Genomic DNA, 57,028 nt, shown 5'->3' with positions numbered 1-57,028 from the left:
AACAAGCTGGCTTCGCTGGGCACCAGCTCGACCGGCCTGGACACCCACCTGACCTTCGTCGGCAAGCTGCAAGACAGCCTCGACGCGGGCGTGGGCAACCTGGTCGACGCCGACCTGGCCAAGGAAAGCGCCAAGCTGCAGTCGCTGCAAACCAAGCAGCAGCTGGGCATCCAGGCGCTCTCKATCGCCAACCAGTCGACCGGCTCGATCCTGAGCCTGTTCCGATAGGGACACCTGGGGACGGGCCTTCGGGTCCGTCCCCGCCTTCCGCCGGGCTTCGGCCTGGAGGAGGGTTCACCAGAGGCGCCGCCGTGACCCGGCGACGATAGGAGTAATGGAAACCAAAGCCGCACTGACACAGCCGATAGCAGAACCGACCGCGCCGTCCTCGGCCGCAGCCGCCGCCTATACCGTCCCGGGCCACCCCGCGGGCGGTCCTGTCGTTTCGGAGGCCCCGGAAAAGCCGGCCGCCGCCGAGGGACCCCAGCCGGGCGACCTGCGACTGGTGATCGAGCAGGATCCTGTCTCGGGCTCGTACGTCTACAAGACGGTGGATCGCCGGACCGGTGACGTCCTGCAGCAGTTCCCGCGCGAGGACGTGCTCCGCTTCAAGCAGGCCGAGCACTACGACCCGGGCGAGGTTTTCGACGGCCTGACCTGAGAGGGCTCCGGCCCTAGGACCGTGTTCGCCGCGACCTGGCGTCGCAGGCGGAACATGGTTTACGCGCGTTAACCATATTCTTACTCCCTGAGCCTCAAGTTCACGGTCGACCTGCTCGGCCGCCGAATCGCGTTCCGAGCCACACTGGCAAGAACCGCCGTTCGGAGACCGTGATGACGCTGAGCGTGAACACCAATCAGCCCGCGCTGATCGCCCTGCAAAATCTGAACAAGACGAACGACGAGATGGGCGGCGTGCAGTCGCGCATCAACACCGGTCTTGCGATCTCCAGCGCCAAGGACAACGCCGCGGTCTGGTCGATCGCCCAGGATCAGCGCGCCGATCGCTCGGCCCTGAACGCTGTGAAGATGAGCCTGGACCGCGCCACCTCGATCACCGACGTGGCCCTGGCCGCGGGGGAATCGGTCTCGGACCTGCTGACCCAGATGCGCGAGAAGGTGGTCGCCGCCAAGGACACCTCGCTGTCGACCCAGTCGCGCAACTCGCTGAACGCCGACTTCCAGAGCCTGCTGAAGAACATGACGCAGGTGATCAACAGCGCCACGTTCGACGGCGCCAACATCCTCAACGGCAGCGAGCCGAGCAACATCACGTTCCTGGCCGACGCCGACGCCGCCACCGTGATCACGCTGAACCTGCAGAACCTGTCGCTGAGCAGCACGATCAACACGCTGTCGCTGAACGACAAGATCAACACCCAGACCCTGGCGGCCGGCGTGCTGTCGCGCCTGGACGCCACCATGACGGCGGTCAACCAGGCCGTCGGCTCGATCGGCTCGCAAGCCAAGCAGATCGAGGCCCACAACACCTTCGTGGCCAAGCTGAACGACGTGCTCGAGACCGGCGTGGGCAACCTCGTCGACGCCGACATGGCCAAGGAAAGCGCACGCCTGCAGGCCTTGCAGGTCAAGCAACAGCTCGGCGCCCAGGCGCTGTCGATCGCCAACCAGGCGCCGCAGATCATCCTGTCGCTGTTCAACGGCGGCGGCTAGGCCTGAGGCCCCGCGCGGGGTAGGCTCTCCACCAGGCTAGTTGGGAGAATCGACCCGGTATGATCGAGCTTCGCGATTTGACGGACGGCGACGAGGCGGTCCTGTTCCAATGGCGGGGCGAACCGGAGGTCGACCGGTGGATGTCCGACGCGGCCTTTCCTAGCCGCGAGGCCCACGCCGCCTGGTTCCAGGCCCTTCGCTCCGATCCCGACATGCGCGGCTGGATGATCGTCCGGGCCGGCGAACCGTCGGGTCTGCTGACCCTGACCGGCCTGCTCAGCCATCATCGCCGCGCCGGCTGGAACTGGTTCCTCGGTTCGGCCGAGGCGCGGGGCAGGGGCGTGGGTCGCGCCGCCCAGGTGCTGGGCCTTGACCGCGCGTTCGGTGAGCTGGGCCTGCACAAGGTGTTCGCCGAGGTCATGGCCGACAACGACGCGGCGCTGAAGGCCCAGGCGGCCTCGGGCTTCCGTCGCGAAGGCTATCTGCGCGGCCACGTGCTCAAGGACGGCCAGCCCCGGGACGTCGTCCTGCTGGGCATCCTGGCCGAGGAGTGGCGCGAATTGCGGGGCGAGGTCCGGCGCTCGCTGACCGACGCCCACCTGATCGCGGCCTAACCGCCCACGCGATTCATACGTCTTAACGAAACGTCAGCGTTCATCGCCGACAATCGAATCAAGGGGCGTAGTGCGCCCTGGTGGGACCCGCTGTGATCACTTTCGATTCCAGTCTGTTGCTCGGTTACTATCAGGCCAAGACCGCTGGCCTGGCCGCGAACGCGACGGCGACGACCGGCGCGTCCGCGACGACGACCGCGTCCGGGAAGAAGGCCGTGCCCAGCGCGCCCTGGACCACCATGACCAGCGAGCCCAGCGACCTGGTCAAGGCGGCCCTGAACGGCCGCAAGTTCGTCGACGAGAGCGCGGCCGTCGCCGCGTCCCCGACGATCTCGGGCGACTACAAGAAGCTGTTCGCCGCCTACCAGGCGCTCAACACCCTGTCGGCGATCGCCAACCGCTCGAGCGAGAAGGGCGTCACCGACAGCGAGATCAAGCGGTTGCAGGCCGTGTTCAGCAAGGGGCTGAACGAGGTCAACAGCTATGTCCAGAACCTCAGCACCGACGGCATGCGCCTGACGACCGGCACGGTCATGACCAGCGACAAGTCCTCGGTCGGGGTGCCCAAGAACAACTACAACTACGTCACCAACACGATCTACAGCGGCCAGGTCGACGACGAGGTGCCCACGTTCAAGGGCAACGTCAGCTTCACGATGAACGTCAAGAAGTTCGGCGTGGCGACGGACGTGACGATGGACCTGTCCGAGATGGGCTCCACGCCCCGGACGATGGCCAATGTCGTCAGCTTCTTCAATCAGAAGCTCTCGGACGCCGGGTTCGACACCCAGTTCGCGGTCAATCGCACCGTGGGCCAGGAGCGCGTCACCAAGGTCAACGGCCAGGACGTCAAGCTGCCGGCCACCGGCGACGACTTCGCCCTGCAGATCAAGGGCGACCTGACCGAGACCCTGACCTTCTCGGCGCCGGCCGCCAAGCCGGCGGTCTACATCACCACGGCGGCCGGCAATCCGGATCCGGACAAGGACACAACCACCGACGACGCGGTGATCGAGAACACCCTGACCAAGTACGGCCCCGGCACGGCCGGCCAGCCGGGGACCAAGGTGTTCTCCGACACGCTGGAAGGCACGATCAGCACGGTCCACAAGACCCTGACCGGCCCCGACGGCTCGCTCTACGTGCTGGCCGACGTGGACGGCACGACCAGCACCCAGACGATCAAGGGCGACCAGGACGTCGCCCTGCTGAAGTACGACTCGTCGGGCAAGCTGCTCTACGCCCGCACCCTGGGCGCCTCGAACACCGCCACCGGCTACAACATGGCCATCTCGGATGACGGCCAGGTGGCCATCGCCGGTTCGGTGGCGGGCGGCCTGGCCGGCGCCACCAACGGCCCGATCAACTCGGACTCCGCCGGCACGCTCACCGACAGCTTCGTGACCCTCTACGACGCCAAGGGCGACGAGACCTGGACGGTCCGGCGCGGCGGCATGCTGGAGGATGAGGCCACGGCTGTCGCGTTCGGCCAGGACGGCGTGGTCTATGTGGGCGGGCGCACCAAGTCCGACATCCCCGGCTCGGCCACCGGCGCGACGGAAGGCGGCTACGACAGCTACCTGACCGGCTTCGCCACCGACATCGCCGGCACGCCCAAGGCGCTGTTCACCACCCATTTCGGCAGCGAGAACGACGACACCGTCTCCGGCATCGTCGTCAACGGCACGCAGGTGGTGGTGGCCAGCAAGGAAGGCAGCGAGGCGATGCTTCGCAGCTTCGACGTCTCGACCACCATCGTCACCGAGCCCCGGACCTATCTGAACGACAAGGAAGTCTGGGTCACCGAGCCGACCACCTACACCAAGGCCGCGACTTTCACCGAGGGCGCGACGCGCGACCTGGGCTCGCTGAAGGGCGGCAACATCGCCGGCCTGACCATCGACAACGGCCAGCTCTACATCGGCGGCTCGACCACCAACGGCGCGCTGGACGTCGACAACAAGACCAAGGCCGCCTCGGGTGGTTCGGATGGGTTCGTGGCGCGCCTGTCGCTGGACCTGACCGACAAGACCCAGGACACCCTGGCCTATTACGGCGGGACCGGCGACGACACGGTCACCGGCATGGCGGTCTCCAACGGCCAGGCCTGGCTGGTGGGCTCGGCCGGCAAGGACCTTGGGGGCGAGGCGACGGTCGGCACGAAGGACGGCTACGTCGCCCAGATCGACGTCGCCACCGGCCAGGCCTCGTGGGAGCAGCGGCTGACCGGCAAGGACGGCTACGCCACCCCGACCTCGATCGCGGTCGACGCCTCGGGCTCCAGCGCCCTGGACGTCTTCGGCATCCCGCGCGGCAAGATGGACTTCACCCAGTCCGACAAGATMGTCTCGGCGACCTCGGCGCGGGCAGGGGACACCTTCCAGGTCCGCACCCGGGCGCGCGGCACCCTGACCACGATCAAGATCGAGCAGGACGACACGCTCGACACCCTGGCCGACAAGATCCGCAAGGCCACCGGCTACGCGGCGAAGGTCGAGTTCAGCAGCGTCGGCAACAACCGCACCCTGCGCATCAGCCCGTCCCAGACCACCTCGACCGTCGAGATCCTGCCCGGCAAGGGCGGCACCGACGTGCTGGAGTCGCTGGGACTGAAACCGGGGATCGTGCGCAACACCAAGACCGATCACGGCCAGACCGTCTCGGCCGACGGCAAGGGGCCGATCTACGGCTTCGCGCTGGACACGGGCCTGGACCTGACCACCGACGTCGGCCGCAACGCCGCCGTGTCGGCCATGACCAAGGCCCTGTCGGCGGTCCGCAACGCCTATCGCGAGATGGCCGACACCGCCAACGGCGTGAAGCGCACCGACGCGACCGCCTCCTCGAACAACAACGTGAACGGCCCGGTCCCGGCCTATCTGACCAACCAGATCGCCAACTACCAGGCGGCGCTGAATCGCCTGACCGGCGGCGGCTAGGYCGACCCGTCGCGACGGCCCTGGAAGCCGTCTTTAGCCTTGGACTTGAAAGCGTCATCACCGCGTCGTAGCCAGGGATCATGGAACTTCTCAAAGATCGACGCGTGTTGCTGGGCGGCGGCGCCGCCCTGGCCCTGATCGCGGGCCTCGGCATCGCCCTGACCGTGATGCACGGCAACAAGTCGCCGACCGCCGACCCGCCGGCCTCGCGCGCCGGCCTGATCGTCGAGACCGGCCGCGCCGACGACAACAAGCTGGACGCCAACCGCCCGCTGCGCTGCTTCGTCGGCGGCCAGTTCGTGGGTGAGATCACCCTGGCCGAGTGCGCCAAGAAGAACGGTGTGGCCACCGGCGCGCTGGACGTCGGCGTCGACGAGACCGGCGCCCTGGCCGCCGCCGACCAGGCCGGCACCGTCCTGACCCCGCTGCCGCCGCCGCCCGAGGCCCTGACCGTGCCCGCGCCGGCCGCGCCGCCGACCGCCCCGACGCCGACCGCGTCGACCACGCCCCTGGCCGTCTGCTGGCGCTACGCCGGCGGCGAATGGCGCAAGCTGCCGGGCGAGATCACCGTCAACGCCTGCGCCCAGCAGATCTCGGGCGGCAAGTGCGAGAAGGCCGGCGGGGCCACCTACGGCCGCTGGGGCGACGAAACCCTGCGGATCGTGCCGGGCAAGGTCGAATCCTCGTCCGACAACCGCACCTTCCATTCGATCATCGACCTGGGGCAGGGCTGCTCCATCCCGTCGGCCTAGAGAGAGTCCAAGACCCATGCGCCTTCCCGTCGTCGCCCTCTCGCTCGTCGCCGCCGCCGCCGTCGTCGGACTCACCGGCTGCGAGAAGCAGACCAAGGCCCCGTTCGAGGCCGGGGTCTGCATGCACGTGATCGAGCAGAAGGACGGGACGCTGAAGTTCAACCCGGTGGCCCGCAACGTGCCGAGCCTGGAGCTCTGCGCGGCCGAGTTGGAGGGCATGCGCCTGCGCTTCGTGCGCCTGGGCAGCACCAACCGCGAGATGACCGGCGCCTATCAGGGCAAGTTCATCTTCCTGCAGAAGGAAGGCATCTATCTGGGCGACACCTACGAGGGCGCCCGGTTCATGTCGCTGGTCCGCACCGGTGACGGCCGCCTGGCGGTCCCGGGGGCGATGCCGCCCCAGTAGGGCGCGGCTCAAACCCGGGGATAACCTCGGCGCTCCACAGGAACATTTGTGGAACAAAGCTTGATTTCGCTTTTAAGAACCCGTTAACGTCCGCCTCAGATGCCGGCGCGTTGGGTCGCCGGGCGTGAACAGGAAACTTCCCCATGGCGGGCAGCGTCAACAAGGTCATTCTGGTCGGCAATCTCGGGGCCGACCCCGAAATCCGCACCCTCAGCTCGGGCGACCGCGTCGCCAACCTGCGTCTGGCCACCTCGGAAACCTGGCGCGACCGCACCTCGGGCGAGCGCAAGGAAAAGACGGAATGGCACCGCGTCGTGATCTTCAACGACAACCTGGTGAAGGTGGCTGAAAGCTATCTGCGCAAGGGCTCGACGGTCTATATCGAGGGCGCGATCCAGACCCGCAAATGGGCCGACGCCTCGGGCGTCGAGAAGTACTCCACCGAGATCGTGCTGCAGAAGTTCCGCGGCGAACTGACCATGCTGGGCGGCCGAGGCGACGGCGCCGGCGCGTCGAGCGGCGGCGGCTATGACGAAGGCTACGCCGGCGGCGGCGGCGGCAACTTCGGCGGCGGCGCCCCGCGCAGCCAGCCCAGCGGTCCGCGCGAAAGCTTCTCGGCCGACCTGGACGACGAGATCCCGTTCTAGGGATCGGTTCGACGCCAGATTCCGAGCAGCGGTCGGCTCCCCGGAGCCGGCCGCTTTTTCGTGTGCGCTTTCTCACGACCGCGCGGTGGGCTGCGCCACCGCTGGGACTGGCCCGGCCGGCGATCTTGGCCTTGGGGGCGCGCCAGGCCTGTCGGCTTGATCCGCGGACTCCCCCTTGGGAGGAGATCAGGAATGGCCGATTCTGCGGGACTCACCGACGAGGAGGTCCTCGTCGCCGGCGTCGCCGTCTTCGTGCACGCGCGCGACCTTCGGCAGGATCCGCCCGGCGCCGACGAGACGCTGGCCCAGATCGGCGTCGGGGCCAACAGCCTCGACTTCGCGATCCGCGACTGGGTCAACGACCGGTTCCGCGCGCCCCCCAAGCGCAAGCTGGTCAGCGGCGACCTCGAACTGTCCATGACCTGGGCCGAGTTCGTCCTCAAGGCGCTGAGCTGACTGATGCGGCGCCTGCTCATCCTCACCGCGGCCGCCTGCCTGGTCGGCGCGCACGCCCACGCCCAGAACTCCAAGTTCACCCTCAACGCCGACGAGGCGCCCAACGACCAGCCGTGGTCCGACCCGGCCTCGTTCAGCTACATCAAGGACAAGGGGGCCAAGGCCGCCCTGTMGCTGGACGCCGCCGGCAAGCTGAGCTGGCGTCTGGGCGACAACACGACGTCCACCGGCTTCGGCCGCTTCGTGGCGCATCGCAACACCGCGACCGGCAATCAGGTCGAGACCTACGCCGCCGAGGCCGGCCTGCATTTCGAGCAGAGCACCGCCAGCGGCGATGTTCCCAATCCGAACGCCTTCTACCTCTTCCACGACGTGTCGCTGGGCTACGACTACAAGACCAATTTCGACGACGAGGCCGACGGATGCGACGCCACGCCCAAGCCGGTCGAATGCGTCCGCTCCCATGAACGATCGGTGCGGCTGGCCTGGACGCTGCAGCCGTTCCACCTGAGCTGGGAGAGCGTTCCGGCCTATGTGGACGGCAAGCTGACGGGCCAGAGCCCGGACGTCGCCTATTCGTTCGGTCCGGTCATCACMGTCTTCGCCGACGATCTGGTCGACTCGCCGACGGTCAACGGGATCAAGCCGAAGGGCACGGCGACCGGGGCGGTCGGCAAGCTCAGCCTGGCGCTGTCGCCCAAGGCCCTCGACTATCGCCTGGTGCTGCGCGGTTCGATCCAGCAGACCGAGTTCTTCCATCGGCCGACCAGCCGCCAGGCGGGCCTGCCGGAGGACAGCACCCTGAACCGGCTCGCGCTCGACTACGACCTGGGGCCCCGCGCCTTCCTGGGCGAGGCGGGCTGGGCGCCGTCGGTCGGGCTGACCTATACCAAGGGCGATGATCCGCTGATCGGCGTCGCCAACCGCGAGCGGACGGTGTTCGCCTTCAAGCTGGCCTATCGGGGCGGCTGATCGGCGCCTTCCCCGGCTGCGACAACGGTCGGCGTTTCGGCGCCGGCCGTTTTGGTTTATCCCTGACGGACGCCTTTCGTCCGTATGACCATTGAATTTCGAAGGGCGGCGCGCCACCTCGGGGGCGCGGAAGGCAGGCGCGTCGAGGCGCTCGAGTCGGAATCGGGGATTTTGAAGACCGTGGGACGACCCCAGAAAGACGACGGCGGCCTGGTGCGCCAGGCCCATGGGCTGACCGCCGACCTCACGACGCCCGATCGCCGGATCTACTGKCTGGACCTGGCCCTGACCGCKACCGCCGCCTGGGGCGGCCTGTGGATCGCCGCCACGGCTCTGCATCCCGGGATCGTCCTGGCCGCCGGCCTCGTCGGCCTGCTGGCCATCTATCGCGGCCTGTCGTTCATCCACGAGATCAGCCACCTGCGCCCCAAGGACGTGCCGGGCTTCCGTCTGGGCTGGAACCTGCTGGTCGGCGTGCCCCTGATGACCCCGTCGATGATGTACGAGGGCGTGCACAACCTGCACCACGCCAAGCACCGCTTCGGCACCGCCAAGGATCCGGAATACCTGCCGCTGGGCCGCTATTCGCCGTTCAAGCTGGGCCTGTTCACGGCGATCTCGCTGCTGGCCCCGCTGGGCGTGATCCTGCGTTCGGGCGTGCTGGTCCCGCTGTCTTTCGTGGCCCCGCCGGTGCGCCGGTTCGTCAGGACCAAGCTGTCGGCCCTGGTGATCAATCCCGACTTCGTGCGCGAGGACAACGACAAGACGCGCCCCGACTGGCTGGCCCAGGAGATCGGCTGCTGGCTGTGGTGCTGGGGCGTGGCCGCCGCGACGATCGCCGGCTTCGTGCCGGTGCGCGTGGTCGTGACCTGGTTCGCCCTGTTCTCGCTGGCCACCTTCGTCAACCAGCTGCGCACCCTGGCGGCCCACTACTGGCACAACGACGGCGAGATGATGAGCTTCGAGGAGCAGTTCCTGGACTCGGTCAACGTGCCGCCGCCGGCCCTGCTGCCGTTCCTGTGGGCGCCGGTCGGCCTGCGCTACCACGCCCTGCATCATCTGCTGCCGCGCCTGCCATACCACAACCTGGGCAAGGCCCATGCGCGGCTGTCGGCCCAGTTGGCCGAGACCTCGCCCTATCACCGGGTCGAGGAGACCGGCCTGTTCGTGGCCCTGGCCAAGCTGTTCGCCCGGGCCGGCGTCGCACCGACCCTAGCGGTCGGGGCCGATACGGTCGAACGCAAGAGCGCCTGAGGGCTGCGGCGCCGGCAACGACTGGCGCAGGGCCCAGGCCGCGCCGGTCAGGGACAGGGCGACCGCCGTCATCGTCCATTCCAGCTGACTGTCCGGCGAGGCCATGACGCGCGGGATGTGCAGCATCACCACGAAACAGGCCATCATCGCCGTCAGCAGGGTGGCCGCCGGCCGCGACGCCACGCCGAACAGGATCGCCAGCCCCGCCGCCAGGTGGCCCGTCCCCGTGGCATAGGCCCAGAACAGCGGGTAGGGGATCCAGCCCGGCACCATCTTGGCGGTGAAGTCGGCATAGGCGAAATGGCTCAGGCCGAAGATCAGCGGACAGACGCCGTAGATCAGCCGCGCGGCCAGCCGCAGCCGGGCGTCCGGCGCCCCGCCCGACATCGCGAACAGGGCCAGGCCGCCGGCCGACAGCGACAGGGTCTCGGCCACGCCCAGCCACGAGGCGACGCGGGCCGGCGCGGCGACCACTTCCGGCCCGTGCAGGGCGACCCAGCCCAGATAGGCCACGGCCAGGACCCCCGAGGCCAGGCGGGCGGTGCGCGACCACAGGACGCCCGCGCCCAGCACCAGCATCAGCACGCCGCTGACCAGGGCCAACACGTGTCGGCCGGGCGCGCCCTCGGGCACGGGTTGCCATTGCAGGGCGAAGTCGCCGAAGGCCAGGCCGATGATCCCCAGCGCCATGGCGCCCGAGCCGTAGAGTACACCGTCGCGGTTCATGATCCCTCCCGTTGGACACCGTGAGCTTGGCTCGGCGGCCGGCGCCTGACTTGGGGTTTGTTGCGCTCGGGCCTCCGGGCGGGTTCTATGGCCGCACCCTGACGGAGGCGCCTGCATGTTTCGTGTCGAGTCCCACGGTCCCGCCTTGCCCGCCCGCTCGCCGCTGTACGGCGCCGGCGAGGCCCGCTGCGCCACCGACGCCAGGGCCGCGATCGGCAAGTGCTATGCGGGACCGGTCATCGGCGTGGTGGTGGCGGGGACCTTCGACTACGCCGGCCGTCACGGCCGCGCCCGCGCCACGCCCGGCGCGGTCCTGCTGGGCAACGCCGGCGAGGCCTTCGACTGCCGCCACCTGGACGCGGACGGCAACCGCCGGGMGGTGATCGCCCTGCATCCCGACCTGCTGGCCGAGGTCGCCAACGACTGCGGCCTGGACGACGCCGACTTCGCGATCTCGGCCCTGGCCCCCTCGCGCGAGACCGCGCCGCTGTACGGCGCCGTGCGCCGCGCGGCCGGCGGGCTGCGCCTGGGCGACGAGGAGGTGATCGACCTGGCCGCCCGCGCCCTGACCCTGGGCCGCGACCCGCGCCGCGTCACGTCCACGGGGACCGAGCGGCGACGCATCCGCGACGTGATCCGGCACCTGGACGTGGCCTATGCCGAGCCCTGCGAACTGGACAGCCTGGCGGCCATGGGCCAGGTCAGCCGCTTCCACTTCATCCGGCTGTTCCGGGCCATGACCGGCGAAAGCCCGCGCCAGTACCTGATCGGCGCGCGCCTGCGGGCCGCCGCCGACCGGCTGACCGACACCGCCGAGCCCGTCACCCGCATCGCCTTCGACGTCGGCTTCAACGACATCTCACACTTCAACGCCACGTTCCGGCGGGCTTTCGGCCTGTCGCCGACGGCGTGGCGGAAGACGGCGTAGGGGATCATGATCCTTCGCTTCCAATAGATATCCGTCATCCCGGGCCTTGTGCCCGGGACCCCTGTGTCCGCCGCAGGTGCGGATGAGTGGTGCGCTGGCGCGCCAAGACACTTCACGTGGAAGCTGAACCAGGGGTCCCGGTCACAAGGCCCGGGATGACGAACATTGGGGAGGGGAAGGGACTGAGCTACGACCCCAGGTCCCGCACCACCGTCTCGCACAGCCGGTGGGTCTCCAGCGCGTCCAGGGCCGACAGCCGCCGCCCGTCGCGCACGGCGCCCAGGAAGTGCTCGCACAGGCCCTCGAAACCGCGCTGGCGGCCCACCGAGGTCCAGTCGCCACGCCGCGCCAGGTGATCCTKGGCGCCCTGGTCGATCACCTGGGCCATGTCGACGATCCGCCGCTTGGCGCCGGCGCCCGAGACCTCGAGGGTCTCCTCGTTCGAGCCGCTCACCCGGTTCATGATTCCCAGGGCGTCGTGGCCGCCGCCCGACAGCGACAGGGCGACGTGTTCCAGCAGGCCGTCCACGACCCGCCCATGCACCCGCGCCTCGCCCGCGCCCGGCGCCAGGAACCGCAGGGTGTCGACCACGTGGATGAAGTCGTCGAACACCACGCGGCGCGTCTCGTCGGCCTGGTCGGCGCGGTTCTTCTGCATCACCGTCAGGGGCAGCTTCAGGGCGGCGGCGTCGCGATAGACCGGGGCGAAGCGGCGATTGAAGCCGACCATCAACGAGACGCCTCGCGTCTCGGCCAGGTCGACCAGGGCCTCGCTGTCGGCGGCGTTGTCGGCGATCGGCTTGTCGACCATCGTCGGCACACCGGCCTCCAGCAGGCGGCGGACGATCAGGGGATGGGCGGCCGTCGCCGCGTGCACCAGAGCGCCGTCCAGCCCTTCGGCCAGGGCCGCGTCGAGTTCGGCGTGCAGGCGCGCGACCCGCCAGGCCGCGCCCAGCTCCACCAGGGTCCGGGCGTCGCGGGTGACGAAGACCAGGTCGAGGTCTGGGCGCGGGCCCAGCACGGGCAGGTAGGCCTTCCGGGCGATGTCGCCCAGGCCGATCATCGCGATGCGGAGCGGGGCGATGCGCGAGCTCATGATTTCCCCAGGGCGGTCAGCAGGTGGTCGGCCAGGGCACCGGCGTCCCAGGCGTCGCCGCGCGGGGCCAGGAACAGCGGCGCGTCGTCCAGGAACGGCGTCAGCGCCTGAGCGGTCTGGGCCAGGTCGGGCGCGTCGAGGCTCTCGCTCATCACCACGCCGGCGACCGGGACCTTGGCGGCGCGCAGGGCGACCAGGGCGGTCAGGACGTGGCTGATCGTGCCCAGGTACGAGCCGGCCACCAGCAGCGCCGGCGCGCCCAGGGCGGCGATCATGTCCAGGTTGGTCTCGCCGTCGGTCAGGGGCGACATCACCCCGCCGGCCCCCTCGACCAGCAGCAGGCCGTCCCGGAGCTCGGCGGCGCGGGCCACCGCGTCGATGACCATGTCGTCCAGGCTGAGCGTGTCGCCTTCCAGCCGCGCGGCGATATTCGGCGACAGCGGCGCGCGGTAGCGGCGCGGCGCGATGCGGAAAACGTCGCCGGGCGTCCCCAGGGCGGCGGCCAGGCGGGCCGGATCGCTGCCCGCCGCGTCCCGGGGATCGAAGCCGCTGACCACGGGCTTGAAGGCGTCGACGACCGCGCCCTTGGCCTTCAAGGCGCGGATCAGGGCGCAGCTGACGTAGGTCTTGCCGATGTCGGTGCCCGTGCCGGTGACGAACAGGGCCGGCATCAGGCGGCCGCCTTAACGTAGGGCTTCACCAGCTCGGCCAGGCGGGCGATCTCGTCGTCTGGATGCTCGGCGCTGAAGGCGATGCGCAGGCGGGCCATGCCGGCGGGGACGGTGGGCGGGCGGATCGCCACGACCAGGAAGCCCTCGGCCTCAAGGGCGCGCGAGGCGTCCAAGGCGTCCTGGGCCTCGCCGATGATCACCGGCACGATCGGGCTGGCGGCGCGCGGCAGGCCGACGGCCTCTGTGAAGGCGCGGGCCTTGGCCAGGGGCAGGGCGGTCAGGGCCGGATCGGCCTCGATGATGTCCAGGGCCGCCAGGGCGGCGGCGGCGGCGGCCGGCGGCAGGCCGGTGGTGTAGACCAGGGTGCGGGCCCGGGTCTTCAGCAGGTCGACCACGGCCTGGGACGCGCAGACATAGCCGCCGTACGAGCCCAGGGCCTTGGACAGGGTGCCCATCTGCAGCGGGATCTGGGCCTCGGGGAACAGAGCGGCCGACCCCTTGCCCTCGGCCAACACGCCGACGCCGTGGGCGTCGTCCGACAGCAGCCAGGCGTCGTTGGCCTCGCAGACCGCCGACAGCCAGTCCAGCGGGGCGATGTCGCCGTCCATCGAGAACACGCCGTCGGTGGCGACGATGGCGTGACGGGCGCTGGAGCGGTGTTCGGCGAGCAGCTCGGCCAGGTGGTCGCTGTCGTTGTGGGCGAACGGGATGATCCGCGCGCCCGACAGCTGGGCTCCGGCCCAGATGCAGGCGTGGGCCAGCTCATCCACGAAGACGATGTCGCCCTTGCCGGCGAAGGTGGGGATGACGCCGGTGTTGGCCAGGTAGCCCGAGCCGAACACCACGCAGGCCTCGGTTCCCTTCAGGCGGGCCAGGCGGCCTTCCAGCTCCGAAAGCAGCGGATGGTCGCCGGTCACCAGCCGCGAGGCGCCCGAGCCGGCGCCGTGGGTCTCGATGGCGGCCTGGGCGGCGGCCTTGACCGCCGGATGATGGGCCAGGCCCAGATAGTCGTTGCACGAGAAGGACAGCAGCCGGCGGCCGTCGCGCTCGACGAACGCCCCGGCCGAGCGCCGGGTGGGCTTGAGGCGGCGCAGCAGGCTGGCGGCTTCGAGGCGCTCGATCTTGTCGGCGGCGTAGGTGTCCAGACTGTGCATCACGGTTCCCGTTTGCCCCCCGCAGCGGGAGGGCATAGGCAGTGCGCCCGCTCTAGGCAACGAAGGATCGCGCCATGACCGCCGAAAGTCCCGACTGGCTCGTCGCCGGCGCGACCCACGTCTGGCGGCCCTATTGCCAGATGAAGACCGCCCGGCCGCCGCTGCCCGTCGTGGCGACGCGCGGCTCGCGGCTGATTCTGGATGACGGGCGCGAGCTGGTCGACGGTCTGGCCTCGTGGTGGACCGCTTGCCACGGCTACAACCACCCGCACATCGCTGCCGCCGTCCGCGACCAGCTGGAGCGCATGCCGCACGTGATGTTCGGCGGCCTGGCCCACGAACCGGCCTACCGCCTGGCCAAGCGCCTGGCCGACCTGCTGCCGGGCGAGCTGGACCACGTGTTCTTCGCGGAGTCCGGCTCGGTCTCGGTCGAGATCGCCATGAAGATGGCCCTGCAGTTCCACATCAACCAGGGCCGCTCGGGACGCACGAAGTTCCTGTCGTTCCGGGGCGGCTATCACGGCGACACCCTGGCGACGATGACGGTCTGCGACCCGGAGGAGGGCATGCACAGCCTGTTCTCCGGTGTGATGCCGTCTCAGGTGACCGCCGACCTGCCCGTGGACGCCACGTCCGAAGCCGCGCTGGACGCGCTGTTGGCCGAGCGGGGCGGGGAGATCGCCGCGATCCTGACCGAGCCGCTGGTCCAGGGCGCCGGCGGGATGCTGTTCCACGACGCGGAGGTGCTGCGGACCCTGCGCCGCCTGGCCGACAAGCACGGCGTGCTGCTGATCTTCGACGAGATTTTCACCGGCTTCGGCCGCACCGGCCAGCTGTTCGCCATGCAGGCGGCGGGGATCGAGCCCGACATCGTCACCCTGTCCAAGGCCCTGACCGGCGGAACCCTGCCGCTGTCGGCCGCCGTGGCCTCGCGCCGGGTGTTCGAGGCCTTCTGGTCCAATGAGCCCGGCGCGGCCCTGATGCATGGGCCCACCTACATGGGCAACGCCTTGGCGTGCGCGGCCGCCAACGCCTCGCTGGACCTGTTCGAGGACGGCGCCTGGCGGGCCGACGTGGCGCGGGTGTCGGCGGCCCTGGCGGCGGGGCTGGAACCGGTCCGCACCGCGCCGGGCGTGGTCGACGTGCGGGTGCTGGGCGCGATCGGGGTGGTGGAGTTCGACGCGCCCGTGGCCGTTGGCGCCCTGTGCGACGCCTTCGCGGCCGAGGGCGCCTGGATCCGGCCGATGGGCAAGACCGTGTACCTGACGCCGGCCTTCACGACGCCCKACGCCGACCTCGACGTGCTGCTCGCCGCCATTCGCAAGGTCGTGGGCGCCGGTGGGGTTGAAGGATCAGGCGKGGTCTGATCCAAGCGGGAGCATGTCGTCCAGCACCCCCCTGACGGCGCTCGAGCGCCTGGCCATCGTCGCCATCATCCTGACCTGGGGGCTGAACAACGCCGCGGCCAAGGTGGCGACCGCCGAGCTGCCGCCGATGATGGTCGGCGCCCTGCGCTTCGCCCTGGCCTTCGCGTTCCTGGTCCCGTTCCTGAAGCCGCCGTTCCCGTGGTCGCGGCGGCTGGCGGCCATCTGCCTGCTGTCGGGGCCGATCCACTTCGGGATCATCTACATCGCCTTCGGCCTGGCCAAGTCGCTGAGCCCGCTGGTGGTGGCCACCCAGCTGTGGATCCCGTTCACCGCCCTGTTCGCCTGGAAGATGCTGGGCGAGAGCATGAAGCCCATGGCCGTCGCCGGCCTGGTGGTGGCCTTCGTCGGGGTGGCCTGGATGAGCCTGGATCCGCACGGCGCCGCCGACCTGCCGGCCATCCTGCTGGGCGTGGTCGCCAGCGCCTGCTGGGCCCTGGCGACGGTGTTCGTGCGCCAGACGCCGGGCGCCAAGCCGCTGCAGGTCCAGGCCTTGACCGCCGCCGTCGCCGCGCCGGTGCTGCTGGCCATGTCGTTCGGCTTCGAGGACAACGTGGTCGAGCGGGTGAAGACCGCCGCCCCGATCGCCTGGGCCTGCGTGGCCTTCGCCGGCGTGGTTTCCACCATAGGGGCCAGCGCCCTGCTGTTCTGGCTGGTCCAGCGGCGCGAGGCGGGGCGGGTGACGCCCTATTTCCTGCTGACGCCGCTGGTGTCGTGCACGATCGGGGTGCTGTTCATGGGCGACGGCCTGTCTCCGCAGCTGGTGATCGGGGCGACCGCGACCATGGCCGGCGTGGCGCTGGTGGCGCTGACGGCGAAGAAGGTCGTGCCGGCCGAGGGCGAGGCGACTTAAGAGGCCGGGGGCGACGTGGGGGACACACACTCACGGCACGGCTCATGGCCGTTCGCGAAGGCCTGTGTGTGAGTGTGTGTCCCCTGTTTCTCGCGCTTCGCTACTTCACCACCCCGCACGCCACCCGAGCCCCGGCGCCGCCGATCGGCTGGGTCTTGTAGTCGTCCGGGCTGGCGTGGACGACGATCGACGAGCCGTCGGCGTCGAGCAGGGCGGGGCGGCCGCCGGCGCCGTTCAGCGACACCAGGGGCGAGAACAGCTCGGCCGTGGCCGAGCCGTCGGCGGCGGCGAACAGGTTGGGCAGGTCGCCGTTGTCGTTGCCGTCCGGGTTCAGCAGCCCGTGGACCACGGCGGTCGTGGTGTGGACGTGGGCGCCGGCMGACTTGAAGTCCGGCGCGCCGCAATCGCCCTTCTCGTGGAAGTGCAGGCCGTGCCAGCCGGGCGTCAGGCCCTTGGCCTCGATCCTCAGCAGCACGCCGTGCGGCGCCTCGGTCAGGGTCGCCGTTCCGATCGTCTTGCCGTCGGCGCCTTTCAGTTCGGCGGTGGCGCTGGTGGCGGCCGCGGAGGCCTGGGAGGCGACCAGCAGGCCGGCGGACAGGGCGAGGGCGGTCAAACGCATCAGAAACTCCCGGAATGCCAAGGGTTGGGCCTGCGAAGGTGGCGTCTTGGCTATCGGAATGCTAACTGTTTTTGACGGTTCCGTGTTCGATTCTGACGGCGAAAAATTCCCTTGAGCGACGATCAAAACACCATCCCCGGGTCTCCGGCCTCGCCGGGCGCCCGCGGGGACGTTTCTCCCATCAACATCGAGGACGAACTGCGCCGTTCGTATCTCGACTATGCGATGAGCGTGATCGTCAGCCGGGCCCTTCCGGACGCTCGCGACGGCCTCAAGCCCGTGCACCGCCGGGTGCTGTTCTCGATGCACGAGCAGGGCCAGACGCCCGAGCGGCCCTACGTCAAGTCGGCCCGCGTGGTCGGTGACGTGATGGGTAAGTACCACCCGCACGGTGACGCCTCGATCTACTTCACCCTGGTCCGCATGACCCAGTCGTTCTCGATGGGCCTGGTGCTGATCGACGGCCAGGGCAACTTCGGTTCGGTCGACGGCGATATGCCCGCCGCCATGCGTTACACKGAATGCCGCATGGCCCCGCCGGCCATGTCGCTGCTGGCCGACCTCGACAAGGACACGGTCGACTTCCAGGACAACTACGACGGCAAGGAGCAGGAACCCGTCGTCCTGCCGTCGCGGATCCCGAACCTGCTGGTCAACGGCGCCGGCGGCATCGCCGTCGGCATGGCCACCAACATCCCGCCGCACAATCTGGGCGAGGTGATCGACGCCTGCCTGCTGATGATCGACCAGCCGGACTGCACCACCGACCAGCTGCTGGACCTGGTGCCCGGCCCCGACTTTCCGACCGGCGGCGAGATCATCGGCCGCGCCGGCCCGCGCCAGGCGCTGCTGACCGGCCGCGGGTCGGTGATCATGCGCGGCCTGGCCACGGTTGAGGAGATCCGCTCGGGCCGCGAAGCCATCGTCATCACCGCCATCCCCTACCAGGTGAACAAGGCCAACCTGGTCGAGTACATCGCCGAAATGGTCCGCGATAAGCGGATCGAGGGCGTGTCGGACATCCGCGACGAATCCAACCGCGACGGCATGCGCATCGTGGTCGAACTGAAGCGTGACGCCTCGGGCGAGGTGATCCTCAACCAGCTCTACCGCTTCACCGCTCTGCAGAGCTCGTTCGGCGTCAACATGCTGGCCCTGAACCGCGGCCGCCCCGAACAGATGGGCCTGCGCCAGCTGGTCGACGTCTTCGTGAAGTTCCGCGAGGAGGTCGTGGTCCGGCGGACCAAGTTCGAGCTGGGCAAGGCGCGCGACCGCGGCCACGTCCTGGTCGGCCTGACCATCGCCGTCGCCAATATCGACGAGTTCATCCACATCATCCGCTCGTCCAAGGACCCGACCGAGGCCCGCGAGCGGCTGGTGGCCAAGTCCTGGCCGGCCGGCGACATGCTGCCGCTGGTCGAGCTGATCGCCGACCCGCGCACCGTGCAGGAAGACGGCGGCATGATCCGCCTGACCGACGAGCAGGCCCGCGCCATCCTGGCCCTGACCCTGTCGCGCCTGACGGGCCTGGGCCGTGACGAGATCGGCAACGAGGCCGCCGCCCTGGCCGAGGCCATCAAGGGCTTCCTCGAGCTGCTGTCGGACCGCGCCAACATCATGGCCGTGGTTCGCGAGGAACTGGTCGAGGTGCGCGAGAAGTTCGCCGTGCCGCGCCGCTGCCAGATCGTCGACGGCGACGCCGACGTGGAAGACGAAGACCTGATCGTCCGCGAGGAGATGGTCATCACCGTCACCCTGGGCGGCTACGTGAAGCGCACGCCGCTGGCCGCCTACCGCACCCAGCACCGGGGCGGCAAGGGCAAGGCCGGCATGGCCACCAAGAACGAGGACGCCGTCACCCGCGTGTTCTCGGCCTCGACCCACGCCCCGCTGCTGTTCTTCACCTCGGGCGGCAAGGTCTACAAGATGAAGGTCTGGCGCCTGCCGCTGGGCGTCGCCAACAGCCGCGGCAAGGCGTTCGTCAACCTGCTGCCGATCGAGCCGGGCGAGACGATCACCTCGATCCTGGCCCTGCCGGAGGACGAGGCGACCTGGGACAGCCTGGACGTGATGTTCGCCACCCGCTCGGGCAGCGTGCGCCGCAACAAGCTGAGCGATTTCGTGGACGTCCGCCGCAACGGCAAGATCGCCATGAAGCTGGACGAAGGCGACGGCATCGTCGGCGTGGCCGTCTGCGACAGCCAGAAGGACGTCCTGCTCAACACCGCCTCGGGCCGCTGCATCCGCTTCTCGGCCGACGAGGTGCGGGTGTTCGCCAGCCGTGATTCAACCGGCGTGCGCGGCGTGAAGCTGGCCGAGGGCGACAGCGTCATCTCGATGAGCGTGCTGCGCAATGTCGACGCCACCCCGGCCGAGCGCGCCGCCTACCTGAAGCACCAGCGAGCCCTGGCCCGCGCCCTGGGCGAGGAAGGCGAGGAGGCTCCGGCCGCCGCGCCCGAAGAGGTCGAGGAAGAGGGCGGCGAGGCCAGCCTGACGCCCGAGCGCATCGCCGAGCTCGGCGCGGCCGAGGAAATCCTGCTGACGGTGTCGTCGGAAGGCTTCGGCAAGCGCACCAGCGCCTACGACTATCGCCGCACCGGCCGTGGCGGCCAGGGCCTGACGGCCCAGGACCTGTCCAAGCGCGGCGGCAAGCTGGTGGGCTCGTTCCCCGTCGAGGAAGGCGACCAGATCCTGCTGGTCACCGACCAGGGCCAGATGATCCGCGTCCCCGTTTCGCAAATTCGTGTTGCAGCGCGGAATACTCAAGGCGTAACCATCTTCCGCACCGCCGCCGACGAGCACGTCGTCAGCGTCGAGCGTCTCGCCGAAACCGGCGGCGACGACAACACGGGCGACGAAAACGAGGCGGACGAGACCTCGTAAGCGACCCAAGCAAGGGGCCAGCGGGCGTACGCCCGGGTGAGGGAAAAGCATGCGGATCGGACTCTATCCGGGGACCTTCGACCCGGTCACCAACGGCCACCTCGACATCATCGGTCGGGCGGTCAAGCTGGTCGACAAGCTGGTGATCGGGGTGGCGGTGAACATCGGCAAGGGGCCGCTGTTCAGCCTGGACGAGCGGGTCGCGATCCTGCAGCGCGAGACGGCGCACCTGACCAAGATCGCCCAGATCGAGGTCCTGCCGTTCGACAGCCTGCTGATGCATTTCGCCCGCGAGGTCGGGGCCCAGATGATCGTGCGCGGCCTGCGGGCCGTGGCCGACTTCGAGTACGAATTCCAGATGACGGCCATGAACCAGCAGCTCGACCGTGAGATCGAGACCGTGTTCCTGATGGCCGACCCGCGCCACCAGGCCATCGCCTCGCGCCTGGTCAAGGAGATCGCGGCCCTGGGCGGCGACGTCCACAAGTTCGTGCCGCCGGGCGTGGCCGAGCAGCTGCTGGGCAAGCTGGCGAAGTAGGGCGGCCCAGGCTCGGCGTATCGCCTATGGCGGCGCCGACACGCCCGCGTCGGTCTGCACGACAGGCCGCATCGAGCCGTCGGCGTTGTAGCGGAGGCGCTCKACCGTCACCGCCCGCCGCCCGATCGCGCCGTTCTGGTCACCGACCGCCAGGGTCGCGTTGTGCAGGAAGATGTACCACTCGCCCTTGAACGCCGCGATGCCGGGATGGATCGTGAAGCTGTACTTGCCGGACCCCGTCAGTTCGCCGCGATAGGTCCAGGGACCGTTGATCGAAGGCGCGGTCGCGTAGGAGACGTGCTCGTCGCGCTGGGTGGAGCGGTCGAGCGAGGCGTAGGTCAGGTAGTAGAGCCCGCCGCGCTTGTGCAGCCAGGGACCTTCCTCGAAATGCGGCGGGGTGATCTCGGTGATCGGGCCGTCGATCTCGATCATGTTCGGCTTGAGCCTGGCGATGTAGCACTCACGATTGCCCCAGGCGATCCAGGTCGTCCCGTCGTCGTCGGTKAACACCGTGGGGTCGATGTCCTCCCAGCTGTGCGTGCCCTTGGGCGTCATCTCGTTGGTGATCAGGGCCGAACCGCGCGCGTCGACGAAGGGACCGGTGGGGCTGTCCGAGACCGCCACCCCGATGGCCTTGCCGGGATGGGTGCTGTCGTGCTCGACGGCGGCGTAGAAGTAGAACTTCCCGTTCTTCTGGATCGCCTGCGACGCCCAGGCGTCCTTCTTGGCCCACTTGAAGTCCGTGGCCTTCATGATCGGCGGATACGACGTCCAGCTTTTCATGTCGGTCGTCGAATAGACCAGCCATTCGCGCATGTTGAACATCTCGTCGCGCTGGGCCTCGTCGTGGCCGACATAGAGATAGAGGCGATCGCCGACGACCAGCGGGGCGGGGTCCGCCGTGAACTTGTCCCGGAAGAGGGGGTTCGAACCGGACGCGCCGGCTTTGCCGTCGGCCGCTCCGGACGACGATGCGACGGACAGGGCCGCCACCAGCGCGAGCGCCATCCATGTCGATTTCATCCTCGTCCTCCCTTTGTTTTGGCGCTCAAACTACTCAGACAAAAATAGCCGTCAATCGTCCGCCTGCCGGCGCCGCCGACGGCTTTGAAGTCGCGCGCTCCTGTTCGAAACACATAACGACCTCTTGCGCAGCTCAAATTGTTAGCGTTACCACTTGTCGGACATAAGTGGTCCCGCTCGGCCTCCTCGGTTCGCCGCGCCCAAGCCACAGCAAGCAGGAGGAACGTCGTGAGAAACCTTGATTTCGTACGCCCCGATCGTGCCGGGCGGTCCCTTCGCGCCGCCCTCGGGGCCGCGGCCCTGGCGCTCGCCCTGGCCGGCGGAGCCTGGGCGCAGGACGACAAGATGACCCCGATCGCGGTCCCGGCCCAGCCGAACGCGATCGTGCTGGACACGGGGGTCCTGCCGGGCGCGACCTCGCCGGAGTCCTGGCATCGCCAGTACAACAGCGTCTTCGCCCGCAATGTCACGGTGGCGACGCTGACGCCGTTCCTGCCGGATCCGGCCAAGGCGACGGGGGCGGCGGTCATTGTCGCGCCAGGCGGCGGATTCCGCACCCTGTCGATGGAGAACGAGGGCTGGGACGTCGCCCGCGCGCTGGCCGACAAGGGCGTGGCCGCCTTCGTGCTCAAATACCGGCTGAACCCGACGCCGCCGGACATGCCGGGCTTCGAGCGATCCATGGCCGAGATGTTCTCGACCACCGCCCAGCGGCCGCGCCCCGATCCTCAGGTCGCGATCGCCGGCCTGGGCCCGCAGATCGCCGACTCGCGCGCCGCGTTCGCGCTGGTGCGCCAGAGGGCGGCGGAGTGGCGAGTCGACCCCGACCGCATCGGCATGGTGGGCTTTTCCGCCGGCGCCATGCTGACCATGGCGACCACCCTGGCCGGAGACGACGCCAAGCCCGCCTTCATCGGCCTGATCTACGGCCCGCTCACGGCCGTGACACCGCCTGCCGACGCGCCGCCGATGTTCGTGGCGCTCGCCGCCGACGATCCGTTCTTCGGGAACAGCGGCATAGGCCTGATCGACAGCTGGCGAGCCGCCAAACGGCCGGTCGAGTTCCACCTCTACGAACAGGGCGGCCACGGGTTCGGCATGTACCCGAAGACCACCACCAGCACAGGCTGGTTCGACGCCTATGTGCGTTGGCTGGGCATGCACGGCCTGCTGAAGCCCAAGGCCTAGCGGCTTCCCGAGGTCCGCACGGAGCTCAATCCCTCTCTCTTTGAGAGAGGGTGTTCGCGGGGATAGCGCGGCGCCTATCCCCGCCAACGGCGAGACAAACCCCAACCTTTCCAACGCCCTGCAGAAAAAGCACCGTCACCGACGCGCCAGTCCTCAAACCTGCCGCACAATGATCCCGTCACCATCACGGGGAGGGCTCTTGGTACCGGCCCAAGCAGGCGATGGGGATGGAACCGAGCGGGGCCGAGCTGGCCTGGCGACCGGATCGTTGCGGGAAGCGGGGCTCAGAAGGTCCCAAGGCCCGAGACGGGCGAGCGCTGGACGGCAAGGGTCGACGGGGCCGGGAAGTCCAAACCGGCCTGTTCCAGGATCAGTCGGAGTCGCCGACGGCCCCTTCCGGGCGACTTTGATCCTGCCCGCCCGAGGGGAAATGTCGACCGGGATGAAACAGGCCCTCAGTCGCCGTCCCTTGAGAAGAACGGTTCCGCGGAGCGGTCGAGCCAAGCCGAAACGCACACACACTCTCACGGTCTCCGGGCGAAGCCCGGCCCGCTCCGCGCCTCCCCACAAGCTCAGCGGCTTTCCGCGTGAGGGCGAGAGATCATGCCGGAAACTCGCCGGAATCTTCAGCTTAAACGCAGCGCTACTTGTCGTAGGCGCGTCGCCGTTCTACGCCGTCAGACCAGTTCTATCCGGGGATATCCATGAAGCTTGCGTCCATCGCCGCCGTCCTGGCGCTCACCGCGGCCTCCGCCGCCAGCGCCCAGCAGGCCTCCGGCTGGCGAACGCCCGATCCCGAGAACATCCTGGTGGTCGACACCAACAAGGGCCGGATCATCGTCGAGCTGTCGCCCGAGGTMGCGCCCAACCACGTGGCGCGGGTGCGTGACCTGGCCAAGGCCCACTTCTACGACGGTCAGACCTTCTTCCGGGTCATCGACAGCTTCATGGCCCAGACCGGCGACCCGAAGAACGACGGCACCGGCGGGTCGGACCAGCCGAACCTGGCCGCCGAGTTCCAGTTCCGCCGCGGCCCCGGCTACGTGCAGATCGGCAAGACCGGCTCGACCGAGATGGGCTTCGTCGGCGCCCTGCCGGTCTACAGCCAGAACAGCGCCCTGGCGGCGATGACCGCCGACGGCAAGGTGTCGGCCTGGGGCGCCTTCTGCCCCGGAGTGCTGGGCATGGCCCGCGCCAACGACCCCGACAGCGCCAACAGCCAGTTCTTCTTCATGCGTCAGCACTACGCCTCGCTGGAGAAGACCTACACGGCCTTCGGCCGCGCCCTGACCGGCATCGAGGCCATCCGCGCCATCAAGACCGGCGAGCCGGTGGCCGCGCCGCAGGACCAGATGACCACCGTCCGCGTGCTGTCCGACATCCCGGCGGCCCAACGTCCCAGCATCCAGGTGATGGACACCCGCTCGCCCGCCTTCACGGCCCTGGTCGAGAAGAAGAAGGCCGAGATGGGCGGGGCCTTCGGCCCCTGCGACGTCGCCGTGCCGGTCCAGGTGAAATAGCCCGCGCAAACCGCCTAGGGGGAAGTCGATGATCCGTCCGCTGATCGCTTCGATCGCTTTGCTGTCGGGCCTGGTCCTGGCCGCGCAGGTCCAGGCCGCGCCGAAGATCGCGCCGCCCAAGGCCGCCGATTGGCGCACGCCGGCGCCCGAGAACGTGGTGGTCATCGACACCAACAAGGGCCGCATCGTCGTGGAGCTGATCCCCGAGGTCGCCCCAGGCCACGTGGCGCGCTTCCAGGAGCTGACGCGCACCGGCGTCTATGACGGCCGCACCTTCTTCCGGGTGATCGACCGCTTCATGGCCCAGACCGGCGATCCGGACGACACGGGGGAGGGCGGTACGAAACTGCCCAACCTCAAGGCCGAGTTCACCTTCCGCCGCGACGCCGCGACGCCGTTCGTAGCCGCCGCCGCGCCGGCCGGGACAGAGGTGGGCTTCCTGAAGTCGCTGCCGGTCGTCAGCCAAGCCTGGAGCTGGGCCGAGGTCACCTCGGACAAGAAGGTCTCGGCCTGGGGGACCTATTGCCCGGGCGTGGTCGGCGAGGCGCGCGACGAGGACCCGAACTCAGCCAACAGCCAGTTCTTCCTGATGCGCCAGCCCTATCCCTCGCTGGACAAGCGCTACACCGCCTTTGGTCGGGTGCTGTCGGGCCTGGACGTGGTGCGCGCCATCAAGACCGGCGAGCCGGTCGAGAAACCGCAGGACAGCATGGTCAAGGTGCGGCTGCTGTCCGACATCCCGGCGGCCGAGCGCCCGACCATCCGGGTGGTCGACACGGGCGGCGCCTGGTTCAAGGCCGAGATCGCCCGCAAGCGCGCGGCGCGGGGCGCCGATTTCTCGGTCTGCGACCTCGATCTACCGGTCGAGGTCCGCTAGCGCACAAGCTGAGCTGTGACAATTGATCCGCGTCCGGGATGCAACCGGGCGGTTTCCCCCTTGTGGAAAGCGGGATAGAAGCCTTCCCGACTCTCTTCCTCCCCCTCTTCAAGCTTAAGGGATGACCATGTCGGCCGACCTCGAAAACACCCTGTTGCTGACGCTCGAGACCGGGCCTGTCACGATCAAGATGCGTCCCGACCTGGCCCCGGGCCACGTCGACCGCATCAAGGAACTGGTCCGCGAGGGCTTCTATGACGGCGTGGTCTTCCACCGCGTGATCCCGGGCTTCATGGCCCAGGGCGGCGATCCGACCGGCACCGGCCGCGGCGGTTCGGCCAAGCCGGACATCAAGGCCGAGTTCTCCAAGGAGCCGCACGTGCGCGGCGTCTGCTCGATGGCCCGCACGCCCGATCCGAACTCGGCCAACAGCCAGTTCTTCATCGTCTTCGACGACGCCACCTTCCTGGACAACCAGTACACCGTCTGGGGCCAGGTGGTCGAAGGCATGGAGAACGTCGACGCCCTGCCGACCGGCGAGCCGCCGCGCAATCCGGGCAAGATCCTCAGCGCCAAGATCGCCGCCGACGCCTGAGCGTCGCGACCTTGCTGAAATGAAAAGGCCCCGGTCTCCCGGGGCCTTTTTTCTGGGCGCCTAACGGGCCAGGGTCACCACCACCGGGCGGTGATCCGAACCCAGGCTGGGGCCGCGCTCGACCTTCACCGTCTTCCAGGCCTTGCCGGCATAGACCTGATCGATCGGCAGGATCGGGAAGGGGGCCTTCGTGACGCGGGAAAACGCGCCGGTCGGCCAGCTGGCCAGGGCGCGGGTGCGGCGCTCCAGGCGCAGGGCCTTGTCCTGCCGGCGCAGGCCCCATGACCAGGGCGTGGAATTGAAGTCGCCGGTGACGATCAGACTGTCCTGGGGAAAGCGCGCGATATTGGCCTTCAGCAGGTGGCTCTGGGCCTGCCAGCGGCCCGCGGGGATCGGCCAGACGAAATGGTTGCCCACAACGGTGAAGTCGCCGCCCGGGTGGCGCAGGGTCGCCCAGGCCCCGACCAGGCCGTCACGGTCCTCATAGAAGCCGTGCTCGTCGACGATCGGCCAGCGGCTGTAGATCCGCGTGTCGCAGCCGGACTTGGAACGGCACCCGATGGCGTAGGGGTAGGCCTTCTTCAGAGCGCGGACGATCGGCCAGGCGCTGCCGCCGGACTCCTCGGTGATCACCACGTCGGCGTTCTGGCTCAGGATCCAGGCCGCCGTCTCTTCGGGCGCGTGGTTCTCGGCCCACAGGTTGAACTGGACCAATTTCAGCGTCGCGGCTCCCTTGGCCGGCTTTTCGGGCCGATGAAGGGTCGAGAGCAGCTCGGGCGACATCAGAATCAGGAGCGCGACGATCCCGACGGCGGCCGCGCCGACCAACGCCCGGCGCTCGTCGTCCCGGCTGACCGCCACCGCCAGGCCCAGTCCCAGCACGCCGCACACGATCCACAGGGGGGCCCAGTGGGTCAGGGCGTCGAGCTTGTCGCTGAACGCGCCGGCCAGACAGGCCAGGCCCGTCGCCGCCGCCACCAGGCAAAGCATGAGCGCGGTGCCGCGCAGGAACAGATTGGCCAGGTGCAGGATCAGACGCATGACCTCGCCTTAGCACGACCGCATGACGACCGCGCCAGACTTACTCGCCGCCGAAGTACAGGAAGGCGACCTTGCTGAAACGCCGGTCGCCGACCTGCAGGTCGCCAGTCAGCACGGACAGGGTCTCGCCCGGTCCGGCGGCCTTGGCGTCGGCCAGGGCCTTGAGGTCGAAGGCGCCGTTGAAGCTCACCTCGCCCAGTCCGGGGGCGACGCCGTGGAAGCTGACCTGCTGGCCGTCGACGCGATAGGCGGTCGGCATCACCCGCAGCGACACGGTGTGATAGGTCTGGCCCATCTCGTTCTCGGCCGTCGGACTGGTGACGTCGTCGAAGGCCAGGAAGATCGGCGCGAAGGTCGCGGGCCGCTTGCCCGCCTCCCAGTCGGCGAAATCGCTGGCCTGGCCGATGTTCAGGGCGGTCAGCTTCAGGTCGCCCGACCGCACGTCCGTCTCGGTGAAGTAGTAGCCGAACGCATCAAGGGCCGGGTCGTGCGAGAAGGTCACCGGGGCCGGCGGGACGGCGGCCGGAGCGGTGGAGGGCGCGGGCGCCGTCTCGGGCGCCTTGGTTTCCGTGGCCGGCTTGCAGGCGGCCAGCAACAGGCAGGCGCAGGCGGCCAACAGGTGGCGGATCGTGACGGTCATTGGTTCCCCCCGCTGATGCGTCGGCCCGCAGCATGGCCGCGCAAGGCCGGGTTTGTCCATCCACGCCGGTCCGGCGCGGCGCCAGGACGCTTGACCTTCCCGTCCCGTCGTGGCCTTGAAGCCGCCCCATGCGCCTGTCCGACTTCGATTTCCACCTGCCCGACGAGGCGATCGCCCTGCGGCCGGCCGAGCCGCGGGATTCCGCGCGCCTGCTGATGGTCCGGCCGGGCCAAGTTCTCGAAGACCGGATCGTTCGCGAGCTGCCCGACTTCCTGCGGCCCGGCGACGCCCTGGTCTTCAACGACACGCGGGTGATCCCCGCGCGCCTGATGGGCCTGCGGGCCGGCCGCGAGACCGGCGGCGGCGACGGTTCGCCCGTGTCGGTCGAGGCCACCTTGCACAAGCGCGTCGCGCCCGACCGCTGGATCGCTTTCATGCGTCCCGGCAAGCGCCTGAAGGAAGGCGACCGCATAGCCTTCGGCCATGACGCTGACCGCGCCTGCCAGGCCGGCATGCTGGACGCCACCGTCGTCGCTAAGCACGAGGGCGGCGAGATCGAGCTGGCTTTCGACTTCTCCGGCGTCGACCTGGACCTGGCCGTGGCGGCCCACGGCGAGATGCCGCTACCGCCCTACATCGCCGCCAAGCGGGCCGAAGACGATCGCGACCGCGCCGACTACCAGACCGTCTACGCCCGCGAGGACGGCTCGGTGGCCGCCCCGACCGCCGGCCTGCACTTCACGCCGGAACTGCTGGAGGCGCTGAAGGTCAAGGGCGTCAGCCTGCACTTCGTCACCCTGCACGTCGGCGCCGGCACCTTCCTGCCGGTCAAGACCGACGACGTTTCCGAGCACAAGATGCACGCCGAGTTCGGCGAGGTGCCGGCCGCCGTCGCCGACGCCCTGAACGCCGCCCGCGCCGCCGGCGGCCGAGTGGTCTGCGTCGGCACCACGTCCCTGCGTCTGCTGGAGAGCGCCACCGGCGAGGACGGGGTGATCCGGCCGTTCGCCGACGAGACCGCGATCTTCATCACGCCCGGCTACCGTTTCCGCGCCGCCGACGTGCTGATGACCAACTTCCACCTGCCCAAGTCGACCCTGTTCATGCTGGTTAGCGCCTTCGCCGGTCGCGAGACCATGAAGGCGGCCTATGCGCACGCCATCGAGACCGGGTATCGCTTCTATTCCTATGGCGACGGCAGCCTGCTGTTCCGCGCCGACACAGAGCAAGTCTGATGGCCGCGTTTCCCTTCGAGATCAACGCCACCGACGGCGCGGCCCGCACGGGCGTGCTGAAGACCCCGCGTGGCGACATCCGCACCCCGGCCTTCATGCCGGTGGGCACCGCCGCCACGGTCAAGGCCCTGACGGTCGACCAGGTCAAGGACACCGGCGCCGACATCATCCTGGGCAACACCTACCACCTGATGCTGCGCCCCACGGCCGAGCGGGTGAAGCGCCTGGGCGGGCTGCACAGGTTCATGCGGTGGGACAAGCCGATCCTGACCGACAGCGGCGGCTTCCAGGTGATGAGCCTGTCGGGGATCAGCAAGGTCACCGAGGAGGCCGTCACCTTCTCCAGCCACATCGACGGCTCAAAGCACGTGCTCAGCCCCGAGCGGTCGATGGAGATCCAGGCCGACCTGCTGGGCAGCGATATCGTCATGCAACTGGACGAATGCGTGGCCTGGCCGGCCGAGGAGAAGCGGGCCCGCGAGGGCATGGAGCTGTCGGCCCGCTGGGCCAGGCGCTCCAAGGCCGCGTTCGGGACGCGCGACGCCCAGGCCCTGTTCGGCATCCAGCAGGGCTCGACCTTCCGCAACCTGCGCCAGGAGTCGTCGGAACGCCTGCAGGAGATCGGCTTCGACGGCTACGCCCTGGGCGGTCTGGCGGTCGGGGAGGGGCACGAGGCGATGTGCGAGGTGCTGGACTACGCCCCCGCCATGCTGCCCCAGGATCGCCCGCGCTACCTGATGGGCGTGGGCAAGCCCATCGATCTGGTGGAGGCGGTCTATCGCGGCGTCGACATGTTCGACTGCGTCCTGCCCACCCGCTCGGGCCGCCACGGCCAGGCCTGGACCTGGGATGGGGCGATCAACATCAAGAACGCCCGCTACGCCGAGGACGAGGACCCGCTGGACCCCAACAGCGACTGCCCGGCCAGCCGCGACTATTCGAAGGCCTATCTGCGCCACCTGTTCAAGGCCGAGGAGATCCTGGGCCAGGTGCTGCTGTCCTGGCACAACATCGCCTTCTTCCAGGCCCTGACGGCCGCCATGCGCGACGCCATCGCCGAGGGCCGGTTCGAGCAGTTCCGGCGGGACTTCCGGGCGCGGCACCAGGGCGGGTAGGGCCCGCACCTCACCAGAGCTTGTAGATCGGCTTTTTCTTCTTTTTGGCCGGCGGCGCCGCCTGCTCCGGCGCGTCGACCACGGGCGTGTCGGCGGTGGCGGGCGCGGTGTCGGCGGCCGTGGTCGCGTCCGGCGCCGGCTGGTCCTTCTCCCAGGGAAAACGCTTCTCGACGACAGGTGCGGCGGGCTTGGCCAAGTGCTGGGGCGTGGCCGGCGGGTTGCAACCGCGCGCCTCGCCCAGGCCCTTCAGATAGGCGCGGCGGATCGCGCCCGAGGCCACGGCGTGCTGCACCAGGCTGTCGTGCTTCTCGGCGCCGCTGAGCTTGCGGACCCAGCCGCGCATCGGGATCAGATCCTGGGCGGCGCTGGCCATGGCCCCGAAGGCGGCCGAGCCGGCCATCCGCTTGCCCCGGTCCATCAGGTCCTCGTTGTCCTCGGGCGGACGCCGGTCGACGTCCTCGCCCAGGGCCAGGTCCAGGGGCGCGACCAGCATGATCAGGGTGTCGCAGGTGATCTTCTTGCCGGGCGGACGGGCGTAGGGGTCGGCCATGGCCTCCAGCAGGACCGGCGGGATCTTGGTCCGCACCAGGTTCATGTCGCGCAGGGGCGCCTGGGCCGCGCCCGTTATGCCTTCCTTGTTGGCCTCGGAGGTCGTCTGGATCTTCTGCGGCGGCGGTTCGGACTTGGACGCGCAGGCGGCCAACACGGGAACGGCGACGGCGAGAAGCACGAGACTGCGCATGCCAAGACCCTAACGCGCGAAGGATGCCTTCGTCATCTCCCTCTCCATGCGAAACCGCGCTTGCGACGCGAGCGCCCCCCGACTATGTTCCGCGCCGCTTCCACCGGCCACCCGCCGTGTCGATGCGGGCCGGTAGCTCAGTGGTAGAGCATTCGACTTTTAATCGAATGGTCCTGGGTTCGAATCCCAGCCGGCCCACCAACCAAGCTTTTGTATTGCAATAGATTTCCAGCGCTGCGGCGCGAGGCGGAGCGCTTCCGCCAGTCCGCAGACGGGCCTGTCCGTCGGGCTTCTCCGACCCTCTGTTCGCAAGACCGCCCGTCGGGGATGAGAATCACCTTCGCCCGCCCGGCGGTCCGGGGTGGACGCCGCCCTAGGCGGTTTCCAGCGCTTCGCCGGCCGCGGTCGCCCGCATCTGGCGCAGCGCCAGGTGCTCCGGCGAATGGATCATCTGCTCCAGGGGCGGAAACGGCGAGTGGGGCCGCAACATCAGGTCCGAGACGCTGGCGTACTTGACGATGTTCTCATGGACGATGGCGAGCGCGTCGCCCGGCGGCGGCTCGAGCTTTTCCTGGAAATAGGTGCTCAACACCTCGCAGGAGCCCCAGACCGCGCTCGCGAAGGATATGGCGTCCACATGGTGCAGCAGCAGGAACATGGTGTTCCATTCCATGTGGATCAAAGGCTTGCGCTGTATCCAGAGCTTGTTGCCGCCGGCCAGGACGTGCGGCTCGTAGCCTTCGGTGTCGATCTTGACGAAGGAGACGTCGCGGTCGGCGAAGTCGTCGAGCGTGATGCAGTCGATCTCGACCTCTCCGGTTTCCCAGATCGAGCTCCAGGGGCCGTTGTTGGTCATCCTGAGCTTGCCGGGCTTTTCGCCGAGGGCGGCGTTGACGAGCTCGACGTTCCTCAGGCCGTTCATGCCGACATTGCGCGCCAGGCACCGGAAGTTGTCCGGAACCGGCTCGATGGCGATGAGGTGGAGGTCCGGGCGCTGGGCGGCGAGCGTGACGGTCATGATGCCGATGTTGGCGCCGGCGTCGATGACCGTGCTGCCGACCGGAAGGTCTYGGGCCGCCCTGTAGTACCCGCCCTGGTCGGCCTGCCAGTCCTCGTACCAGGTCAGGTACTCGGGGACGGTGCCGACGATGCTCAACTCGCGGCCGCCGGCGACCATCCTAATTTCAATCGACATGGTCGGCCTTGTTGTTGGCGGAACAAGATGTGCGTCGAGATCGCGGCCCCCAAAGCGTGAGTATAACGCCATACACCCTAGGATCGGTTCCAGTGGGCGCGCCGAGACCGGACGAAGGCCGTCGCCCGCGGAATCCCTGGTCCGGCGCGAATAGGCGTTCGGTAGGAGGCGACACCGAAAGTTGAATCGTCTAGCTGTAGGGACGGGGTTGTCGGGAGTGGGCGTTTGAGGGCGGGGGCTGGTGTGGATCGCAACGCGGCGTCGCCGGGTTTCGACGGCGCGTCGGACGCCTTCGCGCGCGCCCATGGCGCCCTGATGCGCGGCAAGGACCTGCAGTTCGAACCGACCGCCGCGCCCAAGCCGCCGCATGTGCCCGACTGGTTGATGGCGATCGGCAAGGCCCTGGGGGCCATCGCGCCGTTCCTGGCCTGGGTGTTCTGGGGCGGGCTGATCCTGGGCGCGGCGCTGATCCTCTATTTCCTGGCCCGCGAGCTGATCGCCACGCGCTGGCCCAGCTTCAAGACCACCAAGGGGCCGCCCCTGCGGGACGACGGCTGGCGTCCCACCGCCGCCAAGGCCAGGACCCTGCTGGAGGACGCCGACAAGCTGGCCGCCGCCGGCCGCTTCGCCGAGGCCGTCCACCTGATCCTGTTCCGCAGCATCGAGGACATCGAGGGCAAGCGCCCGGACCTGATCAAGCCCGCCCTGACCAGCCGCGACATCGCCGAGCTGGAGGGCGTGCCCGAGCGCGTGCGCCGCACCTTCAGCGAGATCGCCCGGGTGGTGGAGCGCAGTTTCTTCGGCGGTCGGTCGGTCGGCGCCGACGAATTCGCCACGTGCCGCCAGGCCTATGAAAGCTTCGCCTTCGCCGAGGCCTGGCGATGAGCGACGTCCAGACCGCCGTCACGACGGAAGGCCCCGCCGAAGGCGACCGGGGCCTGTTCTCGCCCAAGGTCGTGCTGGGCATGATCCTGGCCGGGGTGTTCGCCTTCTCGGCCTTCGTGGTGCTGTCGACCTACGCGCCGGACCTGCAGTCGGGCGACAACGGACGGGCCCACGCCCTGTCGAAGTCGGCGGTGGGCTATGCCGGCATGGTTCGGCTGCTGGAGAACCTGGGCGAGCCGGCGATCGTCAGCCGACGCGACCTGAGGCGCGACGAGCCGGGGCTGATCGTCTTCGCGCCGGAGCCGGGCGTCACGCGGGACGCCTACGTCAAGGCCGCCCTGTTGTCGTCGCGGACCCTGGTGGTGCTGCCCAAATGGCGCGGCGGCCTGGACCCCAAGCATCCGGGCTGGGTCATGGGGCTGGAGCCCGTGCGGCCGAACGACCAGGCCGATCTGCTGAAGGCCATCGGCGTCCCCAAGGCGGCCACGGCGTTCGCCAAGGATTCGGGCCCGCGCCCGCTGGTCGGCGCGCCGGGCGGCCTGTTCGACGGGATGTCGGTCGACACCGGTCCGATCCGGAACCTGCAGAGCATTTCGGGCCCGAACCTGGTCCCCGTCCTGACCGACGCCCAGGGCCGGATCGYCCTGGCCCGGCGGATGCCGACCGAGACCTACATCCTGGCCGACCCGGACCTGATCAACACCATGGGCCTGAAGGACGTCCGCACGGCGCAGGCCGGGGTCGGGATGCTGCGGGTCCTGCGCGACCGCGCCGTTCCGAACGGCGGCTATCGCCCGAAGGAGAGCAAGGTCATCGCCTTCGACGTGACGTTGAACGGCTTCTCGCGCTCGCGCAGCGTGCTGAAACTGGCCTTCGAGGCGCCGTTCGTCGGGGCCACCCTGTGCCTGGTGGCCGCCGCCGTGCTGATGGGGCTGCACGCCGCCGCGCGGTTCCGGGCGGTGCGGCGGGGCGAGCGGGCCCTGGCCCTGGGTAAGGACGCCTTGATCGACAATTCCGCCGGCCTGATCCGCATGGCCCGGCGCGAACCGGCCCTGGCCCCGCGCTACGCCGAACTGCAGCGCGCCGCCGCCGTCAAGGCGCTGGGCGGCCTGCGGGCCGGCGGCTCGCGCCTGGAGGGCCAGGCCCTCATCGACTTCCTGGACCGTCAGGGCGAGCGCTTCGGCGCCGCCGACAGCGCCTCGCGCCTGGACGAGGAAACCCGAACGGTCCGTTCGCTCGGCGACCTGATGAAGGTCGCCGCCAAATGGCATCAGTGGAGACTGGAGATGACCCGTGAACGTGGCTGAGGTGCAGGCGCTGGCCGGCAGGATCCGGGCGCAGACGGCCAAGGCCGTGGTCGGTCAGAACGACACCATCGACCTGATGCTGACGGCGCTGTTCGCCGGCGGCCACGTGCTGCTGGAAGGTCCGCCCGGCACGGCCAAGACCTTCCTGGCCCAGTGCTTCGCCCAGGCGGTGAACCTGCAGTTCGGCCGCATCCAGTTCACGCCCGACCTGATGCCGGGCGACATCCTGGGCGCCAACCTGTTCAACTTCCAGACCAGCGCCTTCACCTTGGTCAAGGGGCCGATCTTCTGCGAGCTGCTGCTGGCCGACGAGATCAACCGCACCCCGCCCAAGACCCAGGCGGCGCTGCTGGAAGCCATGCAGGAGCGCAACGTCACCCTGGACGGCGAGCGCCATCCGCTCAGCGAGCGCTTCATGGTGGTGGCCACCCAGAACCCGCTGGAGCAGCAGGGCACCTATCCGCTGCCCGAGGCCCAGCTGGACCGCTTCCTGTTCAAGCACGTGCTGGCCTATCCCAGCCTGGCCGAAGAGACCGCCATCGTCGCCAGCCACGGCGGCCGCACCGGCCAGTTCTCGCCCGAGAGCTTCGGCGTCGAGGCGGCGGGCGACACGCGGACCATCGGCGAGGCCGTGGCCGCGGTGGCCTCCGTGCGCCTGACCGACGACATCGTCCGCTACATCGTCGGCGTGGTGCGGGCGACGCGCGACACCGGCGAGCTGTCGGGCGGGGCCTCGCCGCGCTGCGCGGCCATGCTGGCCGTGGCCGCCCGGGCCCGCGCCGCCCTGGAGGGCCGCGACTATGTCATCCCCGACGACGTCAAGGCCCTGGCCCTGCCGGCCCTGCGCCATCGCGTGATCCTGTCGCCCGCCGCCGAGATCGAGGGCCGCAAGGTCGACGACGTGGTGCGCGGCCTGGTCGACCAGGTCGAGGCTCCGCGATGACCTGCAAGACGGTCCTGGAAGGCTAGGGGCGGACCTTGCGCATCTATCCCACGGCGCGGGCGATCTTCCTGACGGTGCTGGGCGCGCCCTTGGCCCTGGCGGCGGCGCTCGTCTCCGCGCGCCTATGGCTGGTCGGCCCCGCCTGGATCGCGCTGGTCGCGGCCCTGCTGTTCCTGGACGTCCTGCTGGCGCCCGGCCGCCGCCGCATGCAGCTGAGCCTGACCGCGCCCGGCTCTATGGCCAGCGGCGCGACCAGGCCGGCCCTGCTGAAGGCCACGTTCCCGCGCGGCGTGCCGCCGTGGAGCGTCGAGTTCGCTGTCGACCTCGACGACCGCCTGACCGCCGAGCCCGCCCACGGCCGGGCCCGGGTGCGCGAACGCCAGGCCGGCCTGCCCCTGAGCCTGACCGCCGTCCGGCGCGGGGAGGGCAGGGTGCATCGCGTCTCGGCCCGCTGGCGCGGTCCTCTGGGCCTGATGTGGAAGCAGCGCGACGACGCTCTGGAGCAGGTGATCCCGGTCACGCTGGACATCGCCGGCGTCAAGGAGGAGGCCCTGCGCCTGTTCTCGCGCGATCCGTCGGTGGGCCACCGCCTGCAGCTGGACCTGGGCGGCGGCAGCGACTTCCACGCCCTGACCGATTTCCGCCCGGGCATGAACCGCCGGGCCATCGACTGGAAGCAGTCGGCCCGCCACGGCGCGCTGCTGGCCAAGGAGTTCCACGTCGAGCGCAACCACCACATCGTGGCGGCCATCGACACCGGCCGGCTGATGAGCCAGCCCCTGCTGGGCAAGCCGCGCCTGGACCACGCCCTGAACGCCACCTTGCTGCTGGCCTATGTGGGCCTGAAGATGGGCGACAAGGTCGGGCTGTTCGGGTTCGACGCCAAGCCGCACGTGTCCAGCGGCGTCACCTCCGGACCCAACGCCTTCGGCGCCCTGCAGCGCCTGGCCGCCTCGATCGAGTATTCGACCGAGGAGACCAACTACACCCTGGGCCTGACCCAGCTGTCGGGCCAGCTGTCGCGGCGCTCGCTGATCGTGGTGTTCACCGACATCGCCGACTCCACCAGCGCCGAGCTGATGCTGGAGAACGTCGGCCGCCTGTTGCGCCAGCACCTGGTGCTGTTCGTGATGATGCGCGACGAGGAGCTGGAGGCGATCGAGCGCAAGGCGCCCGCCGAGGCCGACGACGTGTCGCGCGCCGTGGTCGCCGCCTCGCTGCTGCGCGAGCGCGACGTGGTGATCACCCGCCTGCGCCGCATGGGCGTGGAGATCGTCGAGGCGCCGGCCGACCAGGTCGGGCCGGCCCTGCTGGCGAGCTATCTGGACCTCAAGCGCCGGGACCTGCTCTGATGGCCGAACTGCACCTGAAGAGCTACCGCTTCCGCGCCGAGCGCGAGGACGACTGGCGCCGGCTGGAGAAGCTGCTGACCAAGGTCGGCAAGGGCTCGGCCCGGGCGTTGAGCGACGAGGAATTGCTGGCCATGCCGGTGCTCTACCGCCAGGCCCTGTCGTCGCTGTCGGTGGCTCGCGCCACCTCGCTGGACCAGGGCCTGGTGGACTATCTGGAGAGCCTCAGCACCCGGGCCTATTTCCTGGTCTACGGCACGCGGTCGAACCTGCTTGAGCGGGTGGGGGGCTTCTTCACCCGGGCCTGGCCCGAGGCCGCCAAGGCCCTGTGGCGCGAGACCCTGGTCAGCTTCCTGCTCACCCTGGCCGGGGTGCTGGCGGCCTATTTCCTGACCCTGCACGACCCGGACTGGTTCAGCGCCTTCGTGCCCGACAGCCTGGCCGACGGACGCGGCCCCGCCGCCTCGGTCGAGGCGATGCGCAACACGCTCTACGACCACGGCGAGCACAAGGGCCTGTCGGTGTTCGCCGCCTTCCTGTTCACCCACAATTCGGGCGTGGCGCTGTTCGCCTTCGCCCTGGGCTTCGCCTTCTGCCTGCCGACCGCCATGCTGATGGCCTACAACGGCGCGATGCTGGGGGCCTTCCTGGCGGTGTTCGGCATGCGCGGCCTGGGCTTCGAGGCCGGCGGCTGGCTGGCCATCCACGGGGTCACCGAGATCTCCGCCGTCATCCTGGCCGGGGCCGCGGGCCTGCGGATCGGCTGGACCCTGGCCTTCCCCGGCGACCTCAGCCGTCCGGCCGCCATGGCCCAGGCGGGACGGCAGTCGGCCACCCTGATGGCCGGGGTCGTGGTCATGCTGTTCTGCGCCGGAATCCTTGAGGGCGTCGGCCGGCAGGTGATCCAGAACGACTGGGCCCGCTACGGGATCGCCCTGGCCACCCTGGCGATCTGGCCGGCCTATCTGTACCTGCCGCGCCGGCGGAGCGCCGCCCCATGAAGCCGGCGACCAAGAAGGACAAGACGGCCAAGGCCGCCGCCACGCCCTACGATCCCGGCGTGCGCGAGGACGGCCGGGCCCGGTCGCTGGTCACCCCCGAGGGCGTGGACCTGAAGCTGCGGCTGGGCGACGCGGGCGAGCGCGCCGCGGCCCTGTTCATCGACCTGGCGATCATGCTGGGCGTGTTGATCGCCTTCTTCCTGCTGGCCGTCCTGGCGATGATCGGCACCAAGGGCAAGGGCTGGGAGCTGGTCGGCACGGTGGGGCTGCTGGTGTTCTTCATCCTGCGCAACCTCTACTTCGTGCTGTTCGAGCTGACCCCGGGCGCGGCCACGCCGGGCAAGCGGGCCATGGGCGTGCGGGTGGCGGCGCGCAACGGCGGCCGCCTGACCGCCGACGCCATCTTCGCCCGCAACGCCATGCGTGAGATCGAGCTCTACCTGCCCCTGAGTTTCCTGGTCTCCAGCGGCGACAAGGTCAGCGCCTGGATCAACCTGGCGGGCCTGGTGTGGTGCGCGGTCTTCGTGCTGTTCCCGCTGTTCAACCGCGACCGCCTGCGGGTGGGCGACCTGGTGGCCGGGACCTGGGTGGTCAAGGCGCCGACCCGCAAGCTGGCGCCCGACCTGGTCGAGACCTCGCGGCCGCCGGTCGGCCGGTTCAAGTTCACCCAGGCCCAGCTGGACGCCTACGGCGTCAAGGAGCTGCACGTGCTGGAGGACGTGCTGCGCCGCTACGAAAGCAAGACGATCGCCCTGGTCGCGGCCCGCATCCGCCTGAAGATCGGCTGGCAGTCCGCGCCCTACGAGTCGGACGGCGACTTCCTGGCGGCCTATTACGCGGCCCTGCGGGGCAGGTTGGAATCGCGCCTGCTGCTGGGCAAGCGCCGCAAGGACAAGCACGACAAGAGCTGACGCCTCGGCCCGGAGCGGTCGTTATAACGTTGTGGTAGAGATATATTTGAGCGCAATCTGAGAGGGTGGAGACGTTCTCGGGGAGCGATCGGGCATGGACCTGTCTTGGATTCGGATCGCCAACCGGGTGCTGCTGGGGCTTGTCTGGTTCGTCCTTGTCCCGGCGATCTTCGCCTTCTTCTACACGGTCATCGAGACCCAGTCGGCGGCGCGGGTGGCCGTGGGCGCCAATTCGCGCCTCGCCCCGTTCACGATCAGCCGGCTGGCCGATCGCCTGACCGCCCTGGAAGCCGAGATCGAGCGCACCAGCCAGGAACTGACCGCGCTCGACGAGAAAATCCGGGGTTCGGCGGTGAGTACGGATCAAGCCAAGCAGAGGAGCACTGCTGCCATCAATTCAGTGTGGATTTCGCTTCGCGGCACGCAACCGAACTGTGAACTCGAGGCCTGCTTGACCGACATCATCACCGATAGCGAACAGCGAACCTGGGGCGAGGGGGCCGAGATTCCAAAACGGGTCGCGACCGCCCAGCGGCTCTATGAAGCCTATCGGGCCGAGCAGTTCCGCGGCGCTGAGTTGGTGKATCGCAATGGCCACGCCAAGGCCGCCCTCGCCGCAGCTAAGGCCGAGTACAACGGGACCAAGCCGCCTGCCTCAACGGATCAGACGGACCAGGCGGATCAGGCTGACCAGCCGGTCACGGGGCCCGTAGGGGCCGACGAAGGCTCGACCGAGGATCAGAAGGCCGTCGCGCTCAGCTTCAACAAGCAACGCGCCATCCCGCTGTTCGAGTTCGCCTTCTTCCTGCCGTCGGGCGTGATCGTCGCCAGCTTCACCGGCCTCATGGGGGCCATCGGGGCGGCCGTCTATTCGCTGTATGTCGAGCTCGGCATGCTGGCGGCGCCGAAGGGCGAGCCCGACCGGACCTGGATGGCGTTCGGCATCCGGCCGCTGCTGGGGGCGCTGGCCGGGTTCACGGTGTTCTTCGTCATCTCGGCGGGCGCCAGCTTCCTGATCCAGCCCCAGGCGACCGAGGCCACCCAGGCGGTGAACCAGCTGTCGCCGCCGGCCCTGGCCTCGCTGGGTCTGTTCGCGGGCCTGGCGTCCGAGAACGCGCTGAAGTGGCTGGTTGAGAAGGCCAACAGCTTCTTCAAGTCGTCGGGCGACGATGACGGAGACGGCGCGGCCACGACGACCGCGTGAGCGCCGGCCGCTAGGCGAAGACCTCGACCAGGCGATCGCCGGGCGAGCCTTCCTGGCTCTCGCGCAGGTCCTGATACACCGCCAAGACGAGGGCGGCGTTCACGAGGCCGGTTACGGCTTGAACCGAGGCATTGACGACGAGAGCGAGCGCCGGGACCTCCAGGGCGCCGACAAGGAGGCTGATCAGCCAGGTCGCTATCCCGCTCACCAAGCCGACGACGAACCACAGTCCGAAGATGGAACCCCTGACCTCGCGCGTCAGGGCGCTGCTACGGCGGATGGACTCCATCACCCCCAGGCGCTMGCTCACCATGGCCGGAACAACCACGAACCAGGCCAGGGAAAGGATGAGCCCCGGAATGGCCAGAAGGAAGAAGCCGGCCATGATGCCCAGGCTCGTGACCAGGCCCAGCGCCAGAAGGGCCAGGTAGTCGTTCAAGCTGCCGAACGCACCGCTGGAAGAGGTGGGGCCGTAATCGCCTTTCGCGRCGGCGCGACGGGCCATCACGGCCTGCAGCGCKACCAGGCCGAGCATCGACGCCAGCATGGCCCCGGCCAACATGCCCCAGTTGGCGGGCGAGCTGAAAGGTGCGTCCACCTCGGAGAAGTGCTGGCTCGCATAGGTCATCGCCAGGTCCGGCAGGGCGGCCAAGACGATGGACCAGACGAGATTGGCGGCGATGTCGCGTTTCAACAACGCGAACATCCGCCTGACGGCGCGCCCGCTGTCGAACCGGCCGCTAGCGGCGGCGTCGACCACGGTCAGTCGAACACCGAGGCCATGGCTTCGGGGCCGACGCCCTCGCGCGTGCTCCGCAGTTCGGAATAGAGGGTGGCGCCGCCGGCCGTGCTGACCAGGGTGCTGATCGTGGCGATCAGGGCGGAGGCGACCGTGGTGGCGGCGTTCAGGGCCGTGAAGCCGGTCGCCGTCTCGACCGTCGGCAGGCCCTTGGACAGGATGAACGGCATGGCGGCGGCCATGATCAGCGCCTCCACGATCCACACCGCGATCACATAGATGACGAACAGGCCGAAGATGGCCCAGCGGCGTCCGCGCGTCAGGTCGCGGCTGCGCTGGAAGGCGTCGGTCACGCCGATCTTCTCCACCACCTTGGCCGGCACGGCGACCGACCACATCACCGCCAGGATGATCCCGGGAACGATCAGCAGCACGAAGCCGACCATCACGCCCAGGCCCATCAGGATCGCCAGGCCCAGCAGCGGCAGCCAGTTGCTCAGCCCGACCTTGAGGCTGTCGCCCACGGACACGCGGCGGCCGTTCAGGTCCGCCACCGTGGCGTGGACGATCGCGGCCTGCAGCACGAACGCGGCGACGAGCATCACGATCAGGCCCACGGCCCAGCCGCCGAACACCTGCGGCGAGAAGGTCTTGTAGCCGTCGACGGCGATCCAGGTCTGGCTGAGGCCGACCAGCAGGTTGGGCAGGCCGCCCAGCAGCAGGGCCATCAGGGCGAACGGACCGAAGTTGCGGCCGATGACCCCGAAGGTCCCGGAAATCACGCGCCCAATCTCGAATCGGCGCGGAACGGCGGTCGTGTCGGTCATGTCTGAAGCCCCCTTGAACTGATGCCTGTTCAACCATGCGACGAACACGCTGTCCATCGGCCGCTGCGTCCATCCCCGTGGGGCGCGAGGTCGAGCTCAACGAAATCAACGCGCTAGAGAAAAATACTCGTTTCCGATCCTTGGGCTTCCAGGCGGCCGCATAATGCTCGTCACCTGAAGGCGGGGGAGGGCGCACGTACGGCGACCGATGCGGCTTTCAGGGGTGGACGAGCGGGAAGGCTTCGTCCGTCGTGTCTCCTCGGAGACGCCCTGGGTTGGAGTTGGAGCAGGTTCGCCCACGTGGCGACGAAGCTCCGGCGCTCGGGGAGACGGAGAAGCCGGCAGGCCCGGGCTGAAATCGCCCGGGCGGTCCGGAGAGCGCCAACTCTCCGCCCGTCGGGGGCCTCCATCGGAGCCGGTTAAAAATCGGCGCCCCGAAGGCTTCCGGATAACGGCTCCACGCGAAGCGCCTGTCTTCGTCGAAACGGTAACAACATCAAAGCTTCTCCGGGCGAGGCCCGGGCGCTTCGCACCCTTCCCACCAGCTCATGGCCCTTGGCGTGAGATCACACCCGCTTGCCCCCACCTGGCGGCTTCGCCGCCTGTCGCGGCGAGGGGGCGGAGACACCGCACCGCGCGCCTCTTCCCCCTTTTGGGGGAAGACGACCGCGAAGCGGTCCGTAGGGGGCAAGTGTTCGCCGCCGCAGCCTCGGGACAGTTCACCCCCACAGTTTTTCTGGCCCCCGCCTTCGACGAACTCAATTGACCCCACTGGCCGTGTAGGGATTTAAGCCGCTCAGCTTCACCACGCCCTTCGCCCTTTTCGGCGCTTGGCGCGTTCTTGTTTTCATGGCTCCGTTGCGGAGCCCGACGCGGATGCTGGACGACGATCACCCGATGACCGCCGAGACGATTTCCGCACGCCCTGCGCGACGACCCCTGTTCCGGCGCCGCTCGGCCATTCCCGGCTTCGGCCTGACGCTGGGCGTCACCCTGACGGTCCTGTCGCTGATCGTGCTGATCCCGCTGTCGGCCGTGGCCATCAAGGCCTCCAGCCTGTCGCCGGCCCAGTTCCTGGCCGCCGCCTTCTCCGAGCGCGCCGTCGCCGCCTATCGCCTGACCTTCGGCGCGGCCTTCGTCGCCGCCGTGATCAACGGGGTGTTCGGCGTGCTGACCACCTGGGCCCTGGTCCGCTACGAGTTCCCCGGCAAGGCCGTGGTCAACGCCCTGGTCGACCTGCCGTTCGCCCTGCCCACCGCCGTGGCCGGCATCGCCCTGGCCACGCTGTACGCCCCCAACGGCTGGGTCGGGCAGTACCTGACCCCGCTGGGGATCAAGGCCGCCTACAACCCTGTCGGCGTCACCATCGCCCTGATCTTCATCGGCCTGCCGTTCGTGGTCCGCACCCTGGAGCCGGTGATGCGCGACCTGTCGGCCGACGTGGAGGAAGCCGCCGCCAGCCTGGGCGCCGGGCGCTTCGCCACCATCGGCCGGATCATCCTGCCGGCCCTGGGTCCTGCCTGGCTGACCGGCTTCGCCCTGGCCTTCGCCAGAGGGGTGGGCGAGTACGGCTCGGTGATCTTCATCGCCGGCAACATGCCGTACAAGTCCGAGATCGCGCCCCTGCTGATCATCATCCAGCTGGAGCAGTTCGAGTACGCCAACGCCGCGGCCATCGCCCTGGTCATGCTGGCCGTCTCGTTCCTGATGCTGCTGGTCATCAACGCCATCCAGGCCTGGTCGCGGAGGTTCGTCTGATGGCCGCTCCGACCCGGGCTCACGCCCGCCATCCGACCGACGATCCGCTGTGGGCCAAGGCCGTGGTCATCGGCCTGGTCCTGGCCTTTCTGGGCCTGGTCCTGATCCTGCCGCTGGCCGCGGTGTTCGCCGAGGCGCTGCGCAAGGGACTGGGTCCCGCGCTGGCGGCGATCTCGACGCCCGACGCCTGGGCCGCGATCAAGCTGACCCTGATCACCGCCGGCATCGCCGTGCCGTTCAACGCCGTGTTCGGCCTGTGCGCCGCCTGGGCGATCGCCAAGCACGACTTCCCCGGCAAGCCGCTGCTGATCACCCTGATCGACCTGCCGTTCTCGGTGTCGCCGGTCGTGGCGGGCCTGATCTACGTGCTGGTCTTCGGCCTGCAGGGCTGGTTCGGCGAGCGCCTGATCGACCACGACATCAAGATCATCTTCGCCATCCCCGGCATCGTGCTGGCGACGATATTCGTGACCTTCCCGTTCATCGCCCGCGAGCTGATCCCGCTGATGCAGGAGCAGGGCGTGTCGGAGGAAGAGGCCGCCGTCTCGATGGGCGCCTCGGGCCTCTACACCTTCTGGCGGGTGACGGCGCCCAACGTGCGCTGGGGCCTGCTGTACGGCGTGCTGCTGTGCAACGCCCGGGCCATGGGCGAGTTCGGCGCCGTCTCGGTGGTCAGCGGCCACATCCGCGGCCTGACCAACACCATGCCGCTGCACGTCGAGATTCTGTACAACGAGTACGACTTCGTCTCAGCCTTCGCCGTGGCCGGCCTGCTCTGCCTGCTGGCGATCGTGACCCTGGTGCTCAAGAGCGCGCTCGAGATCGCCCAACCCGACGTCAAGCGCGGCGGCGGACACTAAGAACCGGAACGAAGATCCTCCCATGACCATCTCCATCCGTTCCGTCGAAAAGAAGTTCGGCCGCTATCCGGCCCTGAACCATGTCGACCTCGAGATCGCCGACGGCGAGCTGGTGGCCCTGCTGGGTCCGTCGGGCTCGGGCAAGACGACCCTGCTGCGCACGATCGCGGGCCTGGAATTCCCCGACGCCGGCCAGGTGCTGTTCGAGGGCGAGGACGTCACCTTTGCCTCAGCTGCGGCGCGCCGCGTCGGCTTCGTGTTCCAGCAGTACGCCCTGTTCAAGCACATGACCGTGGCCCGAAACATCGCGTTCGGCCTGGACGTGCGGAAGGGCAAGGACAAGCCGCCGAAGGCCGAGATCGCCCGCCGGGTCGACGAGCTGCTGAAGCTGGTCGAGCTGGACGGCCTGGGCAAGCGCTACCCCTCGCAGCTGTCGGGCGGCCAGCGCCAGCGCGTGGCCCTGTCGCGGGCCCTGGCGGTGCAGCCCAGCGTGCTGCTGCTGGACGAGCCGTTCGGCGCCCTGGACGCCACGGTCCGCAAGTCGCTGCGCAAGGAACTGCGCCGGGTGCACGACGCCACCGGCGTCACCACCATCTTCGTCACCCACGACCAGGAAGAGGCCCTGGGCCTGGCCGACCGCGTGGCCATCCTCAACGCCGGCCGCATCGAGCAGATCGGCACGCCGGACGAAGTGCACGACAATCCCGCCACCCCGTTCGTCTGCGGCTTCGTGGGCGAGGCCAACCGGTTCGAGGGCGCGGTCTCGGGCGGACGCTTCACCTCGGGCGCGGTCTCGTTCGGCGCCAACGGCGTCGCCGACGGGGCGGCCGTGGCCTTCGTGCGACCGCACGACTTCGCCCTGGACGACGGCGGCTTCGAGGTCCGGGTCGACCGGGTCCACGTGCAGGGCGCCCTGGCGTCGGCCTCCGCCGTCACGGCCGACGGCCGCCACATCGAGATCAGCGGCTCGCGCGCCGAGGCCGCCCGCTTCACCGGGACGATCAAGGTCGCGGCCCGCAAGAGCCACGTCTATCCGGCCTAGGCGGATTGCGGCTGGGGCCGGCGCCGGAACGGGATGTCGAACGACCGCCGCGTCCCGCACCGCCACAGCCACTCCAGCGGACCGTAGTGGAAGGCCCTGAACCACGCCGAGGCCAGGACCAGCTGCGCCGCCACGGCGACCAGGCCGATCCCCAGCGCGAGGGGAGGGATCATGCCCCGATAGAGGCCCAGGCCGAGCGGGTAGAACAGTGGGATGAACACCAGCGACTGGGCGACATAGAGGGTCAGGGTCATCCGCCCCACCGGGACCAGGGCGCGCAGCAACACCTCGCCGCCGGCCCGCCACGCCAGGATGAAGACCAGCACCGAGGCGGCCATGCACGACAGGTCGAACCAGCCGCCGAACAGCATGTTGGCCCAGAACACCGGACCACTGTGATGCCCGCCGGTCTTGCCCTTCAGGACGGAGCAGAGGGCGGCGAACAGCACGACGGCGACCAGGGCCACGGCGCGGCCCCGGGCGAACCGTCCCAGGTCGGCGAAGAAGCTGATCCGACCCAGCACCAGCCCGATCAGGAACAGGCCCAGCACCTGGACGCAGCGGCCGGTCTCGATGAAGAACCACCACTTGTTGACCTGGCCGTCCCAGAGGTTGGCCCGCAGCACCTGGCCGAGGTCGCCGGTCAGATAGGTCGCCATGGCCGGGTCGGAGAAGAAGTGCGGCTTGTTCAGCGCCCACGGCGCGCCGGCCGCGCCCGCCGCGATCCACAGCAGGATATAGGGCTGCAGGAAGCAGATCGCCGCCACGGCCAGCAGCACGCGGTTGGATCGGACCTTGTCGAAGGGGATCAGGACGAAGCCCGCAAGGGCCAGCACCACGATGATGTCGCCGCGATAGACCAGGCCGTGCAGCAGGCCGATCCCCGCCAGCAGGGTCAGCCGCCAGGCGAAGCGCCCGGCGAACGGCTGGCCCCGCCGCGCGGCGCCGTCCATCATCACGAAGAAGCTGAAGCCGAAGCACAGGGCCAGCAGCGAGAAGGTCTTGCCCATGAAGAGGGTGAAGACCGCCGTGGTCACCGGATTGGGCGTTGGGTCGGACCAGTAGAGCTCGAAATATTCCAGCATGTGGACCAGGAACAGGCCCATCAGGGCGTAGCCCCGCAGACCGTCCACGATCGCGAGACGGGGCGACGCCCCGCTCAAGCCTTCCGACATCCGCGCCCTCCCCAGGTCGTCGCTTTGTTAGCGCTAACCTAGGATGCGTCGGGCCGAACGGTCTACTGCTGCTGTTGGCGCTGCTGCTGTTCGCGGATGGCGTCGGCGCTGGCCCGGCGGCGGTTGGCCGAGCCCAGCGGGGCCGCGGGGCGGGGCAGGCGCAGGAACTCCGGCTCGGCCACCGCCGCCCGCGCCCGGCGCACCGAGACGCCGACGGCCAGGTGGCTTTCGGAATCGCCCTTGTAGACGCCGCGCGACGGGGTGACGTCGCTGTAGTCGCGGCCCACGGCCACGGCGACGTGGCGTTCGCCGGTCATCACATTGTTGGTCGGATCGAACCCCACCCAGCGATAGCTGGGCAGGAACACCTCCACCCAGGCGTGGGTGGCGTCGGGATCGGAGCGGTCGCCGGCCTCGCGGTCGGTGAACAGGTAGCCGGAGACGTAGCGGGCGGGGATGCCCCAGGCGCGGCAGACCGCCAGCATGACGTGGGCGAAGTCCTGGCAGACGCCCCGGCCGGCGCTCAGCGCCAGGTCGATCGGGCTGTCGGCGTCGGTGACCCCGGGCTGGTATTCGAAGGCCTTGTAGATCGTGTCGCACAGGGCCTGGACCGCCGAGAACGGGTCCTTGCGGCGCAGGGCGTCAAGATCGTGCTCGGCGATGAACGTCTCGAGGGCGGGCGTCACCTGGACGAAGCCGTGGGGCCGCAGATAGTCGAAGCACTCGCCGCGCACGAAGGCGCTCTTCAGCCGTTCCCACTCGCCCATGTCCAGCGGCAGAGGCCATTCGTGCACCGGCTCGGTCTCGACGGCCGAGCGGGCGATGATGGTCAGGCCGTCATGCGGTTGGGGCACGTCGAAATGATAGACGGCGTTGCCGAAGCTGTCGGCGTACGAGAACACCTGGGCGGCCGGCTCGATGTCCAGCTCGAAGCTGACCAGCCGCTGGCGGGCGCCCTTCTGCGGCTGCATCCACAGCTCCATCAGGCTTTCGCGGACGGGCTGTTCGTAATGGTACTGGGTGACGTGGCGGATTTCGAGCAGCACGGCGGGATTCCAATTCTCAAGCAGGCAGGCGCATTTCCAGGGGATAGGCGACGAAGGTCTCGTAGATCGCCTGGTGGATGCGGGCGCATTCGTTGGCCACGGTGGTCAGCAGTTCGCCGGCGCCCTGGCTTTCCAACTCGCCGACGTCGGCGAACTCCAGCCGGGCCTTGAGGCGGCCGGCCAGCCGTTCGGGCGCCGCGCGGCCGGTGGCCTCGACGTGGCGGGCCAGCTCGCTGAGGTGCTTCTCGATCTGGCTGGTGGCGAAGCGGATCGAGCGCGGGAAATCCTCGTCGAAGACCATGAACTCCAGGATGTGCCGCGGCTCGATCTCGGCGGTGTAGACCCGCAGATAGGGCTCCAGCGCGCAGCCCATCMGCAGCACGGCGACCAGGGCCAGGTGGTCGTTCACCTTGGGGCTGTCCTCGGCGAAACAGGCCTCCAGCAGGCTGGCCATCAGCTGGGCCCGCTCGAGATAGATGCCGACCATCATGAACCGCCAGCTCTCGCCATGGCTCATCGTGGTGTCGGCGGCGCCCTTGAATAGGTGCACGTCGGCGATGATGTCGTGCAGGAAGGTCACCGAATTGTCGGCGAACTCTCGGCCCGCATTGCGGTCCATGACCTTCAGGTACAGCAGGTTCAGCCGCTCCCAGGTCTCGGTCGTGATCTGGTCGCGGACCTGGCGGGCGTTCTCCCGGGCCCGGGACAGCGAGGCGACCACCGAGTTGGCGTCGGTGCGATCCAGCACCAGGCCGTTGGCCGCCTCGAAGGCCCCGGACTTGAGCTCGGTCTCGCCGACCGCCGACAGGGCGATCCGCACGGCCTCGGCGCCGGCGTCGGTCTGGTCGAGGGTGGCGTTCAGCATCACCGTCGACAGGCGCGACAGGTGTTCGGCCCGCTCGATATAGCGGCCCAGCCAGTAGAGGCTGTCGGCGACCCTAGCGAGCATCATGGGCGCCGCCTCCGTTGTGACCGTTGCCGTTATGGCCGTTGCCGTTGTGGCCGTTCTCCTCGGCCAGCACCCAGGTGTCCTTGCTGCCGCCGCCCTGGCTGGAATTAACCACCAKCGAGCCCCGTTTCAGCGCCACGCGGGTCAGGGCGCCCGGGGTGACCACGGTCTTCTCGCCCGACAGGATGAAGGGGCGCAGGTCGACGTGACGGGGCTCGATACGGCCGTCGACCAGGCAGGGCGCGGTCGACAGCTGGATGGTGGGCTGGGCGATGTAGTTGGCCGGGTCGGCCTTGAGGGCGTCGGCGAACTCGGCCCGCTCCTTGGCCGAGGCGTGCGGCCCCACCAGCATGCCGTAGCCGCCCGAGGCCCCCACGGCCTTGACCACCAGCTTGTCCAGGTTGTCGAGCACGTGGCTCAGCTGGGCCGGTTCGCGGCACAGGAAGGTCTCGATGTTCGGCAGGATCGGGTCCTCGCCCAGATAGTAGCGGATGATATCCGGCACGAAGGCGTAGACGGCCTTGTCGTCGGCGACCCCGGTCCCCGGGGCGTTGCACATCACCACGTTGCCGGCCCGGTAGGCGTTGAACAGCCCGGCCGCGCCCAGCGACGAATCCCGGCGGAAGGTGAGGGGGTCGATGAAGTCGTCGTCCACCCGGCGGTAGATCACGTCCACCCGGCGCAGGCCCGTCGTGGTGCGCATGTAGACCATGTTGTCATGGACCACGAGGTCGCGCCCCTCGACCAGCGGCACGCCCATCAGCCGCGCCAGATAGGCGTGCTCGTAATAGGCGGAGTTGTAGACGCCGGGCGTCAGGACCACGACCTGCGGGTTGGGCCGCCAGTCGGCGCTCATGCTCTTCAGCGTCGCCAGCAGCAGGTCGGGATAGCGCTCCACCGGCCGCACCCCGGCCTCGCGATAGGCGCTGGGGAAGGTGCGCTTGGAGGCGTCGCGGTTGGCCAGCATGTAGGACACGCCGGACGGCACCCGCAGATTGTCCTCCAGCACGGCGAACTCGCCGTCCTGGCCGCGGATCAGGTCGCTGCCGCAGACGTTGGCGTAGGCCTTGTGCGGTACGTACAGGTTCTGCATCTCGCGACGGTACGAGGGGGCGCCCAGCACCAGTTCGCGCGGGACCACGCCGTCCATCAGGATCTGCTGCTCACCGTAGATGTCGGCGAGGAACATGTTCAGCGCCTGCAGGCGCTGGGTCAGGCCGGCCTCGATCTTGGCCCACTCCTGGGCGGGCAGGATGCGGGGGAACAGGTCGGTGGGGATGATCCGCTCGGTCGCGCTGTCGGCGCCGTAGACGGTGAAGGTGATGCCCTGCAGCAGGAACGACCGCTCGAGCGTCCGCTGCCGGTCGGCCAGCTCGCCGGCGCCCAGGGTGGAGATTCGGGTCTGCAGCGCCGCGTAGTGGGCCCGCACGTCGCCGCCCTGGGCGATCATCTCGTCATAGGCCGCRCCCGGCAGGTACGCAGCGCCGGTCATCGGCAGGCTGGGAGTATCGTCGAGGTCCTGGATTTTCGCCGCCACGCCCGTGTCCATTGTGTCCGCCCTGCGCGCCGCTATCGAGGGGACGCGTCCCGATCCAGCCTAGAACGCACGAACGCCGCGAGCGGTGCTTTTCGCCGCGCAAAGAGCCGATGGTGGAGACTGCCCAACATTTGGGCGCCCTCCGATCACCGACGGAACCGGGGCGCGGAAGCGATCCGGGAAATTTCACCGCGTGACAGTCGGCGGGGGGGCGACTACAGGGGTTCGGGGGCGCTCGCGCGGGGACTCGGAAGGCTTGGTGCGTAAGAGATTTGCCCTTGGCGTGACCGCGGCGGCCCTGATGGCCGCCAGCCACGCCAACGCGGCCGAACCCGCGGCCAGCATCACCGGCGTCGAGGACAAGGCGCTGCGCGAAGCGATCCAGCGCGCCATGGTCGAGGCCAAGGCGCCGCCGCGCAGCCGTTCGGAGGCCCGCCGCCGCGCCCGCGACGCCGGCGACGACGCCGTCCAGGTGCTGCGGTCGGAAGGCTATTACGCCTACGTGGTCGAGCCGGACGTCTCCGAAGCCGATCCGCCCCGCGCGATTCTCAAGATCACCCCCGGCCCGGTCTTCGTGATCGCCGATCCCAGGCTGGCCTGGAGCGGGGCTGAACCGGACGAAGGCGTCGTCAAGCGCGCCGAAAGCGTGATCCGCCTCGTGCCCGGCGCGCCGGGCCGCGCCGTCGACGTCCTGGCGGCCGAAGGGCGCGTCGTCTCTCAGGTCCAACAGCTGGGCTACGCCGACGCCGCGGCCGAGCCGCGCGAGGTCGTCGTCGATCACGCCGACCACACCCTGCGGCCCGTCTTCCACATCGCGGCGGGAGACCTGACCCATGTCGACGGGATCGAGGTGGTGACCCAGGGGCGTTCGAACCCCGCCTGGATCAAGCAGCTGGCGCCCTGGAAGTCGGGCGACATCTACGAGCCGGACGATATCGCCGAGCTGGAACGCCGTCTGCGCGACACCGGCGTCTACGACACGGTCTCGGTCTCGCTGGCCCCCAAGGACAAGGCGCTGGCCGACGGCCTGCGCCCGGTGATCGTCACCGTGTCCGACCGCAAGTCCCGGACGGTCGAACTGGCCGCTAACTATTCCAGCACCGACGGGCCCGGCGCGGACGCCAAGTGGATCCACTACAACCGCTTCCACCGGGCCGACACCACCACCCTGACGGCGCGCCTGGGCCGGCTGGACAGCCGCCTGGAAGCCGAGCTGGCCCTGCCGCACTGGCGGCGCAGCCAGCAGACCCTGAAGCTGAACACCGCCATCTTCCGCGAAGACACTGACGCCTATGTGGAAACCGGCCTCCATCTCGGCGCGGACCTGACCCGCAAGCTGCGGACGACCGTCTATCGCACCTACGGCGTCTCGCTGGACTTGTCGCAGGTCGACTCGCCCAAGACGGTCAACGGCGTGACAACCGACGTCCAGCAGAACTTCGCCACCTTCACCCTGCTGGGCGCCCAGGCCTGGGACCACTCCGACAACATTCTGGACCCGACCAAGGGCTGGCGGCTGGACGCGCGGGCCGAGCCGACCGCCATCACCGGCGACCTGACCATGGCCTTCCTCAAGGTCCAGGCCCAGACCACGGCCTACCTGCCGTTCGGCCAGGGCGCGCGCACCGTGCTGGCGGGACGCTTCAAGGCCGGCCAGATCCTGGGCGGCACCATGCCGGAGGTGCCGGCCTCGAACCGCTTCTACGCCGGCGGCGGCGGCTCGGTGCGCGGCTATTCCTATCAGGCCATCGGTCCGCGCATCGACAACACCACCACGCCGCAGGGCGGCCTGTCGGTGCTGGAGACCTCGCTGGAGCTGCGCCACAAGTTCACCGACAAGTGGGGCGGCGTGGCCTTCGTCGACGCCGGCGGGGTCGGCGTGGACAAGTGGCCCAACGGCGATGATTTCGGAGTCGGCGTGGGCGTCGGCATCCGCTACGACCTGGGCTTCGGGCCGATCCGCGCCGACATCGCCATGCCGATCAGCAAGCGCGAGGGCGATCCGTCGTTCCAGGTCTATATCAGCATCGGGCAGGCCTTTTGACCGAAGCCCAGACACCCCCCGGCGGACCGCCGCCTGAAGACGCGACGGAGGTCGTCGCCGAGGCCGCGACCAAGGTCGCGCGCAAGATCGGCTGGCCGGGCCTGATCATCATCGTCTCGGTGAGCCTGGTGGTGCTGGTCGGCGTGCTGCTAGGCGGCGTGCGGTTCGGGGCGGTCACCCCGCAGGGCCGCGCCTTCCTGGAGGCCCGCACCAGCGGCCTGAAGCTGGGCCGCATCGGCCGCCTTAAGATCGAAGGCCTGACCGGCGACATCTGGGACGCCTTCGGCGTGCGCCGCCTGACGATCAGCGACGAGAAGGGCGTCTGGCTGGAGGCGTCCGACCTGTACGTCGACTGGCGGCCGGCCGAACTGTTCTACCGCCGCTTCCACGCCGACGAGATCACGGCCCGCCAGGTCGTGGTGCTGCGTCGCCCAACCCTGACCCCGAAGGGCAAGTCCAGCGCCGCGCCGCTGTCGGTGGACCTGGACCACGTGGCTCTGCGCCTGATCACCCGTCCGGAGTTCAGCCGCCGGGCCGGCGACTTCGACCTCAGCGGCGACTACGAGTCCCAGCGGCTGGGCGGCCAGAAGGGCGCCATCACGGCGCTGAGCCGCATGCACGCCGGCGACCACCTGAAGCTCGTCTTCGACCTGGGGCGCGACAAGACCCTGCTGCTCGACGCCGAGGGCCGCGAGGCCAACGGCGGGGCCTTGGCCGGGGCGCTGGGCCTGTCGCCCGACCGGCCGTTCGACCTGGACGCCAAGGCCCACGGCACCACCAGCCAKGGCGCCTTCACGGTCTTGGCCCGATCTGGATCGGCCACGCCGCTGAAGGCGGGCGGCGCCTGGACGCCGCAGGGCGGATCGGCGGCGGGCCATATCGACCTGGCGGCCTCCACCCTGACCGACCGCGAGGAGAAGATGTTCGGGGGCGACGCGGCCTTCTCGATCGTCGGTCGCAAGGCCGGCGCGTTCAACGTGCTGGACCTCAAGATCGACAGCCAGAACCTGAACCTGACCGCCCACGGCCCCGCCGACCTGGGCAAGCGGATCACCGCGCCCGAGGGTCTGAAGTTCAACGCCCGGGTCGCCAACCTCTCGCGCCTGACCCCGCTGCCGACGATGGGCGCGGGCGTAGCCGAGGGGGTCTTCCGCCTGACCGGCGACGGTTTCCTGGTCGACGGCCGTATCGACGTCCGCGACCTGTCCTGGCTGGGCTACAAGCTGGCGCGGGCCAAGGGGCCGGCCACCGTCGGCTGGAAGCGCGGCGAGCTGAGCATCAAGGCCGAGGCCACGACCGAGGGCGGAGGCGGGCAGGGCCTGCTGGCCGTGCTGGGCCGTTCGCCCTCGGCCCAGTTCGAGGGCGCGCGGTTGAAGGACGGCCGCTTCCTGATCCGCTCGGCCAAGGTCCAGGCCCCCAACCTGAAGGTCGACGCCCAGGGCGAGCGCGGCATCCTGGGCGGCCTGTCCTTCAAGGGCGAGGCCAAGGTGGCGTCCCTGGCGCCGGTCCATGCGGGGATGGCCGGGCAGGTCACCGCCAAATGGTCCGCCAGCCAGGGCGTCAACAAGCCCTGGATGCTGAACGTCGATGCGCGCGGCGGCAATTTCGCCACCGGCCTGCCGGAGCTGGACCGCCTGCTCGGCAAGACCCCGCGGCTGGAGGCGCGCGGCTCGTGGGCCAACGAGCGCCTGTCGGTGGCCGACGCCAAGCTGGACGGCTCGGCCGCCTCGGTCCGGACCGCCGGCGTGCTGGGTCCGGGCACGGCCCTGGCCTTCAAGCTGGACTGGACGGCCACCGGACCGTTCGTGGCCGGCCCGGTCGAGGTGGCGGGCAAGGCCAAGGGCACGGGGGCGCTGACCGGAACCCTGGCCGCGCCCAAGGCCGACCTGATCGCCGACTTCGATTCCATCGACGTACCGCGTCTGCCGCTGAAGGACGCCCACGTGGTGCTGTCCTTCTCCAAGCGTCCGGACGGCGGCGACGGCACGGCCTCGATCGAGGCCGGCAGCCAGTACGGTCCGGCCAAGGGCCACGCGGCCTTCAACTTCGCGCCCGGCGGGCTGGAGCTTTCCGACCTGGACGTCGACGCCGGCGGGGCCAAGGCCAAGGGCGCGGTTTCGCTGCGCAGCGGCCGTCCGGCCACGGCCGACCTGACGGTGGCCATCGGGCCCGGCGCCTTCCTGCCCCAGGGGCGGGTCAGCGGCACGGCCAAGATCACCGACGGCGCGGCGGGCGCCGTGGCCCAGCTGGACCTCGCCGCCGAGGACATCGCCAGCGGGACCTGGAAGGTCCGGCACGCGGCGATCAAGGCCGCCGGTCCGATGGCGCGCCTGCCCCTTACGGTCGACGCCCGGGGCGAGTCGCCCTCCGGCCGCTGGAAACTGAACGGCTCGGGCGTGCTGACCCAGGGCGGCGAGGACTACCAGCTGGCCCTCGACGCCACCGGGGCCATGGCGCGCACCGAGGTCAAGACCCGCGAGACCGCCCAGATCCGCTTCGGCGGGCCGCGCACCAGCGCCCGGCTGCGGCTGTCGGTGGGCGACGGCGCGGCCGATCTCGACGCCGACGTCGGCGGCGACCTGGCCTCGCTCAAGGCGCAGCTGACGGGGGTCAGCCTGACCGCGATCAATCCCGACATGGCCGGCAAGGTTGACGCCCGCGTGTCGCTGAACGGTTCGGGCCCGACCCTGACCGGCGACTTCGACGCCCACCTCGTCGACGCCCGGGAACGCGGMCCGCGCACCGACCGATCGCTGAACGCCGAGATMCGCGGCGTGCTGCGCGACAACCTGATGACCATCAACGCCACCAGCTCCAACAGCCAGGGCCTGCAGGCCAAGGCCGAGGTGACCCTGCCGACCGAGGCCTCGGCCAAGCCGTTCCACCTGGCGATCAGCCGCGAACGGCCGGTGCGCGGTCAGTTCACGGCTCAGGGCGAGATCAAGCCGCTGTGGGACCTGCTGGGCAGCTCCGAGCGCAGCGTGTCGGGCAAGGTCGACGCCGAGGGCGAGCTGGCCGGCACCCTGGCCGATCCGCGCCTGACCGGCCGCGCCAGCCTGGAAGGCGGACGGGTCGACGACGGCCAGACGGGCCTGAGCCTGCGCGATGTCATCGTGCGGGTGGCCCTGGCCGACAACGCCATCGACGTCAGCCAGGTCTCGGCCGGCGACGGCCAGGGCGGGACCATGTCGGGCTCGGGCCGGATCAGCCTGGCCCGCGACGGGCTGGGCAGCTTCAAGCTGGATCTGAAGGGCTTCCGCGTCATCGACAACGAATTGGCCACCGCGACGGCCAGCGGTCAGACCACGGTCAATCGCGGCGCCGACGGCAAGGTCAAGATGGTCGGCGCCCTGACCATCGACCGCGCCGACGTCTCGGCCCAGACCAAGACCCCGGCGGGCGTGGTCTCGCTGGACGTGATCGAACGCAATCGACCGGACGACATGGATCAGGGCGTCGAGGTCCGCAAGGTGGCTCCCGGCAGCGGCATGCTGCTGGATGTCACCCTGACGGCGCCGCGGCGGATCTTCGTGCGGGGCCGGGGACTGGACGTGGAGCTGTCGCTGAACGCCCATGTCGGCGGCTCGACCAACAGTCCTGTCCTCGACGGCGAGGCGCGCATGGTGCGGGGCGAGTACGATTTCGCCGGCAAGCGCTTCGAGTTCGAGCAGAGCGGCACGGTGAGCCTGGCCACCCAGTTGGACCGCATCCGGCTGGACCTGACCGCCGTGCGCGAGGACCCGACCCTGACCGCCGTGGTCAAGGTGCAGGGCACCGCCGCCAAGCCGGAGATCACCCTGACCTCCAAGCCCGAGCTGCCGCAGGACGAGGTGCTGTCCCAGGTGCTGTTCGGCTCGTCCGCCGCCAACCTGCAGCCGATCGAGGCCGCCCAGCTGGCCTCGGCCCTGGCGGCCCTGGCCGGCGGCGGCGGCTTCGACGTGATCGGCAACCTGCGCAGCCTGGCGGGGCTGGACCGGCTGTCCTTCGCCGACAGCGCCACGGGCATGACCGTGGCCGGCGGCAAGTACGTCACCGACGACGTCTATATCGAGATCATCGGCGGCGGCCGCGAAGGGCCCTCGGCCCAGGTCGAATGGCGCGTGCGGCGGGCGCTGTCGCTGATCTCCAAGCTGGGCAGCCAGGGTGACGCCCAGCTTTCGGTGCGCTGGCGGAAGGACTACAACTAGCCGGCTTCTCCGTTCCGGCCCCGGCCGGGACCCGACGCGTTCGAAGCAAGGCTGTTGCGCGGGCCACCGGTTTCCCCTGGCGAGGAAGCACGAATTGCCCGCGGCCCTTGGTTTAGTTTGAACTGAGGGAGACAGTGGATTTATGCGACTCAACGACGAGGATCGCGCCGTCCTGCGACATCTGGCCGACCAAGGGCCGGTGATCATCGACCGGGCGATAGGCTGGTGCGCGATCAACTCCGGAAGCCGCCACCTGGGCGGGCTGGAGCGCCAGCGGCAAGTTCTGCTCGAGGCCTTCGGAAACCTGCCGGCCGCGCCGACCGACATCCCATTGGGCACCTCGCCCGAGGTGGGCGCCGACGGCCGGATCGGCGAGCAGGCGCATCCGGCGGCGATCGCCGTGGTCGTGCGGCCCGAGGCGCCGGTCCAGGTCGTGCTGACCGGTCACTACGACACCGTCTATCCCGAGACCTCCGGCTTCAGAACCGTGATCACGCGGCCCGACGGCGCCCTGCACGGGCCGGGGATCGCCGACATGAAGGGCGGCATCTCGGTGATGCTGGCGGCGTTGGAGGCGTTCGAGCGCCATCCGCTGGCGCACAAGGTCGGCTATCGCGTTCTGCTGTCGCCCGACGAGGAGATCGGCTCGGTCGCCTCGGCCCCGATCCTGGCCCAGTTCGCCCGCCAGGGGCACGTGGGCCTGACCTACGAGCCGGCCCTGGCCGACGGAGCCCTGGCCAGCGCCCGCAAGGGCTCGGGCAACTTCCACATCGTGGTCCACGGCAAGGCGGCCCACGCCGGGCGCGACTTCGCCGCCGGCCGCAACGCGGTGATGGAGGCCGCGCGGATCGCCCAGGCCCTGCACGCCCTGAACGGGCTGCGCGACGGCGTGACCTGCAACATCGCCAAGATCGACGGCGGTTCGCCGCTGAACATGGTGCCCGACGTGGCCGTGGTGCGCTTCAACGTCCGCTTCCCCGCCGCCGAGGACGCGGCCTGGTTCGAGGCTGAGGTCGACAAGATCGTCGCCGGAACGGGGGAAGGGCTGCACGCCCACCTGCATGGCCGCATCACCCGCGGCGCCAAGCCGTTCAACGCCGCCCAGCAACGGCTGTTCGGGGCGATCAAGGAAGCCGGCGCCCTGCTGGGCCAGGACATCGCCTGGAAGCCCTCCGGCGGGGTCTGCGAGGGCAACAACCTGTTCGCCTCGGGCCTGCCCAATGTCGACACCCTGGGGGTGCGCGGCGGCGACATCCACAGCGAGGCCGAGCACGCTTGGCCCGACAGCTTCGTCGAGCGCGCCCAGCTGTCGGCCGTGATCCTGATGAAGCTGGCGAGCGGCGAGATCGACGGTCCCGCCCTGCGCGCCGCCATGACCGACCTCGCGGAGACCCACTGAGCATGCTTGTCGTCCGTCCCGCGCTGCCCGCCGATTTCGACAGCCTGATGGAGCTGGCCGTCCTGTCGGGCCGCGGCTTCACCAGCCT

The 57,028-nt window shown here is 69.6% G+C and carries 52 protein-coding genes and 1 tRNA gene (1 of these 53 only partly in view); 37 read left to right on the top strand and 16 right to left on the bottom strand.

Annotated elements, in window-relative coordinates; translation table 11 throughout:
* The 11 genes from AC1U89_RS10905 to AC1U89_RS10855 form a co-directional block, all read left to right on the top strand.
* On the top strand, positions 1 to 228 hold a 228-nt coding region (locus AC1U89_RS10905), incomplete at its 5' end, for a flagellin (RefSeq protein WP_479899721.1).
* Between the two features lie 106 nt (positions 229 to 334).
* Positions 335 to 661 (top strand): hypothetical protein, encoded by a 327-nt coding sequence (locus AC1U89_RS10900; RefSeq protein WP_479899720.1) that lies wholly within the window; start codon positions 335 to 337, stop codon positions 659 to 661.
* Positions 662 to 834: 173 nt separating this feature from the next.
* Positions 835 to 1,674, top strand: coding sequence for a flagellin (locus AC1U89_RS10895; RefSeq protein ID WP_479899719.1), 840 nt, complete (start codon positions 835 to 837; stop codon positions 1,672 to 1,674).
* Between the two features lie 59 nt (positions 1,675 to 1,733).
* Entirely contained in the window at positions 1,734 to 2,288 is a 555-nt protein-coding gene (gene pseH, locus AC1U89_RS10890) for a UDP-4-amino-4,6-dideoxy-N-acetyl-beta-L-altrosamine N-acetyltransferase (RefSeq protein ID WP_018061319.1), read from the top strand.
* A gap of 92 nt (positions 2,289 to 2,380) precedes the next feature.
* The gene (locus tag AC1U89_RS10885) at positions 2,381 to 5,227 is read left to right on the top strand and encodes a hypothetical protein (RefSeq protein ID WP_479899718.1); all 2,847 of its coding nucleotides are present in this window, start codon (positions 2,381 to 2,383) and stop codon (positions 5,225 to 5,227) included.
* A gap of 80 nt (positions 5,228 to 5,307) precedes the next feature.
* On the top strand, positions 5,308 to 5,979 hold the full coding sequence (locus AC1U89_RS10880) for a hypothetical protein (protein ID WP_479899717.1): 672 nt from the start codon (positions 5,308 to 5,310) through the stop codon (positions 5,977 to 5,979).
* Between the two features lie 16 nt (positions 5,980 to 5,995).
* Complete coding sequence (locus tag AC1U89_RS10875) at positions 5,996 to 6,385, top strand: hypothetical protein (RefSeq protein WP_479899716.1); 390 nt, start codon at positions 5,996 to 5,998, stop codon at positions 6,383 to 6,385.
* A 143-nt stretch (positions 6,386 to 6,528) separates the two neighbouring features.
* The gene (ssb, locus tag AC1U89_RS10870; RefSeq protein WP_479899715.1) at positions 6,529 to 7,032 is read left to right on the top strand and encodes a single-stranded DNA-binding protein; all 504 of its coding nucleotides are present in this window, start codon (positions 6,529 to 6,531) and stop codon (positions 7,030 to 7,032) included.
* Positions 7,033 to 7,224: 192 nt separating this feature from the next.
* Positions 7,225 to 7,488, top strand: a complete 264-nt coding sequence (locus AC1U89_RS10865) for a hypothetical protein (protein ID WP_479899714.1) — start codon at positions 7,225 to 7,227, stop codon at positions 7,486 to 7,488.
* Positions 7,489 to 7,491: 3 nt separating this feature from the next.
* Entirely contained in the window at positions 7,492 to 8,460 is a 969-nt protein-coding gene (locus AC1U89_RS10860) for a hypothetical protein (protein ID WP_479899713.1), read from the top strand.
* Positions 8,461 to 8,640: 180 nt separating this feature from the next.
* Complete coding sequence (locus AC1U89_RS10855; RefSeq protein WP_479899712.1) at positions 8,641 to 9,714, top strand: fatty acid desaturase family protein; 1,074 nt, start codon at positions 8,641 to 8,643, stop codon at positions 9,712 to 9,714.
* Here AC1U89_RS10855 and AC1U89_RS10850 read toward each other — a convergent pair.
* Complete coding sequence (locus AC1U89_RS10850) at positions 9,673 to 10,440, bottom strand: DoxX family membrane protein (RefSeq protein ID WP_479899711.1); 768 nt, start codon at positions 10,438 to 10,440, stop codon at positions 9,673 to 9,675. The genes AC1U89_RS10855 and AC1U89_RS10850 overlap by 42 nt on opposite strands.
* 115 nt (positions 10,441 to 10,555) lie before the next feature.
* Here AC1U89_RS10850 and AC1U89_RS10845 point away from each other — a divergent pair, with 115 nt between their 5' ends.
* Positions 10,556 to 11,368, top strand: a complete 813-nt coding sequence (locus AC1U89_RS10845; RefSeq protein ID WP_479899710.1) for a helix-turn-helix transcriptional regulator — start codon at positions 10,556 to 10,558, stop codon at positions 11,366 to 11,368.
* Positions 11,369 to 11,555: 187 nt separating this feature from the next.
* Here AC1U89_RS10845 and AC1U89_RS10840 read toward each other — a convergent pair whose 3' ends face one another.
* From AC1U89_RS10840 to bioF, 3 genes are read right to left on the bottom strand one after another with little or no spacing between them, the layout of a single operon-like run.
* The gene (locus AC1U89_RS10840) at positions 11,556 to 12,464 is read right to left on the bottom strand and encodes a Gfo/Idh/MocA family protein (RefSeq protein ID WP_479899709.1); all 909 of its coding nucleotides are present in this window, start codon (positions 12,462 to 12,464) and stop codon (positions 11,556 to 11,558) included.
* Positions 12,461 to 13,135: a dethiobiotin synthase gene (bioD, locus tag AC1U89_RS10835; RefSeq protein WP_479899708.1), complete on the bottom strand. Its 675-nt coding sequence runs from the start codon at positions 13,133 to 13,135 to the stop codon at positions 12,461 to 12,463. The genes AC1U89_RS10840 and bioD overlap by 4 nt, the downstream gene beginning before the upstream one ends.
* Entirely contained in the window at positions 13,135 to 14,289 is a 1,155-nt protein-coding gene (bioF, locus tag AC1U89_RS10830) for an 8-amino-7-oxononanoate synthase (RefSeq protein WP_479899707.1), read from the bottom strand. The genes bioD and bioF overlap by 1 nt, the downstream gene beginning before the upstream one ends.
* Before the next feature lie 74 nt (positions 14,290 to 14,363).
* Between bioF and AC1U89_RS10825 the strand changes: the two genes are divergently transcribed.
* Together AC1U89_RS10825 and AC1U89_RS10820 are read left to right on the top strand one after the other, a co-directional pair.
* On the top strand, positions 14,364 to 15,656 hold the full coding sequence (locus AC1U89_RS10825) for an adenosylmethionine--8-amino-7-oxononanoate transaminase (protein WP_479899706.1): 1,293 nt from the start codon (positions 14,364 to 14,366) through the stop codon (positions 15,654 to 15,656).
* Between the two features lie 13 nt (positions 15,657 to 15,669).
* Positions 15,670 to 16,566, top strand: coding sequence for a DMT family transporter (locus AC1U89_RS10820; RefSeq protein ID WP_479899705.1), 897 nt, complete (start codon positions 15,670 to 15,672; stop codon positions 16,564 to 16,566).
* 100 nt (positions 16,567 to 16,666) lie between these two features.
* Here AC1U89_RS10820 and sodC read toward each other — a convergent pair whose 3' ends face one another.
* A complete protein-coding gene (gene sodC, locus AC1U89_RS10815; RefSeq protein ID WP_479899725.1) occupies positions 16,667 to 17,188 on the bottom strand; it encodes a superoxide dismutase[Cu-Zn] in 522 nt (173 codons plus the stop codon).
* A 108-nt stretch (positions 17,189 to 17,296) separates the two neighbouring features.
* On the opposite strand from sodC, the gene gyrA reads away from it, so the two are divergent.
* Positions 17,297 to 20,068 (top strand): DNA gyrase subunit A, encoded by a 2,772-nt coding sequence (gene gyrA / locus AC1U89_RS10810; RefSeq protein ID WP_479899704.1) that lies wholly within the window; start codon positions 17,297 to 17,299, stop codon positions 20,066 to 20,068.
* A gap of 49 nt (positions 20,069 to 20,117) precedes the next feature.
* Positions 20,118 to 20,606 carry a pantetheine-phosphate adenylyltransferase gene (coaD, locus tag AC1U89_RS10805; protein ID WP_029914812.1) on the top strand — a complete coding sequence of 163 codons (489 nt, stop codon included), beginning with the start codon at positions 20,118 to 20,120 and terminating at the stop codon, positions 20,604 to 20,606.
* Between the two features lie 24 nt (positions 20,607 to 20,630).
* Here coaD and AC1U89_RS10800 read toward each other — a convergent pair whose 3' ends face one another.
* On the bottom strand, positions 20,631 to 21,629 hold the full coding sequence (locus AC1U89_RS10800; protein ID WP_479899703.1) for a glycoside hydrolase family 43 protein: 999 nt from the start codon (positions 21,627 to 21,629) through the stop codon (positions 20,631 to 20,633).
* Positions 21,630 to 21,857: 228 nt separating this feature from the next.
* On the opposite strand from AC1U89_RS10800, the gene AC1U89_RS10795 reads away from it, so the two are divergent.
* The 4 genes from AC1U89_RS10795 (at position 21,858) to AC1U89_RS10780 (ending at position 25,809) form a co-directional block, all read left to right on the top strand.
* Positions 21,858 to 22,817, top strand: a complete 960-nt coding sequence (locus tag AC1U89_RS10795; protein WP_479899702.1) for an alpha/beta hydrolase — start codon at positions 21,858 to 21,860, stop codon at positions 22,815 to 22,817.
* A 704-nt stretch (positions 22,818 to 23,521) separates the two neighbouring features.
* Positions 23,522 to 24,337: a peptidylprolyl isomerase gene (locus tag AC1U89_RS10790; protein ID WP_479899701.1), complete on the top strand. Its 816-nt coding sequence runs from the start codon at positions 23,522 to 23,524 to the stop codon at positions 24,335 to 24,337.
* A 28-nt stretch (positions 24,338 to 24,365) separates the two neighbouring features.
* Positions 24,366 to 25,214, top strand: a complete 849-nt coding sequence (locus tag AC1U89_RS10785) for a peptidylprolyl isomerase (protein WP_479899700.1) — start codon at positions 24,366 to 24,368, stop codon at positions 25,212 to 25,214.
* Between the two features lie 127 nt (positions 25,215 to 25,341).
* Positions 25,342 to 25,809 (top strand): peptidylprolyl isomerase, encoded by a 468-nt coding sequence (locus tag AC1U89_RS10780; RefSeq protein ID WP_029914804.1) that lies wholly within the window; start codon positions 25,342 to 25,344, stop codon positions 25,807 to 25,809.
* A gap of 60 nt (positions 25,810 to 25,869) precedes the next feature.
* Here the strand turns inward: AC1U89_RS10780 and AC1U89_RS10775 are convergent, their stop codons facing one another.
* Positions 25,870 to 26,850, bottom strand: a complete 981-nt coding sequence (locus AC1U89_RS10775) for an endonuclease/exonuclease/phosphatase family protein (RefSeq protein ID WP_479899699.1) — start codon at positions 26,848 to 26,850, stop codon at positions 25,870 to 25,872.
* 40 nt (positions 26,851 to 26,890) lie between these two features.
* Entirely contained in the window at positions 26,891 to 27,490 is a 600-nt protein-coding gene (locus AC1U89_RS10770) for a hypothetical protein (protein WP_479899698.1), read from the bottom strand.
* Between the two features lie 128 nt (positions 27,491 to 27,618).
* Between AC1U89_RS10770 and queA the strand changes: the two genes are divergently transcribed.
* Together queA and tgt are read left to right on the top strand one after the other, a co-directional pair.
* Entirely contained in the window at positions 27,619 to 28,725 is a 1,107-nt protein-coding gene (gene queA, locus AC1U89_RS10765; protein WP_479899697.1) for a tRNA preQ1(34) S-adenosylmethionine ribosyltransferase-isomerase QueA, read from the top strand.
* Positions 28,725 to 29,840 carry a tRNA guanosine(34) transglycosylase Tgt gene (gene tgt / locus AC1U89_RS10760; RefSeq protein ID WP_479899696.1) on the top strand — a complete coding sequence of 372 codons (1,116 nt, stop codon included), beginning with the start codon at positions 28,725 to 28,727 and terminating at the stop codon, positions 29,838 to 29,840. The genes queA and tgt overlap by 1 nt, the downstream gene beginning before the upstream one ends.
* A 10-nt stretch (positions 29,841 to 29,850) precedes the next feature.
* Here tgt and AC1U89_RS10755 read toward each other — a convergent pair whose 3' ends face one another.
* Complete coding sequence (locus AC1U89_RS10755; protein ID WP_479899695.1) at positions 29,851 to 30,582, bottom strand: hypothetical protein; 732 nt, start codon at positions 30,580 to 30,582, stop codon at positions 29,851 to 29,853.
* A gap of 126 nt (positions 30,583 to 30,708) precedes the next feature.
* Between AC1U89_RS10755 and AC1U89_RS10750 the strand changes: the two genes are divergently transcribed.
* Positions 30,709 to 30,783 (top strand) — tRNA-Lys (locus AC1U89_RS10750).
* Between the two features lie 172 nt (positions 30,784 to 30,955).
* Here AC1U89_RS10750 and AC1U89_RS10745 read toward each other — a convergent pair.
* Entirely contained in the window at positions 30,956 to 31,759 is an 804-nt protein-coding gene (locus AC1U89_RS10745) for an FkbM family methyltransferase (RefSeq protein WP_479899694.1), read from the bottom strand.
* Between the two features lie 261 nt (positions 31,760 to 32,020).
* Here AC1U89_RS10745 and AC1U89_RS10740 point away from each other — a divergent pair, with 261 nt between their 5' ends.
* The 7 genes from AC1U89_RS10740 to AC1U89_RS10710 all read left to right on the top strand — a co-directional run bounded on the left by AC1U89_RS10740 (position 32,021) and on the right by AC1U89_RS10710 (position 39,377).
* The gene (locus AC1U89_RS10740) at positions 32,021 to 32,662 is read left to right on the top strand and encodes a hypothetical protein (RefSeq protein ID WP_479899693.1); all 642 of its coding nucleotides are present in this window, start codon (positions 32,021 to 32,023) and stop codon (positions 32,660 to 32,662) included.
* Positions 32,659 to 33,969, top strand: a complete 1,311-nt coding sequence (locus AC1U89_RS10735; protein ID WP_479899692.1) for a hypothetical protein — start codon at positions 32,659 to 32,661, stop codon at positions 33,967 to 33,969. Before AC1U89_RS10740 ends, AC1U89_RS10735 begins: the two co-directional genes overlap by 4 nt.
* Positions 33,956 to 34,912 (top strand): AAA family ATPase, encoded by a 957-nt coding sequence (locus AC1U89_RS10730; RefSeq protein ID WP_479899691.1) that lies wholly within the window; start codon positions 33,956 to 33,958, stop codon positions 34,910 to 34,912. Before AC1U89_RS10735 ends, AC1U89_RS10730 begins: the two co-directional genes overlap by 14 nt.
* A 35-nt stretch (positions 34,913 to 34,947) precedes the next feature.
* Positions 34,948 to 36,264 carry a DUF58 domain-containing protein gene (locus AC1U89_RS10725; RefSeq protein ID WP_479899690.1) on the top strand — a complete coding sequence of 439 codons (1,317 nt, stop codon included), beginning with the start codon at positions 34,948 to 34,950 and terminating at the stop codon, positions 36,262 to 36,264.
* Complete coding sequence (locus AC1U89_RS10720) at positions 36,264 to 37,262, top strand: stage II sporulation protein M (protein ID WP_479899689.1); 999 nt, start codon at positions 36,264 to 36,266, stop codon at positions 37,260 to 37,262. The genes AC1U89_RS10725 and AC1U89_RS10720 overlap by 1 nt, the downstream gene beginning before the upstream one ends.
* Positions 37,259 to 38,173, top strand: coding sequence for an RDD family protein (locus tag AC1U89_RS10715; protein ID WP_479899688.1), 915 nt, complete (start codon positions 37,259 to 37,261; stop codon positions 38,171 to 38,173). Before AC1U89_RS10720 ends, AC1U89_RS10715 begins: the two co-directional genes overlap by 4 nt.
* Before the next feature lie 94 nt (positions 38,174 to 38,267).
* Positions 38,268 to 39,377, top strand: coding sequence for a hypothetical protein (locus tag AC1U89_RS10710; protein WP_479899687.1), 1,110 nt, complete (start codon positions 38,268 to 38,270; stop codon positions 39,375 to 39,377).
* Between the two features lie 10 nt (positions 39,378 to 39,387).
* Here the strand turns inward: AC1U89_RS10710 and AC1U89_RS10705 are convergent, their stop codons facing one another.
* Both AC1U89_RS10705 and AC1U89_RS10700 read right to left on the bottom strand, forming a co-directional pair.
* Entirely contained in the window at positions 39,388 to 40,137 is a 750-nt protein-coding gene (locus AC1U89_RS10705; protein ID WP_479899686.1) for a hypothetical protein, read from the bottom strand.
* Positions 40,138 to 40,139: 2 nt separating this feature from the next.
* Positions 40,140 to 40,943 carry a DUF7847 domain-containing protein gene (locus AC1U89_RS10700; RefSeq protein ID WP_479899685.1) on the bottom strand — a complete coding sequence of 268 codons (804 nt, stop codon included), beginning with the start codon at positions 40,941 to 40,943 and terminating at the stop codon, positions 40,140 to 40,142.
* Positions 40,944 to 41,840: 897 nt separating this feature from the next.
* Here AC1U89_RS10700 and cysT point away from each other — a divergent pair.
* From cysT to AC1U89_RS10685, 3 genes are read left to right on the top strand one after another with little or no spacing between them, the layout of a single operon-like run.
* Positions 41,841 to 42,701: a sulfate ABC transporter permease subunit CysT gene (cysT, locus tag AC1U89_RS10695; protein ID WP_479899724.1), complete on the top strand. Its 861-nt coding sequence runs from the start codon at positions 41,841 to 41,843 to the stop codon at positions 42,699 to 42,701.
* The gene (cysW, locus tag AC1U89_RS10690) at positions 42,701 to 43,561 is read left to right on the top strand and encodes a sulfate ABC transporter permease subunit CysW (RefSeq protein ID WP_479899684.1); all 861 of its coding nucleotides are present in this window, start codon (positions 42,701 to 42,703) and stop codon (positions 43,559 to 43,561) included. Before cysT ends, cysW begins: the two co-directional genes overlap by 1 nt.
* Positions 43,562 to 43,583: 22 nt before the next feature.
* Positions 43,584 to 44,603, top strand: coding sequence for a sulfate/molybdate ABC transporter ATP-binding protein (locus AC1U89_RS10685; RefSeq protein WP_479899683.1), 1,020 nt, complete (start codon positions 43,584 to 43,586; stop codon positions 44,601 to 44,603).
* On the opposite strand, the gene AC1U89_RS10680 is transcribed toward AC1U89_RS10685, so the two are convergent.
* The 4 genes from AC1U89_RS10680 to AC1U89_RS10665 all read right to left on the bottom strand — a co-directional run bounded on the left by AC1U89_RS10680 (position 44,600) and on the right by AC1U89_RS10665 (position 49,310).
* The gene (locus AC1U89_RS10680) at positions 44,600 to 45,778 is read right to left on the bottom strand and encodes a DUF418 domain-containing protein (RefSeq protein WP_479899682.1); all 1,179 of its coding nucleotides are present in this window, start codon (positions 45,776 to 45,778) and stop codon (positions 44,600 to 44,602) included. The two genes, AC1U89_RS10685 and AC1U89_RS10680, sit on opposite strands and share 4 nt — an antisense overlap.
* 62 nt (positions 45,779 to 45,840) lie before the next feature.
* Positions 45,841 to 46,824: a transglutaminase family protein gene (locus AC1U89_RS10675; protein ID WP_479899681.1), complete on the bottom strand. Its 984-nt coding sequence runs from the start codon at positions 46,822 to 46,824 to the stop codon at positions 45,841 to 45,843.
* A gap of 16 nt (positions 46,825 to 46,840) precedes the next feature.
* Positions 46,841 to 47,776: an alpha-E domain-containing protein gene (locus AC1U89_RS10670; protein WP_479899680.1), complete on the bottom strand. Its 936-nt coding sequence runs from the start codon at positions 47,774 to 47,776 to the stop codon at positions 46,841 to 46,843.
* The gene (locus tag AC1U89_RS10665; RefSeq protein WP_479899679.1) at positions 47,763 to 49,310 is read right to left on the bottom strand and encodes a circularly permuted type 2 ATP-grasp protein; all 1,548 of its coding nucleotides are present in this window, start codon (positions 49,308 to 49,310) and stop codon (positions 47,763 to 47,765) included. Before AC1U89_RS10665 ends, AC1U89_RS10670 begins: the two co-directional genes overlap by 14 nt.
* 259 nt (positions 49,311 to 49,569) lie before the next feature.
* On the opposite strand from AC1U89_RS10665, the gene AC1U89_RS10660 reads away from it, so the two are divergent.
* From AC1U89_RS10660 to AC1U89_RS10645, 4 genes are all read left to right on the top strand, one after another.
* Positions 49,570 to 51,354 carry an autotransporter assembly complex protein TamA gene (locus AC1U89_RS10660; RefSeq protein WP_479899678.1) on the top strand — a complete coding sequence of 595 codons (1,785 nt, stop codon included), beginning with the start codon at positions 49,570 to 49,572 and terminating at the stop codon, positions 51,352 to 51,354.
* Positions 51,351 to 55,541 (top strand): translocation/assembly module TamB domain-containing protein, encoded by a 4,191-nt coding sequence (locus AC1U89_RS10655; protein ID WP_479899677.1) that lies wholly within the window; start codon positions 51,351 to 51,353, stop codon positions 55,539 to 55,541. Before AC1U89_RS10660 ends, AC1U89_RS10655 begins: the two co-directional genes overlap by 4 nt.
* A gap of 142 nt (positions 55,542 to 55,683) precedes the next feature.
* Positions 55,684 to 56,940, top strand: a complete 1,257-nt coding sequence (locus tag AC1U89_RS10650; RefSeq protein ID WP_479899676.1) for a hydrolase — start codon at positions 55,684 to 55,686, stop codon at positions 56,938 to 56,940.
* 2 nt (positions 56,941 to 56,942) lie between these two features.
* Positions 56,943 to 57,028: the 5' end (the start) of an arginine N-succinyltransferase gene (locus tag AC1U89_RS10645; protein ID WP_479899675.1), read on the top strand. Its footprint extends 919 nt past the window's final position; the window shows 86 of its 1,005 coding nt (coding positions 1–86); the start codon lies at positions 56,943 to 56,945; its stop codon lies off the right edge, out of view.

The sequence above is a fragment of the Caulobacter sp. 05T431 genome (assembly GCF_056665975.1).
This window is presented reverse-complemented; position numbering and strand designations above follow the sequence as displayed.

Excerpts from the sequence above, each read along its gene's own strand:
- AC1U89_RS10900 (WP_479899720.1), top strand. The coding sequence starts at position 335 with ATGGAAACCAAAGCCGCACTGACACAGCCGATAGCAGAACCGACCGCG.
- AC1U89_RS10895 (WP_479899719.1), top strand. The coding sequence starts at position 835 with ATGACGCTGAGCGTGAACACCAATCAGCCCGCGCTGATCGCCCTGCAA.
- pseH (WP_018061319.1), top strand. The coding sequence starts at position 1,734 with ATGATCGAGCTTCGCGATTTGACGGACGGCGACGAGGCGGTCCTGTTC.
- AC1U89_RS10880 (WP_479899717.1), top strand. The coding sequence starts at position 5,308 with ATGGAACTTCTCAAAGATCGACGCGTGTTGCTGGGCGGCGGCGCCGCC.
- AC1U89_RS10875 (WP_479899716.1), top strand. The coding sequence starts at position 5,996 with ATGCGCCTTCCCGTCGTCGCCCTCTCGCTCGTCGCCGCCGCCGCCGTC.
- ssb (WP_479899715.1), top strand. The coding sequence starts at position 6,529 with ATGGCGGGCAGCGTCAACAAGGTCATTCTGGTCGGCAATCTCGGGGCC.
- AC1U89_RS10865 (WP_479899714.1), top strand. The coding sequence starts at position 7,225 with ATGGCCGATTCTGCGGGACTCACCGACGAGGAGGTCCTCGTCGCCGGC.
- AC1U89_RS10850 (WP_479899711.1), bottom strand. The coding sequence starts at position 10,440 with ATGAACCGCGACGGTGTACTCTACGGCTCGGGCGCCATGGCGCTGGGG.
- bioD (WP_479899708.1), bottom strand. The coding sequence starts at position 13,135 with ATGCCGGCCCTGTTCGTCACCGGCACGGGCACCGACATCGGCAAGACC.
- bioF (WP_479899707.1), bottom strand. The coding sequence starts at position 14,289 with ATGCACAGTCTGGACACCTACGCCGCCGACAAGATCGAGCGCCTCGAA.
- AC1U89_RS10820 (WP_479899705.1), top strand. The coding sequence starts at position 15,670 with ATGTCGTCCAGCACCCCCCTGACGGCGCTCGAGCGCCTGGCCATCGTC.
- coaD (WP_029914812.1), top strand. The coding sequence starts at position 20,118 with ATGCGGATCGGACTCTATCCGGGGACCTTCGACCCGGTCACCAACGGC.
- AC1U89_RS10785 (WP_479899700.1), top strand. The coding sequence starts at position 24,366 with ATGATCCGTCCGCTGATCGCTTCGATCGCTTTGCTGTCGGGCCTGGTC.
- AC1U89_RS10780 (WP_029914804.1), top strand. The coding sequence starts at position 25,342 with ATGTCGGCCGACCTCGAAAACACCCTGTTGCTGACGCTCGAGACCGGG.
- AC1U89_RS10775 (WP_479899699.1), bottom strand. The coding sequence starts at position 26,850 with ATGCGTCTGATCCTGCACCTGGCCAATCTGTTCCTGCGCGGCACCGCG.
- AC1U89_RS10770 (WP_479899698.1), bottom strand. The coding sequence starts at position 27,490 with ATGACCGTCACGATCCGCCACCTGTTGGCCGCCTGCGCCTGCCTGTTG.
- queA (WP_479899697.1), top strand. The coding sequence starts at position 27,619 with ATGCGCCTGTCCGACTTCGATTTCCACCTGCCCGACGAGGCGATCGCC.
- tgt (WP_479899696.1), top strand. The coding sequence starts at position 28,725 with ATGGCCGCGTTTCCCTTCGAGATCAACGCCACCGACGGCGCGGCCCGC.
- AC1U89_RS10755 (WP_479899695.1), bottom strand. The coding sequence starts at position 30,582 with ATGCGCAGTCTCGTGCTTCTCGCCGTCGCCGTTCCCGTGTTGGCCGCC.
- AC1U89_RS10720 (WP_479899689.1), top strand. The coding sequence starts at position 36,264 with ATGGCCGAACTGCACCTGAAGAGCTACCGCTTCCGCGCCGAGCGCGAG.
- AC1U89_RS10715 (WP_479899688.1), top strand. The coding sequence starts at position 37,259 with ATGAAGCCGGCGACCAAGAAGGACAAGACGGCCAAGGCCGCCGCCACG.
- AC1U89_RS10700 (WP_479899685.1), bottom strand. The coding sequence starts at position 40,943 with ATGACCGACACGACCGCCGTTCCGCGCCGATTCGAGATTGGGCGCGTG.
- cysT (WP_479899724.1), top strand. The coding sequence starts at position 41,841 with ATGACCGCCGAGACGATTTCCGCACGCCCTGCGCGACGACCCCTGTTC.
- cysW (WP_479899684.1), top strand. The coding sequence starts at position 42,701 with ATGGCCGCTCCGACCCGGGCTCACGCCCGCCATCCGACCGACGATCCG.
- AC1U89_RS10685 (WP_479899683.1), top strand. The coding sequence starts at position 43,584 with ATGACCATCTCCATCCGTTCCGTCGAAAAGAAGTTCGGCCGCTATCCG.
- AC1U89_RS10680 (WP_479899682.1), bottom strand. The coding sequence starts at position 45,778 with ATGTCGGAAGGCTTGAGCGGGGCGTCGCCCCGTCTCGCGATCGTGGAC.
- AC1U89_RS10650 (WP_479899676.1), top strand. The coding sequence starts at position 55,684 with ATGCGACTCAACGACGAGGATCGCGCCGTCCTGCGACATCTGGCCGAC.